The sequence below is a fragment of the Nocardia sp. NBC_01503 genome, from assembly GCF_036327755.1.
In the GTDB taxonomy this organism is placed as follows: Bacteria; Actinomycetota; Actinomycetes; order Mycobacteriales; family Mycobacteriaceae; genus Nocardia.
This window is the reverse complement of the sequence record NZ_CP109596.1, coordinates 6,975,821-7,033,491: the sequence shown is the minus strand read 5'-3', so window position 1 is coordinate 7,033,491 and position 57,671 is coordinate 6,975,821. Positions and strand designations below refer to the sequence as shown.

The following is a 57,671-nucleotide window of genomic DNA, read 5'->3' as shown; positions in this document are numbered from 1 at the left end:
CCAGGTCGCCGAAACGCGGATCGCGCAGGCCCGCACCGACGCGGTGCACGAGGAGTTGTCCAAGAATGCCGACCAGGCCCGCTCCCGCGCCGAAGCGATTCAGTCCGCCATTCGAGAACTGGGTGGCACCCCCGAACTGATCGGCCCCTTCGTCGGACGGGCGATGGCCGCGGTCAAGGCGGTCGGCGAACAGGCACAGCCCTTCGACGAGGCGCTGCTCGGCGACCTCGCCCTGGAACATCAACTGCTCGACCGCTCCCGCTACATCAAGGCGCTGGCGACCGAGGCCCGGCACGCCGAGGTGGTGACTTTGGCGGATCGGTTGATCACCGCGCACACCGCGAACGTGAACTGGCTGACCACGGTCCTGGCCGAGGACGCCCTCGGCGGTCCGGCCGCTCTGCGCCGCACGCCATTCCAGGCCGCTACCGGAACCGTGGTCAAACTCGTCGTCATCCCGGTCACCTGGTCCGCCCACGGCCTGGACCGGGCGCTGGACGTATTCCGCACCGCTCCACCGGCATTGGGCGAGCTGCTGGCCCGGGGCGCGCACGCGGGCGATGTGGCGGTCAAGACCCTGGCCGCCTCCCGCGACGCCGCCCTCGAAACCGCCGAGCAAGTCACCCGCCGCGAAGGTGCTGACGGTACCGCCGACGCGTTGCATTCCTTCCGCGCCGCCACCGGCGTCCTCGAACCCCATGAGTTGCCCATTCGCGACTACGCCGACCTCAATGTCGCGCAGGCCGTAGCCGCGATCAAGGAACTAACCGAGCCCGCCGCCATCCGCGCGGTCCTCGCGTACGAGGAGGCGAACAACAACCGGCGCGGTGTGGTCTCGGCCGCCCAGAACCGACTCGCCGCGATCGCACAGGGCATCACCGGCCTCAACTGATGGCAGCACGACGGACCTGTTCCCCCGAATTCGGGGGAGCGGGCCCACTTTTCGCGTGATCACCAGTGGGCGAAGTCCAGCACCGTACGGAATCCCGCCGTGACACAGTCGACGAGCAGGTCGGGATCCGGGATGGCCGCGGTGTCCATATTCATTCCCACACAGCAGGTTCCGGCATGGGTGACCAGGGTGGCATTGAACGCGGTGCCGGTGGTGGGGCCGAAGGCGTAGATTCGTTCGATCTCCGCGCCCGCGACGTAGAGCGGTACCGGTGAGCCGGGGACATCGGAGGCGATGAAGTCGACGTGTTTGAACATGCCCGCGATCAGACCGACCGGCAGCCGATTGAAGGTCCCCGCAACGGCATTGGACAGCGGTATCGCCGGTTCGTGCCGCCAACCCTCCACCACCTCGTCCAGGGCGTGCATGAGATCGGCGGTGCCCGGGACATCCACCGGCACCGCGAATCGAGCCAGCGTGATGCGATTGCCTCCGATGGGATCGCCGTCCTTGCGCAGGCTGATCGGCATGGCCACGCGCAGATGCTCGACCTTCGATCCGTGTTTGGCGTGGTAGTCGCGCATACCGATCAGCAATGCGGTCAGGAAGGCGTCGTTCACCGTGCATCCGGCGCGGTGCGCGCTGGCGTGCAGGTCCTGGAACGGTACATCGAGCACCGCCACCTGTCGTGCGAGGCCGCGCTCGGTCATCAGCGGGGACAGGGTGCGGGTGATGGGCCGCGCCAGGCGCAGTAGCGATGTGGCCAGCGCGGTTCCGGCGCGCACCGCGCCGATCGGGTCGGTGGCGACCCGTCGAACCGCGGGCAGCAGTATCGAGACGCCGCCGCGCATCAACTCGCGGCCGACGGACCAGTTCCACGCCAGGATGTCGCCGAGTACACCGATCTCGGAGTATCCGGCGTCGGGGAGTTCGTCGCGTTGGGTGCCTCCGCGTGCGAAATCGACCATCTCACCGGCGATTTGGATGCCGCCGATGCCGTCGGTCAGGCTGTGGTGCACTTTGAAGACCAGCGCGCTGCGGCCATCCTCCAGCCCATCCAGCACGGTGAACTGCCATAGCGGACGCACCGGATCGAATGCGGTCATCGCCTCGGATCGCGCGAATTCCAGGACCGCCGAGAGGTTTCCGGGCGCCGGCAGGACGGCTCGCCGCACATGCATCGCCACATCGAAATTCGGGTCGGTCCGCCACCGTGGTGGCGCGAGACCGAACGGAACGGCGACCAGTCGATGCCGGAACCGCCCCACCGCGTGCGTCCCGCGTTCGATCATGCGCACCAGGCGATCCCACTCCGGTGCGCGATCCAGGATCATGACCGAAACGATCGTCGATCGGAGCGCCGGATCCTGCTCCATGCTCCACGTGAACAGATCCGACTGGGACATATGTGATTCGCGCGAGTTCATCGCCAGCTGCCTTCGAGTGCGGTGCGGTCACCGGAATCGCTGAATCACTGGACGATTCAACGCCCGATCCCTCGACGCTATCGATTCGCGCCCCGATGCCCTAGGGTCCATGGCCAACTCGAACCCTGCCGAAGGGCACTTCGGACTCCGTGATCGGATCGGGTTACCCGATATTCTTCGGGCCCGGCATCGGCGGGGCGGGTGGCGCGGCACCGGGATCGTCGAGTTCGGTGGCGAACTCGCGCAACGCGGCGATGATGCGGACCAGCGTGCGATGGGTCGTTTCGAGTTCGCTGTCGGACAGGGGTGACAGCGCGGCGCGCATTCGGGTGGCCAAGGGCATGAAGAAGGCCGCGGCGACCGCCATGCCTTGATCCGTGTAGTGGAGTTTGACGCGGCGGCGATCCGTGGCGTCGACCGCCCGCTCGAGGTGACCGGAGTCGATCATGCGCTCGACGAGATAGGTGATGGCGGCGGGGGAGACGCCGGTGAGGGTTCCCAGCCCGCCCGCGGTGAGCGGGGTGCCCTCGGCCTCCGCGGTGGCCACATGGACCAGGGCGCGGAAATCGTTGGGGCGCAGTTCATGTGAGCGGGCGAAGCTGTGCCCGATCTGCTCGGAGACCGCGGCGAGGGCGCGGACATCGCGGGCGATCTCGGTTTCGAGCCCTGGGCGTTCGGTCGCGAGCTCGGGTGGATTCGCCGGGTGGTCGGCCACTGCTCCCTCCTTCGTGGTCAGAGGTTCAGCCTAGTGCCAGCGGAGCGGATGCCCTTTGCGTGATATTTAAGAATCTGAAATAGTTGGCTCCATGAGCGTATGGGATCGCTACGCGGCCCTGGTCACCGGGCGCAGGGCATGGGCAGTTCTTCTCGCGGTTATCGCGGCGGGCGTGTTGATCATGGGTGCGGCCGGAACCGACGACAGTTCGGGGCAGGGGCCCAAGTCCTTGCCGGATTCGGCCGAGTCCGCGCGTGTCGCGGCCATGGTGAAGCGGTTCCCGGGCGGCGATACCGCCGCCGCGGTACTGGTCGCCACCCGCGCCGATGGCGGTGAGCTCACCGCACAGGATGTCGCTGCCGTGGAATCCGCGGGGGAGCGCATGCGAGCCGGTACCGGTGACCGCGCACCCGCCGTGATCGCGCCGGATCGCCGGGCGGCCTTGCTCGCTGTTCCGGTGCCCGCCTCGCTCGACGGGTTCGCGCTCTCCGATCGCGTGCAGGGGCTGCGCGCGGCGGCCGACCGGGATATGCCACCGCAGTTGGTCTTCCAGGTGACCGGCGGCCCGGCCTTCGGTGCCGATATCGCCGAATCGTTCTCCGGGGCGAACGTATTGCTGCTGGCGGTCACCGCACTGGTGGTGATGGTGCTGCTCATAGCGACCTACCGGTCGCCGGTGCTGTGGTTGCTGCCGCTGACCGTGGTGGCTCTGGCGGACCGGGTGGCCACCTCGGTCGGCACCCTGCTCTCCCATGTGACCGGGCTCGCCTTCGACGGATCCACCAGCGGGATCACCAGCGTGCTCGTCTTCGGTGCGGGCACCAACTACGCTCTGCTGCTGGTCTCGCGGTATCGCGACGAACTCCACCACCGCGAATCTCATCGAGAAGCGTTGCGCGCCGCGGTGCGCCGTGCCGCCCCTGCCATTCTGGCCAGCAATGCCACCGTGGTCATCGCGCTGCTGACGCTGCTGCTCGCGGTGCTGCCCAATACCCGCAGCCTGGGCGCGTTCGCGGCCGCCGGGCTGGTGGTGGCGCTGGTGTTCGTCCTGTTCGCGCTCCCGCCCGCGCTGGCGCTGTGCGGTCGAAAGGTGTTCTGGCCCTTCGTTCCCCGCGTGGATGAGCGGGACGAGACACGGTCCGGGGTGTGGTACGCGATCGCCGCGCGGGTGGTGCGGCGGCCGGTCCGCGTGCTGGTGCCGGTGCTCGCGGTGCTACTGCTGTGTGCGAGTGGACTGTTGGTGACCAAGGTCGGACTCGCCCAGACCGAGCAATTCCGAGTGCGTGCGGAGTCGGTGGACGGACTGGGCAGCCTGGCCGCCCACTTCCCTTCGGGCACATCGGATCCCGCGATCGTGCTGGCGAAGACCGCCGCGGCCGCCGAGGTGCAGCGGGCGCTCGACCACGCCGGAGGCGTGTCCCGTGCGAGCGCCGGGGGAGAGTCCGACGCCGGTCTGACGCGATGGGCGGTCGTGCTGGACGCACCGCCCGCCTCCGCGGGGGCCTTCGCAACCATCGAACGGCTGCGCGGGGAGCTTTCGGCGATCCCCGGATCGCAAGCCCTGGTGGGCGGTTCGGATGCGCAGGCCCTCGACACCCGAGACGCGGCCCGGCGCGATCAGGCGCTGGTCATTCCGCTCATCCTCGCGGTCATCCTGGCGGTGCTACTGGTGCTGCTGCGGGCCATCCCGGCCGCGCTGATCCTGGTCGCCGTCACCGTGATCAGTGCGCTGGCGGCCTTGGGGCTGGGCAGTCTGGCCAGTGACCATCTCTTCGGATTCCCCGCGCTGGACACCAATGTCCCGCTGTTCGGCTTCCTGTTCCTGGTCGCGCTCGGCGTGGATTACACGATCTTCCTCGTGGTCCGGGCGCGGGAGGAGGCCGAGCGGCACGGCACCGTCGACGGAATGGTGCGCGCGGTCGCCTCCACCGGCGCGGTGATCACCAGCGCCGGCGTGGTGCTGGCGGCGGTCTTCTGCGTGCTGGGAGTGCTGCCGCTGATCACCCTCACCCAGCTGGGCATCGTGGTCGGCATCGGCATTCTGCTCGATACGTTCGTCGTCCGAACCGTCGCTGTCCCAGCCTTGTTCGCCATTCTCGGTGACCGGATCTGGTGGCCCGGTCGCCGTCATATCGAAAGGAGAACACCGTGAATCGAAATCGAATGCGTACGGCCCTGGCTGCTCTCGCCGTGGCCGCGGCGAGTTGGGCTCCGGTCGCGGGAATCGGAGCCCCGGCGACCGCCCAGGCCGACCCGCCCGCGCCGATCGCCGACCTCGACCTGACCCGATATCTGGGCACCTGGTACCAATTGGCCGCGGTGCCACAGTATTTCAATCTGGTCTGCGCGAGGGATACGCGCGCGGAGTACACGCTGGATCAGCAAGGCGATGTGGCGGTGCACAATTCGTGCACGACCTGGTCCGGCGGACCGAACGATATCCGCGGCACCGCCACCGTCACCGATCCCGTGACCCGTGCGCAATTGCATGTCAGCTTTCCGGGCGTACCGACCCAGGACATGCGTTACGGCCCGACCAACTACATCGTCACCGCACTCGGCGACGACTACGCCTGGGCGCTGGTCACCGATCCGAACCGGTTGTCCGGCTTCGTACTGTCACGGACCCCGGCCCTGGACGCGGCACAATGGCGCGATATCCGCGCCGCCGTCACGGCGGCGGGTGAGGACCCCTGCTGGTATCTGACAACCCCCGCCACCGGCGGTCTCGACCGGATCGCCCCGCTGTGCGTGGCCTGAGCGAGGTGCCCCGAACCGAATTCTGACATCGCGCATATCGCCTGATCGACCGAGCCGGTACCGGCCCGGTCGATTGGTCGTGTCCGGGCGCGGTGCCGCCTGATGGCTATTGTTAAGCAATCTCGTTTCAGACTATTGACGCCGTTCATCCCGTGGCCCCCTAATGGACCGCTAGAAGCGAAACATCGTTTCGATGTGAGAAACATTAGGAGTTCCATTGCGAATCGGACGGCTTCTCGCCGCGGTAATCGCATGCACCGCAACCCTGTTCACCACCGTGTCCACACCGGATGCCGCGGCCGAGACCACGGTCACCAAGGTGGAGAACAAGGTCGATATTCGATGCGCCTTCACCACACTGCATCAGAGCAGCGCCTGGTACTTCCCCGGCGGTGATCCCAAGGGTCTGGTCTGGCTCCAGCACGGCTTCGCCAGCGCCAACGACTCGGTCGACGACACCGCGCGCAAGTTCACCGCCCAGGGTTTCCTGGTCTTCGCCCCCACCCTGCCCACCGCGAACGTCCTGGGCTGCACACTCGAAAACCTCGGCAACAACACCGATTTCCTGCACAATGTCGCCGACCTGTTCGGCAAATCCGCCGATCTCGGTGACAAGCTCGGCCGCAGCTTCACCGAGGCTCGCACCAAGGCCGGGCGCAGCACGCTGCCGCTGCCCACCTCATGGGTCTTCGCCGGGCACTCCGCGGGCGGCGAGGCGGTGCCGTACGTGGCACAGCAACTGCGCCAGGACTATCCGGACGCCTTCGCGAAGCTGCGCGGCATGGTGCTCTATGACCCGGTGAAGAGCTTCATCGGCAACAACCTCAGCAGCTCGCTCAACCACCTGGCCAACACCACGCTGCCGATCCTGGCGGTCACCGCTCCGCCCTACACCTGCAACAGGAACGGTGCGGGCACTCAGGTGCTGCTCGATCAGCTTTCGCGCCCTTTCCTGGGTGTGCGGCTGACCTCCGGCGCGCACATCGATGTCGAGGGCAGCAGTGCCCCGGCACCCGACAAAGTGGCCTGCGGCACCCCGCAGGCGAAGAATATCGAAGCGCTACAGCGCCTTTCGATCGGCTGGGCGGGTGACTTCATCTCCGGCTCGACAACCGCCGACCTCTACCCGGGCGGCGGCTACTACCAGAGTCTCATCACGGCGGGGACCGTCCAAACCCTGTCCTGACACCTGCGATTCGGACGGCCGAGTCGGGCGCTGCCCGGCTCGGCCACCGGTCGAATGATCGCGGGCGTGCGGTGCCGAAACTCCGCATCTCTCAGGACTTTGGACCCTACATCGCCGATTTTCCGATAGGCATCCTCACTTTCGCAAGGCAGCATCCATTCCTCATCCGAAGGGCAAGGTGAACGATCTGTGGTTCGCGATCTGACCCAGACGCAATTGCTGACCGAATTGGAGCCGATCGCCGAGAAGGAGGTCAACCGGCATCTGGCCATGGCCAAGGACTGGCATCCGCATGACTATGTACCGTGGGATGTGGGCGGCAATTTCGCCATGCTGGGCGGAATCGACTGGGAGCCGGAACAATCCGAACTCTCCGAGGTCGCCAGGGCCGCGATGATCACCAACCTGCTGACCGAGGACAACCTACCCTCGTACCATCGCGAGATCGCCACGAACTTCTCGCTGGACGGCGCGTGGGGTACCTGGGTCGGGCGCTGGACCGCCGAGGAGAACCGGCACAGCGTGGTCATGCGCGACTATCTCGTGGTCACCCGCGGCGTGGATCCGGTCGCGCTGGAGAACGACCGCATGACCCATATGGGCACCGGCTTCGCCGCGCCCAGCGAACTTCACGAACACGACGGCGCGGGATTCCTGCATTCGGTGGCGTATGTGTCGTTCCAGGAGCTGGCCACTCGCGTCAGCCACCGCAATACCGGCAAGGTCTGCGATGATCCCATCGCCGAGCGCATGCTGGCGCGGGTCGCCGCGGACGAGAACCTGCACATGATCTTCTATCGCAATATGTGCGCCGCCGCCCTCGACCTCGCCCCCGACCAGGCCATCGAGGCGATCGTCCGGGTGATCGAGAACTTCCGGATGCCCGGCCACTCGATGCCCAACTTCCGCCGCCACGGGGTGCTGATGGCCAAACATGGCATCTACGACCTGCGCCAGCACCTCGAAGAGGTCGTCAACCCCGTCGTCCGCGCTTGGAACCTGTTCGACCGCAACGATTTCGGCCCGCGCGGTGAATCGGCCCGGGACAGCCTCGCGGCCTTCCTGTACAACCTGGAGACCGCACAGATCCCCCGCTTCGAGGAGCAACGCGATCGAGCCCTGGCCCGCGACCGCGCCAGGGCCGAGGCATTCTCCGATCGGTAGCGACGGTGCACCCGTGATGGCCGTCGCGAAAGGGTAACCGTGCTCGTCGGCAACCCGGATATCCGCCCGGATTCTGGTTCACTGTCGGGGTGGAATTACGGCAGCTTCGATACTTCTGTGCGGTGGCCGACGAGGGGAATCTGACGCGTGCCGCGCAGGGGCTCGGGCTGCGTTCGCCCTCGTTGAGTCAGCAGATTCGCGCGCTGGAGCAGGAGTTGCGTGCGGAGCTGTTCGATCGGTCGGCCGCCGGAATGGCTTTGACCGCCGCGGGGCGGGCGCTGTTGCCCGAGGCGCGGGTGGCCTTGGCCGCGGCCGAGCGGGGAGTGCGCGCGGTCGCGGCCGCGGCGGCGGAACCGCTGCTGTCGGTGGGTATCGCGCCGGGCGCGGCCGAGGATCTGCCGACCCGTATCGTCGGCGCGGCCCGGCATGCCGGTGCGGTGGTGGAGTTCCGTGATCTGTCGTCCGCGGCGCAGCTGCCGCTGCTGCGGCGGGGTGTGCTGGACGCTGGAGTGGTGTCACTGCCGATCGAGGGTGCGGATCTGACGGTCGCCGTGGTCTCCGATGAGCCGCTGGGGGTGTTGCTTTCGGTCCGACATCGGCTCGCCGCGAACGCGTCGATCGAGTGGGCGGATCTGGTGGGCGAGCGGTTGCTGTGGTTCCGTCGCGATCTCGCACCCGGATACCACGACGAGGTGCTGCGGGTCTGCCACGAGCACGGCTGGCAGCCCGCGGTGCGGGTGTCGACCGCGCGGCGTTCGGTGACCCTGGCCGAACTCTCCGGTTCGGAGCCCTGCGTGGCATTGCGCCCCGAACGCGACGCCGATCCGACCCGTTCGCTCATGTGGCGGCCCCTGGCCTCGGACGCACCGAGACTCCGCCTGGCACTGGCCTTTCCGAGTGATACCCGTCACCTGGCGCTCGCCCAGATCGCGACGGACCTGAACCTTTAGGCGTTCGGTAACACTCGTGAGGCGCTGCCTCTTGGACGCGGGAACGGTTGCCCGCGTTTGCTTTCCATCATGTTCATCCTCGATCTGACCTACCGCGACGGCGCGCTCGAGCGGCTCGACGCCTGGCTGCCCGAACACTACGAATACATCGATCGGCAGCTGGCCGCGGGCACCTTTCTGATGACCGGCCGCAAGGTCCCCAGAACCGGCGGAGTGATCCTGGCGCGCGGTACTGACCGCGCCGCGATCGAACGCCTCATCACCGAGGACCCGTTCCACCGCGAGCGCCTGGCCGACTACACCATCACCGAGGTACAGCCCACCCGTTCCCTGATCGCCCAGATCGACGCCTGAGCCGGGGCAGTTTCAATCAGTGATTGAATCGCTGTTTGAATTGTGTTTCACTGCTTGGCATGGTCGAGAAGGTCGCCGCGGGTACCCGGGAGTTGCTGCTGACCACCGCGGAGCGGTTACTGCTGGTCGAGCCCTATGACGAGGTGTCGGTGCGCGGGATCTGCGCGGCGGCGAAGGTCAATCCGGCCGCGGTGCACTATCACTTCGGGTCGAAGGAGGCCCTGGTCGGTGCGCTGATCGAGGATCGGCTGGGTCCGCTGTGGGCCGCCGGGCTGGCCGGGGCGACCGCGGGACGGGATTCGGTGCCCGCGGTGGTCGACACCATCCTCGCGCCCTTCGTCGAGCTGGCCGCGGATCCGTTGGGCCGCTTGCATCTTCGGCTGCTGGCCCGGTTCGTCATCGGCCGGCACCTCACCACCTGGCGGGGGCAGTGGTTTCAGATGGAGTCCTGGACCGCGCTGCTGCCGGAATTGAGCACCGGTGAGGGCACACGGCGGTGGATGCTCGCCTTCGACCTGATCATCATGCGTTTCGGCAGTCCCGAGATCGAGGAGCACGGGATGTCGGCTCCCGAGTTGGCGACGCTACGGGATTTCGTGGTCGCCGGACTGACCACACCGAAGGGAACACACTAGTGAACGAGATATTCGCCCCGGTCCAACTCGGCCCGATCACCTTGCGCAACAGGGTGATCAAGGCCGCGACCTTCGAAGGCCGCACCCCCGACGCGCTGGTCACCGAGGAGCTGATCGCCTTCCATCGGGAGGTGGCCGCCGGTGGCGTCGGCATGACGACCGTGGCCTACTGCGCGGTCGCGCCGGGCGGGCGAACCGATCGGCACCAGATCTGGATGCGCCCGGAAGCCGTTGCGGGACTGCGTAAATTGACCGACGCCGTGCACGCCGAGGGTGCGGCGGTCAGCGCTCAGATCGGCCATGCCGGACCGGTCGCCAATGCCGCGTCCAATCGGCTGCCCGCGCTCTCACCCAGTCCGATGTTCAACCCGCTCGGTATGCGCGCCACCAAGGTTCCCGGCGCGAGCGAGATCCGGGATCTGGTGGCCGCGCACGCGAACGCCGCCCTGCTGGCCGAGCAGGCCGGATTCGACGCGGTGGAGATCCATTTCGGGCACAACTATCTGGTCAGCTCGTTCCTGAGCCCGCTGCTGAACCGCCGCAAGGACGGCTACGGCGGATCACCGGCCAACAGAGCCCGGCTGGCCCGCGAAATCGCCTGTGCGGTAAAGGAAGCCGTCGGCGACCGGATTGCGGTGACGGCGAAACTGAATATGGAGGACGGTATCCGCGGCGGCCTGACCGTCCCGGAATCACTACAGGTGGCCGCCTGGCTGGAGGCCGACGGAGCCCTGGACGCACTCGAATTGACCGCCGGTAGTTCACTGCTCAATCCGATGCTGCTCTTCCACGGCGACGCACCACGCCGCGCCTTCGCGAAAGTCCTTCCGGGACCGGCGCGCTGGGGCTTCCGGTTGATGGGGCGGGCCTTCCTGAAGGAGTATCCGTATCAGGAGGCGTACCTGCTGGAGCGGGCGCGTCAATTCCGTCGCGAACTCGCCATGCCGCTGATCCTGTTGGGCGGCATCACCAATCAGGACACCATGGACCTGGCCATGGCCGAGGGCTTCGACTTCGTCGCCATGGGCCGGGCACTGCTGCGTGAGCCGAATCTGCTGCACCGCATCCAATCCGACGCCGCAACCCGATCGATGTGCGTGCACTGCAACGAGTGCATGCCCACCATCTACACCGGTACCCGCTGTGTGTACCGGCCCGACCAGCCGCGTCAGCCGATCACGCTGACACTTCGCTGACCCGCACCGATCGAGGAAGAACCATGAGTAATCGCTTGACCGGTCGCGTCGCCCTGATCAGCGGCGCGGCCTCGGGTATGGGCGCCTCGCACGCCCGGGCCTTCATCGCCGAGGGTGCGGCCGTCATGATCGGCGATATCGCCGACGAGGCGGGCACCCGGCTGGCCGAGGAACTCGGTGAGCGCGCCGGCTACATCCACCTCGATGTCACCCGCTCGCAGGACTGGGAGGCCGCCGTGGCCGAAACGGTCCGGCGCTTCGGCAAACTCGACGTCCTGGTCAACAACGCGGGCATCCTGGACGGCGGCCCTATCGGTGAGTACACCGAGAAGCAGTGGCAGACAGTGATTTCCATCAATCTCACCGGACCGTTCCTGGGCCTGACCGCGGCCCGTGACGCGCTGGTGGCCGCGCGCCCGGCCTCGGTGGTGAACATCTCCTCGGCCGCCGGAATCCAGGGCGTCCCGGGTGTGCACGCGTACACCGCCTCCAAATTCGGGTTGCGTGGATTGACGAAATCGGCTGCCCTGGAACTGGCTCCGCACGGAGTGCGGGTCAACTCGGTGCATCCGGGTGGCATCCTCACCCCGATGCTCGGCGCGCCCGCGGACAGCACGCTCGATCGCGGCGCGAACACCCTGGCCCGCCTCGGATTGCCCGAGGAGGTGACCCCGCTGGTGGTCTTCCTGGCCAGCGAGGAGTCCAGCTACTGCAATGGCGCGGAATTCGTGGTGGACGGCGGAATGACCGCCGGTCGAGCCTAGACCTCGAGCTCGGCCCTGGATTACCTTGGCTCCATGGGACTTTCTGCCGCCGAGGTCTTCGATGCGCTGGGTAGGGACTACGAGGACGCGTTCGCCGGATTGACCGCGCACCGCGAGGAACTCGACTGGCTGCTCACCCAATTGCCCAGCGGAGCGAAGGTTCTCGATATCGGCTGCGGTACCGGGCGACCCACCGCCGAGGTGCTGGTGGCCGCCGGTCACCGGGTCACCGGATGCGATGTGTCGCCCGGGATGATCGAGATCGCCCGCGCGCAGGTGCCCGCTGCCAGCTTCGAGGTGGCGGATCTGCGCACGCTGTCCTACCCGGTCGGCAGCTGGAACGCGGTGACGGCCTTCTTTCCGCTGCTCCAGCTCACCAGGGCCGAAATCGATGACGCACTGGGCAAATTCGCCGAATGGCTGGCACCGGGCGGCATCTTCCTGCTCGCCACGGTGCCCGCCGATATCGAGAACCTCGATATCGAATTCATGGGCAAGCCCGTCACGGTCAGCAGCTATCCGCCCCAGGAGTTCCAGCGCCGCCTGACCGAGCTGGGTCTGGAGGTCGTGCGTCAGCGAGTGGTCGAATTCCTGCCCGATCACCCGGACGCGATAACCGAACACGACCTGTTCATCGCGGCCCGCAAGCCTTGACCCTCAGGACCGCAGCCACTCGGCCAACTCCGGCAGGTCGGTGCGCGCGACGCCGGTGAATCGGGGCGGGCGCTTCTCCAGGAACGACGAAATACCCTCGGCCAGATCGGGACTGGTGGAGGCGTGTGGAATGGACTTCCGGTCCAGGGCGAAGGCGGCCTCGGGGTCGCCGTGAGCGGTCATGGCCACCAGGGCGCGGCGGATGAGCGCGGCCGAGGTCGGGGCGATATTGACGGCCAGGTCCCGGGCCAGAGCGTATGCCGCGGGGAGTAGTTCGTCGGGGGAGTGCACGCTCGTGATCAGACCGGCGCTGAGCGCCTCCTCGACAGCGATGAGGCGACCGGTGAGCATCCACTCCTTGGCTTTGGCCAGCCCGACCAATTGCGGCAGGAACCAGGTGGACCCGCCCTCGGGAAACAGGCCGCGCCGCGCGAAGACGAACCCGAATCGAGCTCGGTCACTGGCCAATCGGAAATCCGCGGCCAGTGTCATGGAGACGCCGACACCGACGGCCGGTCCCTGGAAGGCCACGATCACCGGCTTATCGGAGTTCGTGATCGGCCGGACTACCCGGGTCGAGGGCTCATCCCACTCCGGATCGGTGATATCGCCGATCGAGGGTTCGGCGAAATCCATTCCGACACAGAAGTAGTCGCCCGCCGCCGTGAGCAGGATGACCCGCACCTCGTCGTCGCGATCGGCGGCCGTCAGCGCGGCGCCGAGCTCATCGGCCATGGTGAGGGTGAATCCGTTCCGGGCGTGCGCCCGATTCAAGGTGATGGTCGCGATCGCCTCGGCGACGGTGTAGGTGATGGTCGAATAGGTGGCCAGGCCCCCAGAATTCGAATCGTCGATGGTCATCCCGGAATCCCGTCGTTGAGCAAATGGAATCTCTAGTCTCTCAACGCATCAGCATAGGCAGTGCGCGTGCGGCATCGGTGTGCGGCCGAACGGATGTACGCGCGCCGCACTGAGCTGCGCGTTTGGCAAACGTTCAGTGAACGTTGAGACCGGTCGGGCGGAATTGTGGCGGTAGCCGGAATCTGGACCTCAAGGAGAGAACACGATGACCAATGCTCATGAACTGCCGAATGTCCTTCTCGTGCACGGCGCGTGGGCCGATGGCTCGAGTTGGAGCAAGGTGATCGAGATCCTGCGGGCCGGTGGATTCGGCAGTGTGGTCGCCAGCCAGCTGGGGCTGCGGAGTTTCGCCGACGATGTGGCCACCGTTGTCCGGGATCTCGAGCTGTTGGACGGTCCGACGATTCTGGTCGGGCACTCCTACGGCGGTGCGGTGATCAGCCAGGCCGGTGCCGGTCGCCCGCAGGTGGCCGGGCTGGTATTCGTGGCCGCGTACGCGCCCAAGAGCGGGCAGTCCGCGTTCGCGATCAATCAGGAATTCGGGGTCGAGTTGCCCAGCGGCGCGGACCTGGTGAACATCGGTTCGGCCGAGGCCCCCGATTTCATCGTCGACCGCTCCCGCTTCCACCAGGACTTCTGCGCCGATCTGACCGCAGAGGAGGCGGCGGTGCTGGCCGCGGTCCAGAAGCCGACCTCGGTGCTGTCCCTGGCCGGTGCCGGCGATCAGGTCCCGGCATGGGAGACCTTGCGCGCCAACACCTGGTACCAGGTCTCGGCCGACGATGCGATGATCCACCCCGACCTGGAACGTCAGATGGCCGCCCAGATCACCGACCACGAGCGGATCATCACCCTGCCGACCGGTCACGCCTCCATGCTCAGCAAGCCCGCCGAGATCGCCGGGCTGATCGAGCGGGCCGCCCGCAACCACTGATCACCGGCGGGCGCGGCGCTCGCGTTGGCGTTCGGGGTCCGCGACGAGAGAGGACCGCAGCAGTTCGCCGGTGAAACGGTGCGCGGGCTCCGATGTCACCTGCGCGCAGGAGCCGAACTCCAGCACCCGGCCCTGCTGCATCACCGCGACCCGGTGACTGATGTGGCGTACCACCGCGATGTCGTGTGCGACGAAGAGGTAGGCGACGCCGGTGCGCTCTTGAATCTCTATGAGCAGGGCCAGAATTCGATCCCGGGTCGAGAGGTCCAGCGCGGATACCGCTTCATCGCAGATCACCAACTCCGGGTCCAGGGCCAGTGCTCGCGCGATGGCGACCCGCTGACGCTGCCCGCCGGAGAACTCGCGCGCATAGCGGTCCGCCGCATCATCGGGTAGCCCGACCTGGTCGAGCAGTGCGGTGACGCGAGCGCGTGCCTGGACACGTGGTATGCCCGCTGCCCGCAGCGGCTCGGTGAGGATGTCGGACACGCTCATCGTCGGGTTGAGTGAGCTGTACGGATCCTGGAACACCACTTGGATGCGGGCCGCGAGCGGTCGCCGCTGTTCTCGGCTCAGTTGCTGGATCTCGGCGCCGTCGAATCGAATTGTCCCGCCCGCGACCGGCGTCAAGCCCAGCACGGCCCTGCCGACGGTGGTCTTGCCCGAACCGGATTCGCCGACGAGGCCCACGGTCTCACCTCGGCGGATATCCAGGTTCACCCCGTCGACCGCGGTGAACGGCGCCGCGCGCCAACCACGCCCGGGGAACCGGACGGTCAGGTCTTCGATCTCGAGCAGACTCATCGTTCGGCACCGGCCTTCTCGCTCGTCACGTCGGTGTACTCGGCGCGGATATGGTCTTCATCCGGGACGGCGGCCAGCAGCTCGCGCGAGTACGGATGGGCCGAATTCTCGAAAAACGCAGTCACCGAACCGGTTTCGACGATCTCTCCGAAGCGCATGACGGCCACGTCGTCGCAGAGGTCGGCGACGACACCGAGGTCATGCGTCACCAGCAGGATCGACATGGACAGTTCCGCGCGCAATTCACGCAGCAGATCGAGGATCTCGCTCTGCACCGTGACATCGAGCGCCGTCGTGGGTTCGTCGGCGATCAGGATGCGCGGTTCGGTCGAGATCGCTCCGGCGATCAATACCCGCTGGGCCATACCACCGGAGATCTGATGCGGATAGCACCGCATCACTCGATCCGGATCTGCTATCCCCGTGCGGGACAGCAGATCCGCCGCACGCTCGCGGGCCGCGTGACGGCCTGTCCCGCGGGCGCGCAGCGGTTCGGTCAACTGGTAACCGATGGTGAAGGCGGGATCGAGATTGGACATCGGCTCCTGCGGCACATAGGCGACGGACTCGCGTACCGCACGCTCACGCCGGCCCGGCGGGAGTGTTTCGAGATCCACTCCGTTCAACCAGATCTGCCCGGACAGCAGCCGGGCCTGACGTGGCAGCAGGCCGAGCACCCCGAAGGCGGTTTGGGTCTTGCCCGAACCCGATTCGCCGACCAGACCCATGATTCGGCCCTGCCGCAGCGTCAGCGACGCACCGCGAACCACCTCGACCGGCTCGGAATCGGCGGCGGGATAACCGATTCGAAGTTCTCGAACGGACAGCACCTCCTCGGGAGCGGGTGGATCCGCGGGCGCGACCGGTAGGGCCACGCGTGGCCGCCGCCCCGCACCGCGCGTGGCCGCGGACCGGGTATCGCTGTGCTGCAACACATCCCGAAGCCCGTTGCCCAAAAGGAACAGTGCCGTCACGGTCGTGGACACCGCCAGCCCGGGCCAGAGGAAAAGCAGCCGATTCTGATAGAGCGCGTTGAAGCCCTCGCTCAACATGCCACCCCAGGTGATGATCGAGGCGTTCCCGAGACCGATGAAGTCGAGCCCGGTCTGGACCGTGATCGCGATCGCGGACAGTACGGTCAGCATCAGCAACAGTGGCCCGCGCACCACGCCGAGCACATGCCGGGCGATGATGCGCGCATCGCGCAGCCCGGCGACCTTCGCGGCGTCGATGTAGAGCTCCGACCGGATGGCGTTGACCTGCGCGCGAATCACCCGGAATACCGCGGGCGTCATCATCGTGCCCAGCGCGCTCATGGTGATCCAGGTCGAATTGCCCAGTCCGGCAATGATCGCCATCAATACCAGCAGTGCGGGCAGTGCCAGGATCACGCTGGACAACCAGTCCAGCGCCAGGTCGATCCGGCCACCGTAGTACCCCGCGATCAGACCGGACGGCACGCCGAGCGCAATCGCGACGCCGAGCGCTATCGCCGCGCTCAACAGGGTCGATTTGGTCCCGAACACCAACCGCACGAAGACATCGCGTCCACCATTGTCGGTGCCGAGCAGATGTCCGGGGCTCCCCGGCGGTGCGTTGAGATTGCGCAGGTTCGCGTCGAGGGGACTGTGTGGATCGACCCATCCGATGACAAGGGCGGCGATGAATGCGACCAGCACCACCGCGAGCAGGAACAGACCCGTCGCGGCGAGCGGGTTGGTGAGTACCGCGCGCAGCCGGGTGGCGCGGAGAGTCCGTCCGGGCGTGTTGTTTTCACTCATATCGTGCGTGCCTTCGGAGTCAGCCAGAGCTGGGCCAGATCGGTCAGGAGATTGACGAGTACGACCATCGCCGCGGTCAGGACCACCAGGCCCATGAGCACCGGGCGGTCGCCGGCGAGCGTGGAGTTCACCGCGAGCGTGCCGAGCCCCGGCATGGCGAACACCTTCTCCACCATGAAGGAACCGCCGAGCATGGCGACCGCGCCCAGCGACATCGCGGTCAACCATGGGGGAGCGGCATTGCGCAGCGCATGGCGCCACAACAGCGCTCGCGTCGAGATTCCGCGCGAGCGCAGGGTGCGCATGTAGTCCGCGTCCAGCACATCGAGCAGCGCGCCACGACCTTGCAGCAGCGCCCCGGAGATCCCCGAGAGCGAGACCGCGAGGACGGGCAACACCATGCCCGAGAGCCATCGTCCGGGCGAAATGCTCAGGGGCACATAGCCGAGCACCGGAAAGATCTGCCAGTGCACCGCGAACGCGGTGAGCAGGAGCAGTGCCAGCAGATAGCCCGGTACGGCGTGCCCGGCCAGTGCGATCAGCTGGACGAGCCGGTCCGCCCGGCCGCGGCCGGTGGCCGCCAGCACAGCGAGCAGCAGGCTTGCTACTCCGACCACGGTCAGGCTCAATCCCATCAGGCTCATGCTCACCGGCAGATGGGTCGAAAGCTCGCGGCTGACAGGCTGATTGCTCATATACGACCGCCCGAGATCACCCCGGAACACCCCGCCCGCCCAGTCGGCGTACTGGACGAGCAGCGAACGGTCTACTCCGAGTGAGTGATTCGTGGCGGCCACCGCCTCCGAGGAGGCCCCCGGACCGAGGATATTGCGACCCGGATCGGTGCCGCCCAGACTTGTCAGGAAGAACGCGAGGGTGGTGACCGCGATGAGGAGTAACAGCGCGGACACCGCACGCTTGCACAGCAGTACAGCCACGTGATCAGCTCCCCGCGCGCTGGAACCGGACCAGATCGGGATAGCCGCGCTCCTGCCGTTCGATCTTGACTCCGGCGACCGACGCCCACACCGTCTCCGCGCCGAAAATCGGTGCGAACCAAGCGCTTTGCACCAATTGGCGGTTGACTGCCCGGAAGGCGGCATCCTGGGCCGTGCCCGGTTCGGCATGTTGAGCGGCGGAGATCAGTGCGGCGAGTTCGGGCTCGGATACGTGGAAGGGATTCCAGGCCGCCGCGGGCAGCACCGACAGTTGCAGATCCTCCCAGGGCGATTTCATGCCGAGCGACATGAAGAACATCGGGAAGCGGCCCGAGGTCATCGAGGTCAAAAGCTGTGTGGGCGGGACCTTTTCCCAGGTGACGGTGATCCCGATGGCGCCCAGTTGCATATCGAGCGCCGTATTGAGGGCGGGGCTCCCGGTGAAGGAGGACATATCCGGCATGGTGACCGCGAAACCGCCGGGGTAACCGGCGCGGGCCATCAACTCCTTGGCCTTGGTCACGTCGTGCGGGTAGGCCGCGTTGAGCTGTTCGTCGTACGCGCCGGAGCCGGGCGCGAAGATCTGGGTCGTGGCAGGCGGATTCCCGGGCGCGAGCGTACGGAACAGGTCCCGATCGACGACCATATTGATCGCCTGGCGAACCTCGGGTTTACCCAGTGCGGGCTGAATGGTGCCGGCGCGATCGGCCAGGATCAGGCCGTTCCACGCGTTGGCGACCTGGACGGTCGACAATCCGGCCGCCTGCAGCTTCGACGCGTCGGTCGCGACGAACGACCCCGCGTCCAGCCGCCCGGTGGTGAGACCGTTGCGGATCGTATTGGGATCGCTGATCGCGACGAGTTCGAGGCGATCGAACGGGTACTGCGCACCGTCGGGGTAGGCGCTGTTGCGACGGAAGACCGTGGTGCCCGGCTGTGAGCCGGCGGAGTCGTACAGGTAGGGGCCGGAACCGACCGGGACCTGGTCGAATCCGCCCTTGGACAACGCATCCGGGGAGACCATGGTGCCGAGTGCCGAGGCGAGGTTGGGCAGTAGTGCGGGGTCGGGAGCCGACAGGTGCAGCACGAGCTGATCCGGGCGAACCGCGTCGATTCCGGTGATGGCCTCGCCCGTGGCGCTGTTCGGCCCCGGCGTCGAGGTGAAGCGTGCGAGGTTGGCCTTCGCGGCATTCGCGTCGAAGGCCGCGCCATCGCTGAACCGGATGTCCTTGCGGAGATCGAGGGTCAAGGTGGTGTGCGCCGGATCGTAGCTGAATGCCGACGCCATTCCGGGGATGACGTTCCGGTTGGCGTCCTGGCGGAGCAGGGTGTCATACACGGCCTGCCAGTAGGGCTTTCCGGGTCCGACGTCGAATTTGACCGGATCGAAACTTCCGAGCGGTGACGCGGTCGCGAGGGTCAGGGTGTCGTCCGGGACGCCGCCCTGGGTGGATTGGCCGCAGCCGGCCAGTGCGGTGACGGCCATCGCTACCGCGGTCGCGACGGTGAAGATTCGGGATTTGCGCAACGGGGGACTCTCCTGGAGGTCATGTTCTAGGCTTGTTCGGACCAGCAGGCCGATCAATCGGTAGGTCTGCTCGGAGGGCGGCTCTCCGGCCTGTCCTGCCTTCCGATGGAGTATGTACATACGAAGCTTAATATGTGTGGATTATCGAACATTTTTACCAACTTCATAGATTCCTCAGAATCTATGAAGGTCGATGTAGGCGTAGGGCTGCGGTGCACAGGTCGAGCAGCACGGCGTCCTCTATTTCCACAGCGCCCCGGGCATTTCCGCGAACCATGTCGCGCAGCCGGGTGACCATGGACCGGTATCGCGGGTGCTCGGCCAGATTCGTGCGCTCGGCGGCGTCGGCCGCACGGTCGGCGAGGAAAGGCTCCTCCTCTTCGGGCGTGGGCGCGCGACCATCGACGCGGGTTGTCATATCGAAACGGAAGCGGTCCGTGCGTACGCAGGACCGCCTCGGCCAGGCGTGCCCGCCCGGATACCTGCCATACATCTTGTTCGGGAACGCGGTACTCCACACCGCCCCGAAGCCGATGGTGGCGAAGATGGCCCGCGGTGCGGGATCGACGAACAGATCGCGGCCACCGAAACTGTCCGGAGCGTCGATTCCGCAGAGCCCGAACAGGGTTCGGGCCAGATCGATGGACTGGGCGAGGTCCTCGCGGTGGCCGGGTGCCAAACCGGGGGCGGCGATGATCAGCGGTACTCGATGCGCCTGCGGAGCGAAGGTGTGTTTGCCGAACGCGCCGGTCTCACCCAGATGCGCGCCGTGATCGGAGGTCAGCACGATGACGGTGCGGTCGGCGACGCCCGCGCGTTGCAATGCGGCCACGATCCGTGCGACCTGGCTGTCGATCCAGCTCACCAGGTTGTGATATGCCGAGCGGGCTCGCCGCTGCTGCGCGGCCGACAACCCCTGTCCGCCACTGACATCGGCGAACGCCGCTTCGAACGGACTCGAAACCTCTTGTGCGGGTGCGCCGCCGGGCCCGTCGTCCCGATCGCGCATGGCACTGAACTCGTGCGGCACGATCACGGGCGTATGCGGTTGCAGATACGAGGCGCGGACCAGGAAGGGCGTGTCGGCGTGCTCGGCGATCCAGTCGACGGTGTGATCGGTAACCCGCTCGGGTAGATACCGGCCACCTTCCGGCACCGTGCCCGCCACTATGAATCCGGTGCCCGGCGTGGTGAGGATGTCCAGCTCCGCCGGATCGTGTGCACTGAACGGGTCACGCATGCCACCACCGGTGGAATCGGTGTGCTGCCACGGTGTCAGCGCCGCCGGGGCGTGGTGTTTGCCGAAGCTGGCGGTGCGATAGCCGTGCCCGGCGAACACCTCGGGGAAGGTCGTCAGTCCGGCGGGCATCGGGAATCCGTCGGCATAGGCCTCGTTGTGGTAAACGCCGGTTCGTTCCGGTGGTTGCCCGGTGAGAATGGCGGTGCGCGCCGGGACGCAGACGGGGGAGTTGGTGAAGCATTCGCGGAAGACGACCGCGTTCTCGGCCAGCGCGTCGATTGCCGGGGTGCGCGGTGAAAACCCCGGCCCCGCTGCCGAGTCCGCGTAGGGGCCCAAGGCGTCGGCGCGGAGCTCATCGCAGTAGAGCCAGATGATATTGGGTGCTGCGGGATTCATCTCGATCTCGCATTCGGTCGCTGGGTTCCAGGCCGTGGCAATCCATCGATTCGGTGGAATCCATGGATTGCCACGGTGGAACGGAACTGTCGTGCTCGTTACTTGGCCGGTTGCGGCTTCGGGGCGGGCTGGTTGATGGTGGTGAAGTACTGCACCGCGGCCATGATCGCGACCGGGGCCGCGATCAGCAGGGTGCCCGCGAGAGTGCCGAGAGCGCCCAGCGCCATGACCCCGCCGATGCAGCCGATGGCGGCCGCGGGTAGGAAGGCGCCGAACAGGCCGATGATGGCCGCGGCCGCGACCGTGGCGCCCGCGATACCACCGAGCAGACAGCCGACGGCGGCGCCGCCGAGGCTGCCGACGAGAGTGCCGATACCGGCACCCATTTGGATGGTGGAGCCCATGCGCGCCCAAGCGGCCTGCTCACGGTCGTATTCCGTGCGCCAGGGAGCCTGATTCTCATAGGGCAGCGCCACCGGCTTGTAGACGGCGTGCTCGGTGTCGAACTGCGGGGTGAGGGTGGCGGTGTGGTCCTTGATCTCGGCCTGGATCGGGAAGACGAAATCGTCGACCCGAAAGGACAATTCGGTGCCCGCCAGGACGGTGCCGTCGGCGGCGGTGATCGTGAAGACGCCGTCCCGCACCGCGAGCGCGCCGCCATCGGTGGTGATGACGGTGGACCGCTCGCCGGGCGTAGCGGTGTAGTTGACCGCAGTCGAGCCCGAATCCGGTGTGGCACTGGAGGTTCCGGAGGCGACGCTGATCGCCGCGGCCAACAGGATGGCCGTGGAGGTGATCCTTCTCATCTATTCGGTCTTTCGTTTTCAGTAGCGCTGTTCCGGCGCTACTGTGAAAACCAGGCGTCTGGCAGGACGTCGCTGGTAATGAAATGTGTTCGTCCGTATGGCGGATGGGTTCCGCCGTGCATCACAGGTGTGTCGTCACGTCCTCCTCGAATTCGTTCGATCCGGGCGTGGCGGCCGCATGTCACCCGGAATCGGCAGATCCACCCGCGGGAAGCGGGGGTCCACTGCGAACGGGATGACATCGGAGGTCTCGACCATCCAGCGCAGCATCGCCTCGTGCATGCGCTGCCGGATATCGGCGTACTCCGGTTGCCCGGCCAGGTTGATCAGTTCGTCTGCGTCCGTGCGGCGGTCGTACAGCTCCGGCTGCTCATAGAGCCGCCACACATACGTCCAGTCCTGGTCCCGCACCGCGACGGCCCGGCCGACGAGTGTCGGATCCGCGTGCTGGAGTTCGCCTTTGCGATCGTAGGGAAACGCGGGCCGCTCCAGCTGCTGTTCTTCCTCGATGGTGAAACCGCCTTCGGTGAAGGCGAATTCGCGATGCGGCAGCGCGGGATCACGCAGCTGCGGCAGCAGACTGCGGCCGAAGTGCCGGTGCGGTGCGGTGGTATCCGCGAGTTCCAGCACGGTCGGCAGCACATCGATGAGTTCGACCATGGCGGAACAGGTTCCCCCACCGGGGAGGCCACCGCCGCCGATGATGAGCGGGTCGCGGGTGATGCAGTCGTGCATGGCGGACGGCCATTTCTCGATGAGCCCGTAATCACCGAGATACTCGCCGTGGTCGGCGAAGAACAGTGTGATGGTGTCCTGCGCCGCACCCGCCCGCTCGACCGCGGCGGTGATCCGGCCCAGTTGGCTGTCCAGACGTTCGATCATCCCGTAGTAGGTGGCCACGACCTCACGCCACTGTGCCGAGGTCACCTCGCCGATCTCGTAGGATTCGCGGATGGCCCGCATGAAACGAGGTTCACCGGCCGGATCGCCTGCGGGCACCGGATCGGCCATGGCGGCGCGGTCGTGCCGGGAGAACCAAGGCTCCTCGGCCTGGAACGGGCAGTGCGGTGCGATCAGCGGCAGGAACAGCACCCACGGCTGGTCGGGCGGATTCTCGAGCCATTGTTCGGCGGTGCGGATGAGGGCTTCGTCGGGATCGATGAGGTCGTCGCCGGATATCTTGCCGCGGTAGAACAGTCGCGACCAGACGCCTTCGGGGTAGTCGCCGCTGTAGCCGGTGTTCGGCGCGACGGAGAAGCCGTACTCGTGCGCGCTCAGCTCCGTCACGCCCGGGGCGAAGGTGTCTCCGCGCATACCTGGCCAGGCGACGTGGTAGCCCGAATCCTTCAAAATCCGAAGCAGATTCGGTTCATCGGGCTGGATCAGGTGGGTGAGCGTGCGATGCCCGGCGGTATGCGGATACCAGCCCGTCAACAATGAGGCCCGGCTCGGCGAGCACACCGGATGCTGCACGAAGGCATTGGTGAAGCGGGTACCCGTGGCGGCGAGCGCGTCGATGTGCGGGGTATTGATCACGTCGTTGCCGAACGCGCCCACGGCGTCGGCCCGGAGCTGATCGGGAATGAAGAACACGAAGTTCGGTCGTCGCGGCACGGGAGTCCTTCGATTGCTGTTGCGGGTGCGGCCGGTTCGCGACCGCGAAGGCGGGAACCGTGGGTCTCTATGTTCGTAAGAACTTATGAGAACAATCGCGGGGAAGCGGTGGAGTGTCAAGAGTCAAGTTTTGCGAACCGGAAAATTAGATAAATCGCGCGGAAACTGCCCCGTAATGCACCATCGGGCCTGTAGCGTGGTCGACCGGAATGTGTCATCTCTATGTACCTAGGGACATAGCTGGGGGGCTGGTAGAGCCAAACGGCGGACGGCGAGTTCGGCGTATAGTGCGGCACCGTCGGCGAGCACCGATTCGTCGAATACGGCCAGCGGGGAGTGGTTCATCGGAGCTTTGTCGGCGTCGATGCCCGGCGGGGTCGCCCCGAGGGCGATCATCGCGCCGGGGATTTCCGCGATGACACGGGAGAAGTCCTCCGAACCCGACCCGGGGCGGTCCTGCCAGGCCCAGCGGCGCGGACCGCAGATCTCGGCCACGGTGTCGGCGGCGAATTCGGTCTCCCGATCGTCGTTGACGGTCACCGGATACAGTTCGGCATAGTCGATTTCGACGGTCAGGCCGTGGGCCGCGGCGACACCGCGCACCGTGCGGAGGAAGCCATCCTTCACGCGAGCGTGTGATTCGGGAGAGTACGAGCGCACCGTCGCTTCGAAGTACGCCTGCTCGGGAATGATGTTGTCCTGGGTTCCGGCGTGCAGCGCACCGACGGTGATGACCACCGGATCATGGATATCGATGCGCCGGGTCACCATCGTTTGCAGTGCGAGCACCATTTCGCAGGCCGCGGGGATCGGGTCTCCGGCCTGATGCGGCATCGATCCGTGGCCGCCGACCCCGTGCACGGTCACCCGGACCGTATCCGCCGCGGACAGGAACGGTCCGCGCCGCGCGGCGAAAACGCCGGCGGGCAGCTGCTGGCTGATCACATGCAATGCGTAGGCGGCGACGGGACGGGTTCCGGAGGCGTCCAGCACGCCTTCGGCGAGCATCGTCCCGGCTCCGTCATAGCCCTCTTCACCGGGCTGGAACATGAAGACCACATTCCCGGCGAGCTGATCGGCGCGGGCGCTCAACAGCTGTGCCGCACCGGCCAGCATGGCGGTGTGCAGGTCGTGTCCGCACGCGTGCATGCGGTCGGCTTGCGCGGCGAAATCCAGTCCGGTCCTTTCGATTACGGGTAGCGCGTCCATATCGCCGCGCAGCAACACCGTCGGCCCGGGACGCGCGCCGCGCAGCACCGCGGTCACCGAGGACAGCGACTGCCCGGTGCCGATCTCGAGGCCGAGGCCGTCCAGGGCGGTCAGCACCTTCTCCTGGGTACGCGGCAGCTCCAGACCGAGTTCGGGTTCGCGGTGCAGGGCGCGCCGCAGCTGTACGAGATCGCCCTGCAGGGCGGTGGCATCCTCACGAATGGACATGGTTGGGCTCCTTCTGGAAGTTCTCGGTGAAGAGTCGGACCTCGGTGACGGTGCGGGTTCCGGCCAGCAGCGCCAGCGCCGCCGCGAAGACATAAACGGGCACCACCCAGCGCAGCTGTGCGGCCCCGAGCGCTTCGGCGACCATCGGGAACGTGCCGCCGAAGACGGCCACCGTCACCGTGGACACCAGACCCGCGCCGACCGCACGCACCTGCGCGGGCAGCAGCAGTGCGCACAGCACACTGCCGACCGCGGAGAAACCGGCCGCGCCGAGCCCGAGCGCGATCGCCGCGAGCTCGAACGGGAGTACGCCCCGGACCATCGCCAGCGTGACCGGCAGTACGCAGATCACGTTGAACGCGAAGGTGATTCGCATGATCGGCAGCACACCGAAGCGGTCCGCGAGCGCTCCGATGATCAGCATGGCGACCAGTACGACCACGAGTACGACGGTCATGAACGAGGTCGCCGACGCGGTATCGGCCACACCCGCCGCCGCGGCGAACTTCGGCAGATAGACCAGTGCGAAGTAATAGGTCACGGTGCCGCCGAGGGTGAACAGGAAGATCGTCAGCAGCGCTCGGCGATGCTCGCGGAACACCGTGGCGATCGCCGGTGAGCGTGTCGCATCGCTCGCGCGGTCGCCCTCGAACTCGCCGCTCTCCGGTGCGTAGGCCCGAATCCACAGGGCCAGCACGCCGAGCAGCCCACCGGCGACGAAACCCCACCGCCAGCCGCCCGCCCGCAGCGCCTGCTCGCCGATCGTCGCGTTCAAGATCGCGACGGTGAGGAAGACCAGCATCGAGCCGATCATGATGCCGCCGTAGGAGATCGCGCTGAACAGGAATCGATGCCGGCGCGGTGCGGTCTCGGCGACGTACGCGGCGACGGTCGGACCCTCACCGCCGTAGGCCAGGCCCTGCACGATGCGCAGTGCGACCAGCGCCACCGCCGACCAGACGCCGATCGTCGCCGCCGTGGGCAGCAGTGCGATGGCGATACTCGCCACCGAGATGATCGACATGCACAGCAGCAGGTTGAAACGCCTTCCGCGGGAATCGCTTACGCGGCCGAAGCACACACTGCCGATCGGGCGGGCCACGAAGCCGACCGCGAAACCGCCATAGGCGACGATGCTCGCACCGAGCGAATCGGAGCCGAAGAGATCGGCGGTGAAGAACGATGCGAAGACCACATAGACGGTCCAGTCGAACGACTCGACAATGCCGCCGACGGTGGCCGCGGCCAGTTCGCGGCGCGGCAATCCGCCCCGCGGCTCGGGGCGAGCGCCCGGCGCGGGCGCTGCGGTGCTGGTTGGTTCGCTCATCTGCCTCGGTTCCTTCCGGCCCGCTGGCGGCCGTGGTTCCGGCCGCCGCAACGGTGCGAGGAGGCTATCGTTCAGTTTCGAATGTTCTGCTTGATGCACATGAAATTGGCGATATCAGGAGTACTGATGCAGGAATCGTTCACTCTCGATGAGCTGGAGCTGCAATTGGTCAATGCGATCCAGCTCAACCCCCGCGCGTCATGGAATCTGATCGGCGGCGTGCTCGGCGTCGATCCGGTCACCGCGGCCCGTCGATGGGAGCGGCTCACCGCGCTCGGCCTGGTGTGGACCTCGGTCTATCCGGGCACCCCGTGGGAGTGGGATCTGGTCGGCGCGAATATCTATGTGCGCTGCGCGGCGGGCAAGGCGGGCGCGGTGGCCGAGGCGCTGCGCGCGGACCATCGGGTGGCCACCATCGAGCACATCACCGGCGAGGGCGATCTGTCGCTCACCGTCTTCACGCCGAACCTGGCGGAATTGTCGTCCTATGTGCTCACCTCGCTGGGTTCCATCCGTGGCGTTCGTGATTGCCGGACCCATGTGCTGACGGCGGTCTACACCGAGGGCAGTCGGTGGCGATTGCGGACCTTGGACGCCGGGCAGCGTGATCGTATTCTCGCCTCGCGACCGGCGACCGAGCCGAAAAGCGGTGGCCCGCTCAGTGAGGTCGACCAAAGGCTCTACGCGGCACTGGAACTCGATGCTCGCGCCGGTTTCACCGAACTGGGCGCCGCGGCCGGTGTCAGCACCTCGACCGCGCGCCGGCGGGTGAACGCCATGCTCGCCGGTGGGCGCATCGTCACCCGCTGCGAGGTGGCGCAGCCGGTATCGGGGTGGCCGATCAGCGCATCACTGTGGTGCCGGGTGCGCCCCGCGGATCTGGATCGGGTCGCCACGCAGGTGGCCCGACTGCCCGAGACTCGTTCGTGTTCCTCGGTGACCGGCGGCCGGGCGAATCTGCTGCTGTCGGTGTGGCTGCGGTCGGCGGCGGATATCCACCGCCTCGAGGCTTCGCTCGCCGATCAGGTCCACGATCTGGAAATACTGGATGTGGCACTGTCCCTGCGGCACGTCAAACGCATGGGCAGACTCCTCGATGAGCACGGCCGTGCCGTCGGGGTGGTTCCGATGGTGGCTCCCGAGACCTGGTCGGCGGATAAATCATAAGTTCTTAAGAACTTAGGTGAACCGGTTTCCGCTGATGCCAAGTCGTGTTAAAAAGGTCTGTCCGCAGCTGAATTGAAGTCGCTGCACACTCACATATATGCACAAGAAGATACTTGCGGCCTGCCGGTGCGCAGTGCTCGACCCGAAGGGATAGTCCATGCGAGCGATCATGGTGATGTTCGACAGCTTGAACAGGCATCTGCTGCCGCCCTACGGCGGTGACTGGACGCACGCTCCGAACTTCGCACGGCTCGCCGAACGCACCGCCACCTTCGACAACTGCTGGGCCGGATCGATGCCGTGTATGCCCGCGCGCCGCGAAATCCACACCGGCAGGCACAATTTCCTGCATCGCAGCTGGGGGCCGCTGGAACCCTTCGACGACTCCATGCCCGAGATGTTGAAGCAGGCGGGCGTCTATACCCATCTGGCCAGCGATCACCCGCACTACTGGGAGGACGGCGGCGCGACCTATCACGGCCGCTACAACAGTTGGGAGTTCTTCCGCGGTCAGGAGGGTGATCCGTGGAAGGGGCAGGTCGCCGATCCGGAGATTCCGGAGGATCTCAAGCGGATGCGGCACACCAGCTATCGGCAGGACTGGGTGAACCGGCAGTACATGGACACCGAGGCCAGGCATCCGCAGACCCTGACCTTCGACGCGGGAATCGAGTTCCTGCAAACGAATTCGGGCCAGGACCGCTGGTTCGTACAGATCGAGACCTTCGATCCGCACGAACCGTTCTACAGCCACAAGCAGTACAAGGACCTGTATCCGCACGACTACGACGGCCCGCATTTCGACTGGCCGGACTACAAGCGGGTGACCGAAACGCCGGAGCAGACCCAGCACGCGCGCTTCGAATACGCCGCGCTGTTGTCGATGTGCGATCACTCGCTGGGCCGCGTCCTGGACCTCATGGATGAGCACGATATGTGGCAGGACACCATGCTGATCGTGAACACCGATCACGGGTTGCTGTTGGGTGAGAAGAGTTGGTGGGGCAAATCGGTGATGCCCTGGTACAACGAACTGGTTCACCTGCCGCTGTTCGTGTGGGATCCCCGGGCCGCCGATGCGGCCGGGCAGCGTCGCGAATCATTGGTGCAGACAATCGATCTGGCGCCGACACTGCTGGAATTCTTCGGGGTCGAGCGCACCGGCGATATGCGAGGCGAGCCGCTGCCGGTCGCCGCGGACACCCACGCCCGGGAGGCCGGGCTGTTCGGGATCCACGGTGGGCACGTCAATATCACAGACGGCCGCTATGTCTATATGCGCGCACCGGTTTCGGCGGAGAATCAGCCGCTCGAGGAATTCACCCTCATGCCGACCCATATGCGTACTCGCTTCGGCGTCGACGAACTCGCCGATCTGACGCTGGCGGAGCCGTTCAGCTTCACCAAAGGTGTTCGGACACTGCGTATCTCCGGTCGTACGCTGTTGAACTCCTATCAGTTCGGCAGCCTGCTGTTCGATCTCTCGGTCGATCCCGAACAACTGGACCCGATCCAGGACGATGCGGTCGAGCTGCGCATGGCCGGGCTGATGGTCGACCTCATGCGCGAGAACGACGCGCCCGCAAGCCAATTCGAGCGCCTCGGACTACCCGTGGACGGACCGGTCACCGCAGCGCACCTGCTGGTGGGTGCGCAGCGCGCGATGTCGCTGCAGAATATCGAGCCGCTACCCAAGCCCGAGGACTTCGCGGGCGGTGGCGCGGCGCTGCTGAGTCCGGTGCGCGCACTGCTCGCCGATCCGGTGATCGGCGCGGTACTGCACCGGCATCTGCCGATTCTGGGCGATACCGAGGTACTGCAGATGATCGGTCAGGCCGGTCTGCTCGATATCGCGGCGGTGGCGCGCGGGGCCGTCCCGGTGGCGAAACTGCATGCGATCGCGGACGAATTGGCCGCTCTCACCAGCGAAGTAACGACATCGACAGCGTCACGGCAATGACCGTCGCGACCGTGGCCACCGCGCAAACGGTGGCCACGATCGCGGTCGCGGGGGGCGCGGTGTGCCCGGCCCGCAAGTGCCGATTGCGCTTATGGCCGATGACCCAGACCACGAGGAGGGCGACCATCGCGGCCGATACGGCTGCGGTGTTTCCCAGTGAGTGCGTCACGACGGCTTGGTGGGCGAGCAGGAGCGTCGCGGTGCACAGCGAAGCGATGGTGCGTCGCCATGCCAGGGCGGTGCGTTCGGTGGCGAGTCCGCTGTCCCGCGTCGCCGTGGGCGATTCCATGATCATCGATGCCCGCCCGTCAGTGGATCGCGCGCGGCATCGACTCGCGCCGCGCATCGAATCCGGCTCGGTCCAAGGGAATTCACCACAGCACGACGGCGGCCGCCGACAGGGCGGCGATGACGGCGGTTCCGGCCGCGAGTACGGGTACCGACCCGGGGCCGGGCAGTTCCCGTCCGGCGCGCATCGCCCGCTCGACCATGCGCCACCGCCGGTACGCGCCGAGCGAGAGCGTCAAGGCGAGTGCGACGCACACCAGGACCGCGAGCCGCAGCATGGGCCCGCCGCCGATCGGCTCGATGAGCGAGTGCACCGCGACCGCGCCCGCGAGCAATCCGAGCGAGGTTCGGATCCAGGCGAGGAAGGTGCGTTCGTTGGCGAGGGTGAATCGGTAGTCGATCGGTTCCGGCGCGGTCGGGCTCGGATTGGGATTGTGCGATACCACCAGGGTTACCTTCAGATCGGGCTCCGGCAGCCGCGTCCGAGCGGTTCGTACGCGCCACCTATGTACATTAGAATATAACAGCACGATCGAAAGGGAACGGCGGTAACAGTGGACCCAGTGCAGTCGCCGAGCTGCTGTGCGCCCCGGCGCGCGGCAGCCGATACACCGGCAGCGGACATGCTCCTGCCTGTCGCGCCATCGACGCCCGGTGCCGCGGTCGCCGATCTCGACGGCATGGTCGCCCTGTCGGGCGGTGAATTCCTGATGGGCAACGCACACGATGACGGGTATCGATCCGATGGTGAGGGGCCGGTCCGCCCCGTCCGGCTGGATCCGTTCCACCTCGATGCCCGCGCGGTCGACAATCGGCGGTTCGCGGCCTTCGTCGCGGCCACCGGATACCGCACCGAGGCCGAGCGTCTGGGCTGGTCATACGTTTTCGCGGGTTTCCTGCCCGCCGATGTCCGCCGCCGCTCGCAGCGGCCCGAACGCACCCCGTGGTGGTGTGCGGTCGAGGGTGCGGTCTGGGATCACCCGGAGGGGCCGGGCAGCGCATTGGACGGGCGTGCCGATCATCCGGTCGTGCACGTGTCCTGGAACGACGCCCACGCCTACTGTGCGTGGGCGGGCAAAAGGCTTCCGACGGAAGCGGAGTGGGAGTACGCGGCGCGCGGTGGCCTGGCCGGGGCGCGCTACCCCTGGGGCGATGAGCTCGACCCGGGCGGTGCGTACCGGTGCAATATCTGGCGTGGCAGTTTTCCCTCCAAGAACACCGCCGCCGACGGATACCGGGGCACCGCCCCGGTGGATGCCTTCGCGCCCAATGGATTCGGCCTGTACAACATGACCGGCAATGTGTGGGAGTGGTGTGCGGACTGGTGGGGGACCGGTCACGGTGCGGACCTGGCGATCAACCCCGCGGGCCCGCCCGCGGGGGAGGCCAAGCTGATCCGCGGCGGTTCGCATATGTGCCACGACTCGTACTGTTTCCGCTACCGGGTATCGGCTCGTTCGGCCAATACCCCCGACAGTTCGAGTGCGCACACCGGTTTCCGATGCGCGGTTTCGGCTGCGGAACCGTCTTGACCCTTGACACGCGGAACCGCCGATGCGATTCTCGTTATTAAGTTCCTAGGAACATAGGAGACCAATGCAGCTCGACTACGTGATCCTCGGCGCGCTCGCGCTGGGCCGCTACTCCGGCTACGACCTGCGCCGCTGGATGGAGGGCTCGGGCCGCTATATCGGCTACGGCGTTCAGCTGCCGCAGATCTACCGCCGCCTCGGCGTGCTCGTGGACCGCGGACTGGTCGAGTTCGAGGTCGATCCGCGCGAGGGTCGTCCCGACGCGAAGGTCTACTCGCTGACCGAGGCCGGGCGCGCCGCGCTGCTGGAGTGGGCGCGCTCGCCCTTCGAGCCGTCACCCCGGCCGATGGATCCGGATTTCAAGCTGCGCTTCTACTTCGCCGGGCAATTGGATCGCGAGATCGCGATCGATATCGTCCGCACCGAACTCGAATACCGCCTGAAGCACGACAATCTCACCGCCGAGGCGCCGAGTCCGACCGGGTACGAAGCGCAGATTCCGGACCTGGATCCGGAGTGGGCGCGTCAAATTCACATCATGGGCCATGAGCACGGCTACGCCTCCACCGCCGCCTACATCGCCTGGCTACAGCTCACCCTCGCTCGCTTGGAAAGGGGCGGCGCGCACTGATCCGCCGCGCTCTACCGCAGCGGCTCGAAGCGCGCACCACCCTTTGAACCGCCCCCGACCCGCGGGCGCTCCATATCAACCTCACCGCACCCTCGGGAGTTTTGCCATGCGCATTATCTATGTCGACGTCGACACCCTTCGCGCCGATCACACCACCCCGTACGGCTACCACCGGCCGACAACGCCGAATCTGCAACGCCTGGCGGACAAGTCGGTGGTCTTCGACCGCTACTACTGCTCCGATTCGCCATGTATGCCCTCGCGGACGGCGCTGACCAGCGGGCAGTTCGGTATCACCAACGGTGTCATCGGCCATTTCGGCCAGGCGGCCCAGTTCCGCCTGGACGCGGGGCACGCCCCCGAACCCGATCGCCCGATGCTGGGCCAGGCGCTCCAGTTCGGCGGCTACTACACCGCGCAGGTTTCGGTCTTCGCCGAACGCCATCGCGCCTACTACTTTCACGCCAATTTCCGCGAATCCATTCGCGCGACCAGCAATTGGGGCGATGAGGACGCCGCCGACGTCAATCGCGCGGCGATCGACTGGATTCGCCGCCATGCCGACGAAGACAACTGGTATCTGCACTTGACCTACTGGGAGCCGCACACCAATTACACCCAGCCGGTCGAGTGGACCGAGAAGATGGCCGACTCCGGGCCGGTACAAGCCTGGCCCGACGCGGAAACCATTGCGGCGCACGCGGAAATCTACGGGCCACGCAGTGCCCTGGACCTCAATTACTCCCTGGGCGGGGACGGCGGTTCTCCGGTCCCGCACAATATGCCCGACGCGATCACCTCACGCGCGGACTTCGAGCACCTGATCAACGGGTTCGACGGCTCGATCGCATACTGGGACAACCATTTCGGCCAACTCATGGCGGCGCTGCAGGAGCTCGGCATCGCCGAGGACACGGCGGTCATCGTCAGCGCCGATCACGGAGAATCCTTCGGCGAGAACGGTTCCTACGCCGAACACGGCCTGGCCAACGAACCGACCCATCGACTACCGCTGGTCGTCTACTGGCCGGGCCTCACCGATGACCTGAGCGCAGAGCAGCGCCGCAATGACGCCCTGCTCTACAACATCGACCTCGCACCCACCCTGTGCGATCTGCTGGGCCTGCGCATCCCGGCGGGCTGGCAGGGGGAGTCCTTCGCGGAAGCCCTGCGCGGCAACACCATCGACTCGCGCGACTACCTGGTCTTCGGCCACGGTGCGCACACCTACCAACGCGCGGTCCGCACCCGAGACCACCTCTACATCCGCACCTATCACCCCGGCTGCTTCCGGGCCGAATGGGAGCAACTATTCGACGTCACCGCCGACCCTCACCTGACCCGCGACCTGCTCGCGGACGAACCCGAACTCGCCGACGCGATGCGCGCCCGCCTTGCCCAATGGTGGAACACCTACGCCGGACACCCCGGCGCACTGCCGGATCCGATGCAGACGACCCTGCAAACCGGCCCCACCTACTACAACGACCCGGTTCGATACGCCCAGCACCTGCGCGATACCGGCCGCGCCCACCTGGCGAAAGACCTGGAAGAGCGGCTCCATTCCCTCACGATCCCGGTCTCCTGGCACGCCCCCGACCGCCCACGCGTCGAAGCACTGCGCAACCGCTGGGTGCAGATACTCTCCGAGCCCGCCCCGGCCACTCGATAACCAAGTCCCGCAGCCGATCCCACTTCGCCATTCCGGGGCGCACCGACCCATCGGCTCGGGATGTGTGGGCCCGTCCTCTCGGATGTACTTGCCCCGCAATCGCGGGACGCACGCGCCCTGGGCATTCGCCTCGTCATCCCGGCGCGCTTCTGGCCGGGATCCACACCGACTGCACCCCACCGGATTTCGAACGATACCGGCCAGGGCAACGCTGAAATGGCAGGCCGATCTCGCGGCCACAACCGCAGAAATGCTCACCACCGCTACCGGGCGGTCCCCGTGCGCCCTGATCTCTCCGACAAAGGAAGTCGCCACCATGTCCCAGTCCACGCCGCCGCTGGAGCCGGTATTGGTCGAAGCGATCGATCCCACCGCAACCTCCGTCCCCGATGCCATGAATTCCACTGGGCCCGGACCGGTTACCAATCGGTGGCGGCAGCTGGCATTGCTGAGCGGGCTGATCAGCATGGATAACAGCGAGGGCGCGGTGGCCTCGACGCTGTTCCCGGTAGTGCGTGTGGCACTGGGGCTGCCATTATCGGCGCTGGGTCTGATGGTCGCGGTCCACAAGATCATCCAGATGATCTTCGGGCCGGTGTGGGTGCTGGTGGCCGCGCGGATCGGGCGCAAGCGCGTGCTGGTGGTGTTCTGCGGGCTCTGGGGTGTGTGGACGGCCGCGGCGGGGTTGTCGCAGAACTTCGTCCAGTTGCTGGTGCTCTACGGGATCGCCGCGCTGGGCTTCGCCGCGGGCGGTCCACTGATCAACGGTATCCTCGCGGACCTGTTCGACGACAACAGCCGAGGCCGCGCGGCAGGGCTGCTGTACGGCGGGTTCGCCGTACTGTCGGCGGTCATCGGACCGCTGCTGGGCCAGCTGTCCCAGATCCCGGACGGCTGGCGCTACGGCTTCTTCGCTTCGGGCGGGCTCACCGTTGTGTTCGGTCTGCTGGTCTGGCGGTACTTCGAAGATCCCCGCGTCGGCGCGGCGGATGGTGCGCGAACCTCCACCGACTCGGGCGGTCTACGTTGGTCGCAGATTCGAGAACTGTTGGGGAGCAAGACGTTACAGCTGATTATCGGACAGCGGCTGATGGCCTCCCAGCTCGCGCTGACCAGCTTCGGGGTGGTCTTCCTGGTCGACGCCCGTGGTTTCAGCAATGCGGCGGCCACGACGATTCTGCCCTTCGCGATGGTGTCGTACGTGCTGGGCACCGTGCTCGGCGGGTTCGTGGTGGACCGGGTGCAACAGCGCTTCCCCGGGGTCGGGCGGCTGGCGGTATGGCAGGCATCGACACTCGGCTGGGGCTTGGCCGCCGCATTGTGCACGCAGGTCGCCTGGCCGTCCATCTGGATCTACGCGATCTGGTTCGCGATATTGGGACTCCTGCAGGGCTTCATCCCGGGCTGTAACCGTCCGGTGCTGATGTCGGTCACCCGGCCCGAACTGCGCAGCGGCGCCTTCGCCCTGATGATCGGGGCCGAATCCGCGGGCTGGGCCGTGCTCACCCTGATCATCGGTTATGTGGGCGACCGGATCGGGTTGCAGGGAGCCTTCCTCTACCTGGTCGTACTGCTCACCATTGTCAACGGCCTGTATATGTCCGCCATGTACCGGCCCTTCCTCCGCGAATCCGCCACGGTGCGAGCAGCTTTGGCGTCGGCCCCCTGATCGGCGATTCGTCCGCCTCTCATCTACCCAAGGAACAGTCATGCCACTACATCCGCTCATCAGCCAATTGACCGACGCCGAGAAGGCCGCGCTCTGTACGGGGGCGAGTTTCTGGGATCTCAATGGCGTGCCCCGACTGGGAGTCGAGGGCATCAGCGTCGCCGACGGCCCGCACGGGCTGCGCAGACAGGAGGGTGAAGCAGACCATCTCGGTGCCGCCGATTCCCTTCCGGCGACCTGCTTTCCGACCGCGTCCGGACTGGCGAGCAGTTTCGATCCGGAGCTGCTCGCGCGGATCGGAGCCGCACTGGCTGTCGAGGCGCGGGCTGTCGGGGTCGGTGTACTGCTGGGGCCAGGGGTGAATATGAAGCGGACTCCACTGTGCGGCCGCAACTTCGAATACTTCTCCGAAGACCCGTATCTGACCGGCGAGCTCGGCGCGGCCATGGTGAATGGCTTGCAGGACAATGGGATCGGCGCGTCGGTGAAGCATTTCGCGGCCAACAACCAGGAGGATCATCGAATCACAGTGTCCGCCGAGGTCGACGAACGGACCTTGCGCGAGATCTATCTCCCCGCGTTCGAAACCATTGTCCGCAAGGCGCGACCGTGGACGATCATGTGCTCCTACAACCGGCTCAACGGCACCTACACCTCGGAACATCGGTGGCTGCTCACCGAGGTACTGCGCGAGGAGTGGGGTTTCGAGGGCCTGGTGGTGTCCGACTGGCTGGCCGTCAATGACCGTGCGGCCGGTATCGCCGCGGGGCTCGACCTCGAAATGCCCACCAGCCCGGACGGACCCGCGCGAGTGCTGGCCGCGCTGGAATCGGGTGAACTCGAGCGCGCCGATCTTGATCGCGCCGCTTCGCGGGTGTTGACACTGATCGACCGGGCGCGCGCTTCCCACGGCCCCGCGGTCGTCGAGGCCGACGACCACCACGAACTGGCCCGCGAGGCTGCCCGACGGTCCGCCGTGCTGCTCCGCAATGACGGCGCGCTCCCGCTGGCGGCGACCGGTGCTCCGATCGTGGTCGTCGGCCCGTTCGCCGCGACCCCCCGCTATCAGGGCGCGGGCAGTTCGAGAGTGGTGCCGACTCGCCTGGACAATGCGCTCGACGCATTGCGTGCGGCATTGCCCGACCGGCGCATCGACTACTACCCGGACTACAATTTGGCGGCGGTTGCCGCCGCCGCCGAAGCGGCCGAGGTCATCGTCTTCGCCGGACTGCCCGATGAGGCCGAATCGGAAGGCTTCGACCGCACGATTATCGATCTGCCCGCCGAGCAGACGGACTTCCTCGCGCGACTGCGGCGCCGCCTCGGCAGACTGACCGTTGTCGTCCAGACCGGTTCCGCGGTCACCCTGCCGTTCGCCGAGCACGTCGATGCGATCCTGTTCGCCTGGCTCGGCGGACAAGCCGGTGGTTCGGCGATCGCCGACCTGCTGTCCGGTGCGCACTCACCCACGGGCAAGCTGGCCGAGACGCTCCCGGTGGATCTGCGACACACTCCCGCGCACACCGCCTTCCCGGGTGACGGGAATACGGTCGATTACCGCGAGGGTATCTTCATCGGCTACCGCTGGTACGAAACACGCGGGCTCCCGATAACTTTCCCGTTCGGGCACGGTCTGACCTACACCACCTTCGAGTACTCGGATCTCGAGGTGACCGTCGAAGGCGATACCGCCACCGCACGATTCACCATCACCAACACCGGCGACGTCGCGGCCGACGAGATCGCTCAGATCTATATCGCCGATCCCGAGTCGGAGCTCGCCCGGCCGATCCATGAATTGAAGGGTTTCACCCGCGCCCACCTCGCCCCCGGTGAATCGCGCCGCCTGAGTATCGAACTCGATCGTCGCGCCTTCGCGTACTGGCATCCGGTCAAGGGAGATTGGCATGTCGAGGCGGGTGAGTTCATCGTCCAGGTGGGCGCGTCCAGCGCCGATATCCGGCTGGCACAGACGATCCGGCTCGACGGTGACACACTGCGCCGAAGGCTCACCCCCGGTGCAACGGCCGGAGCCTGGCTCGCCGATCCGGAGTACGGGCCCGCGCTGCGCGCTGTGCTGTCCCGGGCCGCCGGCGGCTTGGTCGGGTTGCTGCTGGACAATCCCGAGGTCAATCCCGGTCGCTACCGGATGCTGCAGAGCATTCCGCTCGATCGCCTGGGCCGCACCGGAGTCGAATGCGATATCGCGGCGATCCAGGAGATCATCACAGCGGCAACAGCTCCGGTTTCGGTCTGAGAGTTGCTCCGCCAGCCCGCTATTCGCCGACCGTGATCAGATCGCGGCGCAGCACGGTGGTCAGGGCGTGCATCGCGGCGACCATATCGAAGGATTCGTCCTGGAGCCACTGCTCCTCGAGCCCCGAGATCGCCGCGATAATGACCGAAGCCAGTGCGGCGGCATCGATATCGGCCCGCACCTCACCCGCGCTGATGCCCTCTTCGATCAGCCGGGTCAGGTTGGTGCGGAAGGTCCGCGTGCGCGTGCGCGCCCACTCGCGCGCCGCTACGGGCGCACTGTCGAAATTGAAGATGCCGACGTGCGCGAGTTTGGTGAGTTCGCGATTGCGCTGATTGCGGGCGACGATCGCATCGACGATATCGAACGCGCGCGCCAGGGCCGGGCCCTCGTATTCGTGGTCGACCTCGGCGGATTCCAGGGTCTGCTGGTCCAGTTCGGCGAGTACCTCGGTCAGCAGCACTTCCTTGCTGCGGAAGTGGTGCAGCAGCCCGGACTGCGATATCCCGGCCGCTTGGGCGACGGCGGCCAGGGACGTCCCGCGATAGCCATGCGCGGCGAACAGGGTGATTGCCGCACTGATGATTTCAGCGCGGCGGACCGGCCCTGTCAGCTCGGCATCGCGGGTCCGCGCCATCGGATGTGTTCTCCTGATCGTCGATTACGTCGTTTTCGGCAGCCTAGCCGCCGTTCGAGGGGTCGCCAAGCTTGCCGACCGAGCGCACGGTGTGCCCGCGTTTCAGTGCACCGGGCCAACCTGCCGATCCCGGTCGATATTCACCGGTGGCGGACCGTCGACGGTGAACCGGGTTTCGAGGAACTCCAGAGCCGGGATCTGCCCGCCACCGGCCTCACTCACGTGGGTGCCCTGCGGCTTGCGAGTGGTCTCCACACTCGTGCCCCCGGCACGCCAGCTTCGCACCAGCGCGTCCGCCTGACCGACGGGGACGACATCGTCGGTGTCGGCCTGATAGTTGAACACGGGCATGGTCGGCGCGGTCGCGCCGAGCGAATTGCGTTGCAGCGCATCGGCCAAACGCGGGTCGCGCAGCGGTTCGGCCGTGGAGGTGATGGAGGTCAGCCGCCGAAAGGGGAAGGCCAGCAACAAATCCACCACGCACTTGTCCGCGCCGCGGGCCAGATCCGCGCGGCCGGTGTCATTGAGCATCCGGTCGATACCCGCTTCGGGGAACTCACGGGTGTACGAGACCAGCGCGCCGAAAATGAAACCCGACCACATCGTGCCGTCGACATTCGCCATGACCGCCGACAGATCCGCCGGGAGACCACCGAGCGCGGCTCCGATGAAGTCGAGTTCGGGTGCGTAGGTCGGCTGCAATTGTGCGGCCCACCCGGAAGCCGCTGCGCCACCGGAGAATCCGTCCAGCCCCCAGTGGGCGTCCGTGCCTATGCCCGCCGGTGCGAATTGCCCGGCCGCGCGGATGCCGTCGAGTACCGCGTGTCCGGACTGCGGGCCGGTCAGAAACGCCGATTTCGGGCCCTCGAAGTCCGGTGTCACCACCGCCCAGTTCTTCGCGAGCATGGCCTCGACCCGATTCTTGTCCTGGAATATGCCCATGCGGCTCGTGTACGAAGGCGCGCACCGTGTCCCGGTGGAATCCTCGGCCGACTGAATCGATACCGCCGGGCGAGTTCCGGCCCCGATCCACGGCGTGACGGGGACGAACACGGTGGTGACCGCGAGTTCCGGCATGTCATGAGAGTCGTTGGTGCGGTACGCCAATTGCCATGCCCGGGCCGGGGTGGTGGTCGCGATACCGACTTCGCGACTGGAGACGATCGCGCCATCGGCGTACGAGTCGATATCGGGTGGTGTCGCGTAGAACGGATCCTGATCCGGCACAACCACGGTGGCGCGGGTGGGCTCCTCCTGCGCGTACGCGGGGACAGCGACCGCCGACCCGAGGACCAGGAGTGCGGTCGTCGCCGCAAGACGCGAGAACATTTTCTGCCTTTCCGTAGCCGCCGGAAACTCGGCCGATGGGGTGATCGACACAGACTAGCTGACGGAGTGGTCGGTCGGTTAGTCTTCGGTCCGCGATGGGTGGCAACCCAATCGGTCGAGAGCAACGAGAGGGCCCAAGTGATCAGGTGTACCGGGCGCGGAGTCGTACCGGCGATGGCAGTCGCGGCAGCCGCGACACTGCTGATCGCGCCACCGCCGGCGAATGCCGGGCCGGACGGCTGTGACAGCGCTCATTGGGTGAGCAATTGGTCCGCGAGTCCGAGCGACGCGCGCCCGGCCACCGAAATCGGTGTCACACCCGCGCGGCCTCAGACGTATCGCGTGATCGCCACGCCGCATCTGGGCGGCGATAGCGTGCGAATTCATCTCACCAATCGATTCGGCAAGGAGCCGGTGACGTTCACCCGTGTCACCGTGGCGAGACAGGGGATCGGCGCTGCGGTCCAGCCGGATTCGGTGAATTCCGCATTGTTCGGTGGCCGGGAATCGATCACGGTCGCGCCCGGCGGCGATATCGTCAGCGATCCGGTATCCATCGCGTTCGCGAACTTCGCGCCATTGGCCGTCAGCATCTATATGGACTCCGCACCCTCCACGGTTCCCGGCCACGACGATGGGAACGCGACCAGTTATTACACCGGTGCGGGTTCCGGTGACCATGCCTCGGATGCGGTGGGCGAGGCGTTCGTCAACGCCACGACCCGCGTGCCCTTCCTCTCGCAGATCGACGTGCTGGCCGCACCCGATACGGCAACCGTTGTGGCCTTCGGGGATTCGATCACCGAAGGATTCGTCGGTGCCGACTTCCTCGGCAACCCGCGGCTGGATGGGGTCGTTGATCAAAATGTCCGGTACCCGGACTTTCTACAGCGCCGACTGGATGCGGCCGGTCGCAAGCTGGTGGTGACCAATGCCGGGATCGGCGGTGACCGGCTCACCCGCGACGCGATTCCGGTCATGCCGCGCTTCGGTCCGTCAGGTCTGTCGCGTCTGCAAGCGGATGTGATCGCGCAATCCGGTGTCAGCGATGTCATCGTGCTGATCGGGATCAATGACCTCGGCACTCCGATCGGCGTGGGCTATGAGGAAATGATCGATGGGTACACCACGATGATCGATCAATTCCATCGGGCGGGGCTCGCTGTCCACCTCGGGACAATTCTTCCGGCGTCGAATGCGTTGCTGCACGGGTACATCAGCATTCCGCCCGCCGATCCGGTCAGAATGAGAATCAATGCCTGGATCCGCTCCCAGGCGCTCGCGGACAGCGTCATAGATTTCGATGCCGCACTCCGCGACCCCGGGAATCCCGGCGTTGTGGACTCGCGCTATGTCGGTGCCGACAATCTGCATCCGAATCCGGAGGGCTACCGCGTCATGGCGGAGGCCATCGACATCGACCGGTTCGCCGGGAGTAGATGCCAGTCGTGAGCACACCGACCGTGTACACGGTATGCTCGCGATCGATCTAACAGACTGACTGATTGGTTGGTGAGCTCGCTGAGGTAGGCGTGGCTCGAGGAAGGACGCGAATGTCCGAGATGGACAAGACAATTCAGGGCCGGACCGCCGTGGTCACCGGTGCCGCCGGTGGTATCGGTGCCGCGCTGGCCGCCGAACTCGGAGCCCGTGGGATGTCGGTCGTGGTGGCCGATATCGATGGTGAAGGCGCGAAATTCGTCGCGGACAAGCTGACCCTGGACGGCGTGCGCGCGCTGGGCGTGCGGGTCGACGTGACCGATCGGGAATCGGTGCAGGCCCTCAGACAGGCCGCCTACCAGGAATTCGGCTCGGTCGAATTGCTCTGCAACAACGCCGGTGTGCTGCTGTTCGGCGATATCGCGGACTCTTCGATCGGCGACTGGCGCTGGCTCTCGGCGGTGAATATCGAGGGCATGCTCAATTGCCTGCACGCCTTCCTGCCCGATATGCGCGAGCGCACCGGCTGGCGGCACGTGATGAACACGGCCTCGACGCACGCCTTCCTCGCCGACCCCGGCCACACCTCGCTCTACTCCGCGACCAAGCACGCGATCCTGGGAATGACCCTCGGATTGCGGTCCGAACTGGCGGCCGACGATATCGGTGTCACCGTGCTGTGCCCCGGACAGGCCGCCACCCGCATCATGGATTCGCAGCGCAACCGCCCGGCCGCGTTCGGCCGCAAAGCGCCCGAACCCTTCGGCACCGGCATCATTCCGATGGCGATCGCACCGGAGGAGGTCGCGCGCCTGGCCGTGGAGGCCGTACTGCGGGATGCGCCAATGGTTTTCGCACTGCCCGAGCACGGGTACGACATGTTCCGGGCGCAGGTCGAGGAGATGTGGCGGCTGGCCGACAATGCCCTCGCCGACCGTGCGTAGCGACGTGTCCGGCCACTGCGCGACCGCACCGGAGCGCGAGCTCCCGCCGGAGTTGCCACGCGGCTTCCTCTCCGGACTGTTGCTCTCCTACTTCGGTCTCTACCTAGCGGTCCTGACCCCGGTGATGGTCTCGATGGCCTTCAAACTGGAGCACATCACCGACTCCTCGCAGCGCGCGACGGCCGCACTGGGGCTGGTCGCGGGTAGCGGTGCGATCGTGGGCATGATCGTGCATCCGGTCGCGGGCCGCCTGTCCGATCGCACGCGATCGAGGTTCGGCCGTCGCAGGCCGTGGATTCTCGGCGGCACCGTCACCGGGGTGATCGGGCTCGGCTGCGTCGGTCTCGCGCCGAATGTGCCGCTGGCACTTATTAGTTGGTGCCTCGCGCAGGCGGGGCTCAACGCGGCGATGACCGCGGTACAGGCGGCGGTCGCCGATCAGGTTCCCCGGGATCGGCTGGGCCGCATATCCGGTCTCGCCGGGGTCACCACTCCGCTGAGCATCCTGGCCGGGAGCCTGCTCATCACGGTGCTCGCCGGGGATATGGTGCGATTTCTGGTCCCGGGGCTGATCGCGCTGATGCTGGTGCTTCCGCTGCTCGTGCGGCTGGACGACCGACGCTTCGAGGGCATCACCGAACCCTATGGACTGCGACAATTCTCGAGTTCATTCGCCTTCGATCCGCGTAAGCATCCCAGCTTCTCGTGGGTGATGGCATCCCGGTTCCTGGTGATGTTCGGTTACGCCGGGATCGGCGCGTTCTTCCCGTTCTTTCTGGCCGAGAAGTTCTCTCTCGCCGAGGACGAGGTCACCCGCACGGTGCTGCTGGTGAATGTGGCCACCGTCGCGAGCCTGTCGCTGTCCGCGCCCATCGGCGGATTCCTCTCCGACCGGATCGGGCGGCGGCGACCGTTCGTGGCGGTATCGGGCCTGATCATGGCGGCGGGCTTGGCGCTGTTGGCCTTCGCGCCCACGCTCGGTGCGGTCATCGCCGCCCAGGGCGTGATCGGAATGGGTCTGGGCGCGTTCACTGCGGTGGACCAGGCGCTGTCCACCCAGGTGCTGCCGAATCCGGATGACACCGCGAAGGATCTGGGCCTGCTGGCCCTGGCCGGGAGTCTCCCGCAATCGATCGGTCCGGTGATCGCACCCGCGGTCATCGCGGTGGGTAGCGCGACCGCCCTGGGTGGCTACCCGGCCTGGTATCTGCTCGGCGCTGTGGCCTGTCTGGCCGGTGCCGTCTCGGTCTATCGCGTCACCGCTGTGCGGTAGCGCGGCACCAACGAAGAGGAATCCAATGCCACTGAGAGACGACTTCCTCTGGGGCGCGGCCACTTCCGCGCACCAGACCGAAGGCAACAACACCGCTGCCGATTGGTGGGGCTACGAGCAGCGGGGCATCGTTCCCGAACGCAGCGGCGACGCGGCGGACAGCTACCACCGGTACATCGAGGATATGGAGTTGCTCGCCGACGCCGGTCTCAATGCCTACCGCTTCGGTATCGAATGGGCGCGCATCGAGCCCGAGCGGGGGCACTTCTCGGCGTCGGCGCTCGCGCACTACCGGCGGATGATCGAGACCGCGCGGCTGTTCCAGCTCGAACCCGTTGTGACGCTTCATCATTTCACGTCGCCGCGCTGGTTCAGCCGGGCCGGTGGCTGGCGACATCCGGAGGCGATCGACTGGTTTTCCGGCTATGTGCGGCGGGTCAGCGCGATCCTGGGCGATATCGAATGGGTGTGCACCATCAATGAACCCAATATCGCGGCCCTCGGCCACCGCTATTTTCAATTGGCGGCCGAACCCGGGGGAGCGGCAGCCGGAATCGCGGCGGGTCGACTGGTACCCGACGATGAAATCGGTGACCTGCTGGTGCTCGCGCATCGTCGCGCCGTACGGATCCTGCGCGCGGAGACCTCGGCGAAAGTCGGATGGACGGTGGCGCAGCAGGCATTCGAGGCGACGCCCGGCAATGCGGACGCGTTCGCCCGTGCCAACCACACGTGGGAGGACAGATATACCGAAGGCGCTCAGGGTGATGACTTCCTCGGTGTCCAGTCGTATACCAGCCAGCCCGTCGGTGCGGACGGCCCGATTCCGCATCCGCCGCATCCGGACAACACCCTCACCGGCTGGGCCTATCGCCCCGACGCGCTGGGCATCGCGCTGCGCCGGGCGTGGGACACCAGCGGTGGGATACCCCTACTGGTGACCGAGAACGGCATCGCGACGAATGACGATGCGCGCCGAATCGCTTACACCACGGCGGCTTTGACGCATCTCGAGGCGGCGGTGGACGATGGTGTCGATGTGCGCGGCTACCTGCATTGGAGCGCCCTGGACAATTTCGAATGGGGTCATTGGGCCCCGACGTTCGGTCTCATCGCGGTGGACCGGACCACCTTCGCGCGCACCCCGAAACCGAGCCTGGCATGGCTCGGCGAGGTGGCGAAGAACAACGGGCTGTAGGTCTTTCGACTATCCGGCCGGATCGAGGCAGCTGTCGAGTCCGTCCACCACCGAGCAGGTGGTGGACGGCCGAGACGGGCGATAGTCCCCGGGAACCCCGCCGTTCGCGGTGAGGGCGCGGTACGCGTCGACGGCGGTCGTCGGTCTGCGGGTGAGGGTCGGGTCATTCTTCACATCGACGGTGTAGAGGCCGAATCGCGAAGTGTAGGTTCCCCATTCGTAGTTGTCGGTGATGCTCCAATAGTTGTAGCCGATCACCTTCGCACCGTCGGCCACCGCGCGCTGCACCCAGTAGACGATGTCCCGGAGATGATCCGCACGGTCGTAACCGTCGGGCCGGAGTGCGCCGTTCTCGGTCGGCATACCGTTCTCCACGACGTAGAGCGGCAGATCCGGAAAAGCCTTGGCGTAGTGGCGAAGTGCGTAGTAGATCCCGTCCGCGGCGATGCTGGACTTCCAGGGTTCGGAGAAGGTGTTGCTGTAGCTCAGGTCCGTCGGCGACATCGAGTAGTAGTAATCCAGGCCGATGAAGTCGAGTTTGTCGACCACGCGATCGAAGAACGTGGTGTCCACGGCCGCCTCCGCGGCGGGGAAGTACGCGATATTGGAGGAGACCTGCGCGCCGGGTTGTACGGCGTGGATGTAGTCGTAGATATCCCGATGCAATCGCACCCACTGGTCGAGCGCGGTGGGAATGTTCGCGGCGCTGATCCCGCCGGTGCGGACTTCCTGGAATACATAGGCCGAGGGTTCGTTGAAGGTGATCCAGAGCGGGTTGAGCCCGGAGTAGCGGTCAACCACCTTGCGCGCGTTGGCAATCCAGGCCCCGGACATCTCGGTGCTGTTCCAGCCGCCACGGTCGAAGGCCCAGCCGGGGTACACCCAATGATCGAGGGTGATCATCGGCCGCATGCCCGCGGCGTGAATCGCGTCGAGCACGCTGTCGTAGAACCCCCAAGCGGCCGGATCGTACTGTCCCGGTTGGGGTTCCAGCCGCGCCCACTCGACGCTGAGGCGGAATACCCGCACGCCCAGCGCCTTCGCGTTCGCGATGTCCTCGCGGTAGCGGTGCAGGAAGTCGGCCGACGTGCCGACCTGGTCGGTGAGCTGTCCCGTGGCCCCCAGTCGTGTCCAGTTGCTGTCGGGGGAGTCGCCTTCGATCTGGAAGCCGGAGGACGAGACGCCCCACAGGAAGTCCGCGGGCAGGGGTGCGACTCGCGGGGCGATTACCGGGTCTGGCGACGCCGCGGCCGGCGGCATGGCCATCAGGGCGAGTCCCGCGGCAGCCGCTGCCAGGGCGGTCCGTCGGCGCATCAGTTCTCCTCGTGATTCGAGTTTCCGGATCGATCCGGGTGGTTCGGCCAAGACCATAACTGACAGACCGATCGGTCAGCCAGCTCGCGGAGCGATTTTTGCCATAAGCTTCAACCTCATGGCGACCACCGAATCCGCGCAGCGCTCGGGCGAACAGGCCCGCACCAAGATCATCGGCATTGCCCTGCAGCACTTCGGGCAGCACGGATTCCGGGGCGGATCGCTGGCGCGCATCGCCACCGAAGCGGGTATCTCGCAATCCGGCCTGCTGCACCACTTCGGCAGTAAGGCGGCTCTGCTGCAAGCGGTGCTGGGTGCGCGCGATATTCAGGACCTGGTGGCAACCGGTACCAGTCTCGAGGATTTCGCCGAGATGGATTTCGACGCACTGCTCGACTTCCTCGTCCGCGTGGTGCGAAACAATGTCGACAGCCCCGACCTGGTCCGGCTGGCGCATCTGGTCGCGGCCGAGGCGTCGGGGCCCGACCATCCCGCGTACGAATGGGTGGTGGGCCGATTCCGGTTCCTGCGATCGCTGATCGGCGATGCGCTGGGCCGCAGTATCGACGCCGGAACGGTGCGCGCCGACGTCGACGGCCGTGGCATCACCGAGTGGCTCATCGCCATGGCGGAGGGGCTGGAGAATCAGTGGCTGCTCGACCCCGAGGTCGACATGGTCGGATCGTTCGAGCGATTCGTGGTCGAGCTGCGTCGATTGGTGGCCGTGCGAGGCTGACGGTCACCGTCTGAACTGCGAAAACTCCCTTCTCTTCGCGAATTTCGCCCATTTTCTAGCTGGCTGACCGATCGCACGGTATGTTCCGTGGCGTCGGACACATCGCCAGTCCCGGCGCATCGCGAAGATGAGGAAGTACATGAACATTCGTCGAGCCACCCTCACCGCGGCCATCGCCGCCACGGGTGTCATCGTCAGCGCCACCACCGCCGGGGCCGCCCCGGAAACCGCACCACCGGCTGTCGGCTACCACGCCACGCTCACCGACGGAACGGTGATCACCACCCTCGACAACGGCACCTTCGCCCCGACCGCCGACCCGGCCGCGATCGCCATCCGTAATGCCGCCGGACAGGTGCTGGACTCCCTGCCGCTGGCCTTCGTCATCGACGGTCAGCGCACGCCCATCGATCAGCAGATCTCCGAGGACGGGCACACGCTGCGACTCACGCCCCGAATCGATGCGGTGGATCGGACCGTATTGCAGCCGGTGGCCTCACCGCTGGAAGACCAGCTGGCCATGAACGACCTCATCAACGCGGTCAGCATCGGCACCTCGATCGGCAGCCTGATCGGCACCGCGATCGGCGCGACCCTCGGCATCGGTGTCGGCCTCGCCATGGCCGGGGCCTCCTGCGTGGTGCTCAGCCTCGGCTGTGTGGTCGCGGTGCTGCCGATCGTCACCCTGGTCGGTGGCGTCGGCGGTCTCGCCGGACTGGTGCTGGGTGGCGGACCGACCGCCGTGTACGCGCTCTACCAGTACGTGACGACGTTGCAGTCGGCCCCCGGGCAGAGTAAGTACGCCCCGAATCTGGCAGGTAAGCCCGGTATCCCCGCTCCCGCCGCCCCGGCGAACTAGAGCGGAGATCTGTCGTAATGAACAGTCCCAGAACAGCTTTCGCGGCCGCTCTGTGCGCATGCGCCGTCACGGTCACCGCGGCGGCGGCCGATGCCGAGCCTGCCGAGGTCGTGCGGTATCAGGCCGCGGTGGTAGCCGACTCGGTGGTCACCACCCTCGACCACGCGACGTTCGCCCTCGAACCCGGCGGCCAAGCGGTGGCCGTGCACGCCGCGGACGGACAGCAACTGCTCGAATTGCCGCTGGCCTTCCTGCTCGACGGGCAGCGCCGAACGATTCAGCACAGCATCACCGGGGACGGTCGCACGCTGATCCTGACCCCCGACAACGGGATTCGCCCGGTGGCCTCCCCAATGGAAGATCAACTCGCGCTCAATGATCTCGCCACCAATATGAGCACCGGTCCCTTGGTCGGGGGTCTCGTCGGCGCCGTTGTCGGCGCGCTGGTCGGTGCCGTCATCGGTCTCGGCTCCTGCCTGGTGGTCGGTCCGGCATGCCTGGCGACCGCCCCCGCCGCGATCGGTGCGTTCGCCGGTGGCGGTGGCCTGCTCGGCACGCTGCTCATCGGCGGGGCCGCCATGGCCGACGGCCTGTGGAAGTACGTCACCACATTGCAGGCGGCACCCGGCGAGAGCCGGTACGCCAATCAGGACGGCATCCTCGACCCCAATGGAACCGGTGTTCCGGACGCGAACCTGCGGCTGCCCAAGGGCGCACTGGGCTCGGGTTCGAGTTCGGGCTCCGCGAGCGGTTCGGCGAAATGATCTGCCGCTGACACGCTGAACGAGCATCCAGCTCGACAGCCGATCGGCCGGACCGCGAGTGACCACCGCTCGCGCTCCGGCCGATATCCGGTCGGGCGATTCGCCGCGCCGCGAACTAGCGGTCGCCGGGTGGTTCCGTATCGAGATGCTCGGCGGCGGTGAGGATTTCGTCGAGCAGCAGGTCTATGTCGGCGGTGCCGGTGCGGTAATTGCACAGGCACGCCCGCAATACGGTGTCCCCGCCGGGATCCTAGAGGCCGCACCCGGGCATATCCCGGCTGCGACGCACCCCCGGGGCGGAATTTGATCTTGCGATGGCGATCCCCGCCCACCGTGTTCGGGTGATGGATTCCGGCGTCGCGGTCGGAGCCGATAGCGAAATCCGGCGCAAGGGTACGTCCATCCGTCGCCCCGGCCAGTCTTCCCATGATGGGCGACATCATGAGGATGCCGCACCGCTGCGATGGGAGATCCGTGAACGACGCTGTGCACTCGGAAATCTGCGACGCTTCGGCATCGGAGCTGGCGCGTCGACTTCGGTCTGGTGAACTGTCGGCGCGCGAGGTGGTGACGGCGCACCTGGAGCGGATCGAGCGGCTCGATCCCCGGATCAATGCCATTGTCACATCGGTGGGGGAGCGGGCGCTGTCGGAGGCGGCCGCGGCCGACGAGCGGCTCGCGCACGGGGAGGCAATCGGTCCACTGCACGGTCTTCCGGTGGCGCACAAGGACACTCACAATACCGCAGGGATTCGCACCACCCATGGGTCGCCGATTCTCGCCGAGTATGTGCCGGTGCATGACGACATCAGTATCGAGCGGATGCGGGCGGCCGGTGCCATCACCCTCGGAAAAACGAATGTGCCCGAATTCGGTGCGGGCTCACATACTTTCAATCCGCTGTTCGGTGCGACTCGCAATCCGTACGACCGTACCCGCTCGGCCGGTGGCAGCAGTGGTGGCGCCGGGGCCGCGCTGGCGGCGGGATTGATCCCGATCGCCGACGGGAGCGATATGGGCGGATCGATACGCAATCCCGCCTCGTTCTGCAATGTGGTGGGACTGCGCCCATCGCCGGGGCGAGTTCCGCTGTGGCCCAATATGACTGCCTGGGGCACCCAGGTGGTGCAGGGGCCGATGGCGCGCACGGTGAGCGATGTGGCACTGCTTTTGTCGGTCATGGCGGGCCCGGATGCCCGGTGTCCGATTTCGATCGCCGAGGACCCGGCCGTTTTCGCCGGACCGCTCGCGGCGGATCCGCGGGGTCTGAAGGTGGCGTGGTCGCCCGATTTCGGTGGTGCGCTCCCGGTCGAGGCCGAAGTGTGCGCCACCGTAGCGTCCGCCGCCCGGGTCTTCGCCGATCTCGGTTGCGTTGTCGCGCAGGACTGTCCCGACTTCAGCGGGGCCGATGAGGTCTTCCGTGTGCTGCGCGGCTGGCAGATGGCGACGTCGCTGAGCGCCGCGCTGGCCGAACAGCCGGACCGGATCAAGCCGACGCTGGCCGCCAACATCGAGTACGGTCGCGGACTCACCGGCGCGGATCTGGGCCGCGCCGAATTCCTGCACGCCGAGATCTTCCACCGCATGCGAGAGTTCTTCCGCCGCTACGACATTCTGTTGTTGCCCACCAGTCAGTTGCCACCGTTCCCGGTCGATATCGAGTACCCGGAGACGGTCGCGGGTCAACCCATGCACGACTATCTGGAGTGGATGCGCTCGGCGTATTACATCAGCGTCACCGGATGTCCGGCGCTGAATGTGCCCGCCGGATTCACCACCGGCGGCCTGCCCATCGGAGTTCAACTGGTCGGTCCGTACCGCCGCGAAATGTCGGTTCTACGTGTGGGATACGCCTTCGAGCAGGCGAGTCGCTGCGGTGATCGGCGGCCGGTGTGGTGATCGGATTCCGCCGGTCCGATCAGGGCCGATACGGACCCAGCGGCACCCGGTCGACCGCGCGACCCTGCTGATCCAGCAGCCAGCCCATTCGTTTGGGCGTGTGCAGCACCACCGCGCGGTCCTTGACCTCGAGGTCCGGAAACCGTTCGGCGAGCACCGCTTCGAACGGATCGACGCCGCCCAGCCCGTGCAGCAGCACCTGCACCTGCAGGTTGTGCTGACCGCTGACCGAGGCGCACATGCGCACCTGTTCCATGCGGGCCAGCTCGGTGGCGGTCGTCACCAGCTGCGCCTGCGGTACCGATATGCGATAGATGACCATGGTCGGGAGCCCGGCCTGCGGATAGGCGAAGTCGCAGCGCAGCAGTACATCTCCGTCGCGGAGCATGCGGTGCAGGCGGCGGCGGGCGGTGTGCTCGCTGATTCCGGCGGCCGCGCCGAGCGCGGTGTAGCCCATGCGGGCATCGCCGTGCAGTGCGGTCACCAGGGCCTGATCCTCGAGCGACAACTGATTGAGGCCGTGTGTGCCGTACGCGGTTCGGCTGGGGACCCGCGGTTCGGCGAGTTCGGCGCGCTGCGCGGGTTCGATGGCGCGGACCCGCCAATCGCTGCCCTCGCCGTACAGGGTGATGCCCAATCGCATTCGGGTGGAACGGATTCCGCGCAGGCCGCCGATACCGTCGCGCACCCAGCGCCCGAGCGTGGACAGGTCGGACGCTCCGACCGAGAGCATCAGATCGAAATCGCCCGCGGTCTCGTCGACACTGAACACCCAGGGCAGTGCGGCGGCCGCGGCGCTGACCTGGTCGATGAACTTGGGACGGCAGCGCACCTCCACGAACCCGACCGTGGCCACCCGCGCCGAGACATAGGCGGTGAGCCAGGCCGAACCGTCCGCGCGCAATCGTTCCCAGCGCCGGGCCGCGGTCGTGGCATCGATGTCCAGCGCCTGTCCGATACGGGACCACGGTGCGCGCGGGGCGACCTGCAATGCGTCGATCACGGCCAGATCCTGTTCGGAGATGCCGGAACCCGGCGGTGCCGGGTGATCTGTGCCGCTTTCCGGCGAATATCCGAGACCTTCGTTCATGCCGACCATCGTATGTGCACCTCGCGCCCGACACCGGGTGGAGGCGTTCCCGAAAGGAGTGCGATGCCGGCACCGACATCGCCCGCGGCGTCCGCGCTGTCCGCCGACCGGATCGTTCGAACCACGGTCGTGCTGTTGTTCTCCGCCTGGCTGGTCGACTACGTCGATCGCTTCGTGATCAGTCTGGCGCTACCCGCCATCGGCGTGGAGTTCGATCTCAGCCGGGGGCAGCAGGGTCTGGTCGTCTCCGCGTTCTTCCTCGCGTACGCGCTGTGCCAGATCCCGGGCGGCATGATCGCCGATCGATTCGGCGGGGCGCGGGTCATGCTGTGGGCGCTGCTCGCCTGGTCACTGTTCACCGCGCTCACCGGTTTCGCATGGTCGTTCGCGGCGCTGCTGGCGTTGCGATTCGCGTTCGGGCTGGCCGAGGGCGCGTTCCCGTCCGCGTCGATCAAGGTGCTGGTGGAGCGCACCACCCTGCGACAGCGGATGAGCGCCAACGGCATCATCATGAGCTCGAATTCCATTGCGGCGGTGCTGACTCCGGCATTGGCTCCGATCATGATCGTCGCCTTCGGCTGGCGGTCGATCTTCTGGTCCGCCGCGGCGGTGGGCCTGCTGGTCTCGCTGGCCGTGCGACGCTGGTTGCCCGCGCCCTCGCACCCCGAGCGGACACCGGAGCAGCGGGTGCCGGTGCGCGCGGTGCTGCGGTCGGGCGTGCTGTGGCGTTTCGCGGCGATCATGTTCGGCTACAACGTGATCGCCTGGGGGCTCAGCACCTGGGCGCCGACCTATCTGAGCGAGGAGCGCGGCCTACCGCTCACCACGGCCGGACCGCTGATGGCGATCCCGGCGTTGGGCGCGGCACTGGCGACCATGCTCGGCGGCAGGCTCTCGGACCGATTGGCGGGCAATCATCGCCTGGTGATCGTGCCCGCGATGACCGTGGCCGCCATCGCACTGCTGGTGCTGTCCCGGACCTCGTCCTTCGTGGGATTCGCGGTGTGCTCGACCATCGCCGTCTTCGCCGCCACGCTGGCCTATATGCCGATCTACGCGGTGCCGATGCGCAGTCTGCCGCCCGCCTATGTCGGGGTGGGCAGTTCCATCATCGGATTCGGCGGCCAGCTCGCGGGCATCGTCTCGCCCGCCGCCATGGGTGTGCTCGCCGATCACTTCTCCTTCCAGGCCGCTTTCGGTTTCCTGGTCGTCGGCGCGGTGATCGCCGCCGTCATGGCCGTCTTCACCCCGCAGGACACCGAGTCGTTCCTGGCCGCTACCGCGTTCTCGGACGACCGGTCCATCGAAACCGATCAAGCTCTCGAGGCGTGAAGCAGCAGCCGAAAAGCGCCGGACCCCAATGGGTCCGGCGCTTTTCGGTGTTTCGTCAGTGTCCGGCGGAGAGACTGGATGAACCGCTCGGGATACTGATTTTCGGCAGCCTGAGGTTCGCATCCGGTACGCCCGTGCCGTCCGGGTTCAGGAGGCCGCCCTGCTCGGCGTAGGCGCTTTCACCGGGGGCCGCCTGCAGTGTGCTGAGGTATTTCCACAAACCGGTGGCCAAGGTGCCGCCGCCCGCGAGCAGCGTCCCGGCCAGGCCGCCCGCGCCCGCGAAGGCCGCGAGTGCTGCGGGTGCGGTGGCCAGACAACCCGGTCCCACGATCAAGCAGGAGCCGAGTCCGATCACCGCGCCGACCAATAGGCCGATGACGGTGCCGCCCACGGTGCCCAGCAGGCTGGCCGTGGTCATCTTTCCGGCGAGTTCACCGAGGGCGAGCTGATTCTCCACCGGTGAGGCGATCGGCCGCGCCGCCGCGACCGCCCGCAACGCCGCATCCGGGGTGAGGGTCAGTCGCCGGGCATCCGGCGAAATCTCTTGTCGAAGAGCGTATTCGAGGCCGTCGAGTTGAACGATCAGGGGCAGTTCGGTGATCTGCTGTCCGCGCTCATCGCGTACCGAGACGGACCGCTGATCCGCGGACAGTACGAATATGCCCGCGTCGAGTGTGCTGATCACCGCTTCCGCGTCGACCGTCGCCCGCCATCCGGGATCCGGTTCCGCGTTGGCGGGAACGGCCGTGACCGTCGCGGCCGTGATCGCGGCCGAGGCCACGGTCATAGCGAGAACTGTGGTGCCGATGCGCATCTGGTCTCCCTCCGGTCAGCGGTTCGCGCCCGGTACCTGCTGGGCATAGATACTGGCGCCCGGCGCGGCATTGAGGGTGGTGAAGTAGTTGAAGGCGGCGACCGCGGCGGTCGGACCACCCGCGAGCACCAGCCCGGTCAGCCCGCCCGCCGCGCCGACCAGGGTGACGATCGGCAGCACCGCCACCACACAGCCCAGGCTCAGCACCAGGCAGGACGCCCCGGCGACCGCGAGGCCCACGCCGATTCCGGCGACCGCGCCTATCGCGGTGCCGATCAGACTGCCGATCGAGGTGCTGATGCTGACCGAGTTGATCAGATCGTTCATGGCCAGCTGATTCTCCACCGGGGAGGCCACCGGGCGCACGGTGGTGCGATCCGCTCCGGACAGGTCGGGAGTCAGCGTCAAGGTGCGCCCGTCGGGGGAGATCGATTGGTGCAGTGGCAAACTCACCCCATCGATCGCGGCTGTCAACGGCAGCGTGTCCAGTGCCCGGCCCGCGGCGTCACGTACTTCGATCGACCGCTGATCCACGGTCGACGCGAATGTGCCGCCTGCGAGTTCGGTGACGATCGAGGCACCGGCGACCTCGGTGTGATAGGAGACCGGCGGGGCGGCGACCGATTCCGGTTCGGCGGCGGCCGTCGCCGCGGCCACGGTGACGCACGCCGCGGCCGCGATCGCAATACCGGTGGAGGTGCGAATTCTCATATGTTCCCTCATATTTCGTTCCTTCTCGATCCCGTCCGGCGGGAGTACTCGGGGTGGGGGAGTCGACGCTGACTCGTCGCGAATCGGTGTAATGGCAGTCACAGTGAGGTGCCCGGAAAGTGCGAGCGGGAATTTGCCGGATAGCGGCATGCGCGGGTGGCATTTCGCCGAGATTCGACAACGGCCCGATCATGTCGCGCATATTCGGCGATCTCGGGGTAATCTGCCGCAGACAACTCAATACGCCGATGACACGCAGCGGGAGAGCCTGGTCAGCAGGCGCCGTAGGAGCAAGTTCCTCCCCGGGAATCTCTCAGGCCCACGTACCGCTACGCCGAGGCAACTCTGGAGAATAGGCGCGGCCGCAGGTCGATCGCCTATACCGAAGGTGTAGCGCCACCGGTGAATCACGGTGTGGCCCAAACTCTCAGGTGTCAGGACAGATCGGGGAGGACCCCCTGTCCTGCCCGGTTCGCCGGGCCCAGTGATCCGGAGTCCTCATGTCAGTTACCGCCCTGCCCGCCGATCGCGCCTATACCGCCGAACACGAATGGGTCATGCTGACCCCGGGCACACCGTTTCAGGACGCACCGGTGCGAATCGGCATCACCGCCGTAGCCATCGCGGCACTGGGTGATCTGGTCTACCTGGACCTCCCGCTCGTCGGCGGACTGGTCGAGGCCGGCGCCGTCTGCGGCGAGGTCGAATCGACCAAAGCCGTCTCCGAGCTCTACTCACCGGTCACCGGACGGGTGACGCTGGTGAACGCGGCCGCGGTGGAGGACCCGAATCTGGTGGGCGCGGACCCGTACGGCGCGGGCTGGCTGTTCGCCGTATTGCCGACCGATGCGGGTGAGCTGCTCAGCGCCGCGCAATACGCCGCCCTGGCCGAGCGATAGGCGGAAACCGTTGACGGTCAGCGTTTTCGATCTCTTCACCATCGGCATCGGACCATCGAGCTCGCATACCGTGGGGCCCATGCGGGCCGCCGGGAGATTCGTATCCGAGCTCGCCGGTTCCGGCGTGCTCGCCGCCACCGCCGGTGTTCGTGTCGACCTGTACGGCTCGCTGGCCGCAACGGGCGCGGGCCACGGCACCTTCTCCGCGATCCTCTTGGGGCTGGAGGGCTTTCGGCCCGAGGACAGCGAGCCGGATGCATTGCAGGCTCGGCTGCGGGCGCTGCGCATCGAGGGTCGGACTCGGCTCGCCGGGTCGGTGCCCGTACCGCTCACCGAGGACGACATCGTGCGGCACCCGGGCATCGTGCTCGACGCGCACCCGAATGCTCTGACCCTGACCGCTATTGCCCGCGACGGTGACGAGCTGCTGGTTCGGACGTACTTCTCGGTCGGTGGCGGATTCATCGTCGGCGCGAACGGGGACGAACGGGTCCGGCATATCCGCGCCGACCATCCGATGTCGTTCGGTTCCGCGTCGGAGTTGCTGCGCCTCACCATCGTTCACGGAATGCCGATCAGCGGTGTGATGCTCGCCGGTGAGCTGGCCAGTGCCGCCGAGTCGGAGATTCGGGCAAAGCTGCTGCACCTGCGTGATGTGATGATCGCGTGCTGCGAGCGCGGCTGCTCGCTCGACGGTTATCTGCCGGGGCCGCTGCGGGTGCGCCGCCGCGCCCGGCAGTGGTTCGAGCGACTCTCCGCCGAGGACCCGCACCGCGCGCCCGAATATGCCGAGGACTGGGTGAATCTGGTGGCGCTGGCGGTCAATGAGGAGAATGCCGCCGGTGGCCGGGTGGTGACCGCGCCGACCAACGGGGCCGCGGGCATCATCCCGGCGGTGCTGCATTTCGCGACGCGGTACACCACTGCGGGGCAACAGGATCCCGATGGTACGGCCGTGCGCTTCCTGCTCACCGCCGGAGCCATCGGCTCACTGTGCAAGGAGCGCGCCTCCATCTCGGGGGCGGAGGTCGGCTGCCAAGGCGAGGTGGGTTCGGCGGCCGCCATGGCGGCCGCGGGGCTCGCTGAAATCCTCGGTGGCACACCGGAACAGGTGGAGAATGCCGCCGAGATCGCGATGGAGCACAGTCTCGGGCTCACCTGCGATCCGATCGGTGGTCTGGTGCAGATCCCGTGTATCGAACGCAATGCCATCTCCGCGGGCAAGGCCATCAATGCCGCACGCATGGCGATGCGCGGCAATGGAATTCACCGTGTCAGCCTGGATCAGGTCATCGAGACCATGCGGGCGACGGGCCGGGATATGAGCGTGAAGTACAAGGAGACCGCGACCGGCGGCCTGGCGGTCGCCGTCGCGGTCAATACCGTCGAATGCTGAACCCGTCCGGCTGGAGCGCCGGGCGGTTCCCGGGATGGTATGCCCACGGGCGCAGCTGTTCCAGCGCCTTGCCGACGCGGAACACGGCCGCATCGTCATAGGGGTGTCCGACGATCTGTACGCCGGTCGGGATGCCCCATTCGGAGCGCCCGGACGGGACGTTGAGCACCGGGCAGCGGTTGTTGATATTGAAGGGCATGGTCATTGCGGCCCAGAAGGTTTCGCCGACGTCCGTACCGTGCACGATGAGGCGTTCGCCCTGGAGTTGGTCGTCGGCGGCCCAGCCGGGTACCGCGGTGGTGGGGCAGAGCAGCGCGTCGAATCCGGTCATCGCCGCCGCCAATTGGAGTTGCAGTCGTTTCTCGGCGCGCAACGCGTCCATATAGCTGATGTTCTGCCGGGCCTGCGCCGTGACATCGAGATAGGCCGCGGTGTAATCGCAGACCAGTTCCCGCTTTCCGGCGGTGAACTCCTCGACCAAGGTGCTGAACATATGGCCGAAGTGCCCGGCCGTCGCGATGAGAATGTCGAATTGGGCCCAGGGCAGCTCGATTTCCTCCACGATCGCTCCGGCCGCCGCCAGCGCCTGCGCGGTGGCGCGGGTATTCGCCGCCATCTCCGGATGCACCCGATACTCGCCGAGGTTGACGCACAATGCGATTCGCATACCCGCGACATCGTCGAATTCGTTGGGCAGCACATACTTCGGCGCGATACTGGTGTGATCCCGAGGGTCCGGACCGGCCAGCACATTCTGCAACAGAACCGTATCGTCGACGGTGCGCGCCATCGGGCTGTCACCCCGATAGTGGTCATTGGGCATGATTCCCGCGCCGGGGACGCGCCCGTACGGGGCCTTGAATCCGACGACGCCATTGAGCGCGGCGGGCAGTCGCGTCGAACCCCCGATATCCGACCCGGTGGCCAGCGCGGCGGTGCCCGCGGCCAGCGCCGCCCCGGAACCACCCGAGGACCCCGCCGTCGAGAAGTACGGATTCCACGGATTGCGGGTGACACCCCACAGCCGTGACTGGGTGAACGTCGCGATCGAGAACTCCGGCGTGGTGGTTCGAGCGTGAACAATGCCCCCCGCGTTCAGGATCCGATCGATCACCGGCGCGTTCTCCTCGGCCACCACCCCCGCGTTGACCAGCGACCCCTCGGTAAGGGATCGCCCGGCAAGCGCATGCTTCTCCTTCGCCGCGACCGGCAACCCCTCCAACGCCCGCGGCGCGCCACCATCCTTACCCAGATACCGGCGCTCGGCCGAGACCGCCTGAGCCATTGCCTCATCGAAGAGCCGCTCCGCGAACGCATTGATCGTCGGCTCGACCTTCTCGGTCCGCTCGATGACCGCCGTCATCAATTCGACCGGCGACAACTCGCGACTGGTGAAGAGCCGCAACGCCGCAGTGGCGTCGAGGTACGTCAGATCGGCAGTGGAATCACGTGATGTCATACCTGCGATATCTACCTGATCCGTCGCCCGAACCTCCC

At 66.7% G+C, this 57,671-nt stretch carries 51 protein-coding genes and 1 riboswitch (1 of these 52 cut by a window edge); of the genes, 30 read left to right on the top strand and 21 right to left on the bottom strand.

Annotated features, from left to right (window positions below):
* Positions 1-892, top strand: partial view of a ferritin-like domain-containing protein gene (locus OHB26_RS32225; RefSeq protein ID WP_330181023.1) — the 3' portion only. 71 nt of this gene lie to the left of the window's left edge; only the last 892 of its 963 coding nucleotides appear in the window; the start codon falls outside the window, past its left edge; its stop codon occupies positions 890-892.
* Positions 893-951: 59 nt separating this feature from the next.
* Here OHB26_RS32225 and OHB26_RS32220 read toward each other — a convergent pair whose 3' ends face one another.
* Both OHB26_RS32220 and OHB26_RS32215 read right to left on the bottom strand, forming a co-directional pair.
* Positions 952-2,319: a wax ester/triacylglycerol synthase domain-containing protein gene (locus OHB26_RS32220; RefSeq protein ID WP_330181022.1), complete on the bottom strand. Its 1,368-nt coding sequence runs from the start codon at positions 2,317-2,319 to the stop codon at positions 952-954.
* A 163-nt stretch (positions 2,320-2,482) separates the two neighbouring features.
* Positions 2,483-3,034, bottom strand: a complete 552-nt coding sequence (locus tag OHB26_RS32215; protein WP_330181021.1) for a MarR family winged helix-turn-helix transcriptional regulator — start codon at positions 3,032-3,034, stop codon at positions 2,483-2,485.
* Between the two features lie 91 nt (positions 3,035-3,125).
* On the opposite strand from OHB26_RS32215, the gene OHB26_RS32210 reads away from it, so the two are divergent.
* The 10 genes from OHB26_RS32210 to OHB26_RS32165 all read left to right on the top strand — a co-directional run bounded on the left by OHB26_RS32210 (position 3,126) and on the right by OHB26_RS32165 (position 12,697).
* Positions 3,126-5,186 (top strand): MMPL family transporter, encoded by a 2,061-nt coding sequence (locus OHB26_RS32210; RefSeq protein ID WP_330181020.1) that lies wholly within the window; start codon positions 3,126-3,128, stop codon positions 5,184-5,186.
* Complete coding sequence (locus OHB26_RS32205; protein WP_330181019.1) at positions 5,183-5,794, top strand: lipocalin family protein; 612 nt, start codon at positions 5,183-5,185, stop codon at positions 5,792-5,794. The genes OHB26_RS32210 and OHB26_RS32205 overlap by 4 nt, the downstream gene beginning before the upstream one ends.
* 217 nt (positions 5,795-6,011) lie before the next feature.
* A complete protein-coding gene (locus tag OHB26_RS32200) occupies positions 6,012-6,980 on the top strand; it encodes an alpha/beta hydrolase (RefSeq protein WP_330181018.1) in 969 nt (322 codons plus the stop codon).
* 189 nt (positions 6,981-7,169) lie between these two features.
* A complete protein-coding gene (locus tag OHB26_RS32195) occupies positions 7,170-8,144 on the top strand; it encodes an acyl-ACP desaturase (protein WP_330181017.1) in 975 nt (324 codons plus the stop codon).
* 89 nt (positions 8,145-8,233) lie between these two features.
* On the top strand, positions 8,234-9,094 hold the full coding sequence (locus OHB26_RS32190) for a LysR family transcriptional regulator (RefSeq protein WP_330181016.1): 861 nt from the start codon (positions 8,234-8,236) through the stop codon (positions 9,092-9,094).
* A 69-nt stretch (positions 9,095-9,163) separates the two neighbouring features.
* The gene (locus tag OHB26_RS32185) at positions 9,164-9,448 is read left to right on the top strand and encodes a YciI family protein (RefSeq protein WP_330181015.1); all 285 of its coding nucleotides are present in this window, start codon (positions 9,164-9,166) and stop codon (positions 9,446-9,448) included.
* A 59-nt stretch (positions 9,449-9,507) separates the two neighbouring features.
* A complete protein-coding gene (locus OHB26_RS32180; RefSeq protein WP_330181014.1) occupies positions 9,508-10,083 on the top strand; it encodes a helix-turn-helix domain-containing protein in 576 nt (191 codons plus the stop codon).
* Positions 10,083-11,279, top strand: a complete 1,197-nt coding sequence (locus tag OHB26_RS32175) for an NADH:flavin oxidoreductase (protein ID WP_330181013.1) — start codon at positions 10,083-10,085, stop codon at positions 11,277-11,279. Before OHB26_RS32180 ends, OHB26_RS32175 begins: the two co-directional genes overlap by 1 nt.
* Before the next feature lie 23 nt (positions 11,280-11,302).
* A complete protein-coding gene (locus OHB26_RS32170; RefSeq protein ID WP_330181012.1) occupies positions 11,303-12,043 on the top strand; it encodes an SDR family oxidoreductase in 741 nt (246 codons plus the stop codon).
* Between the two features lie 33 nt (positions 12,044-12,076).
* Entirely contained in the window at positions 12,077-12,697 is a 621-nt protein-coding gene (locus tag OHB26_RS32165) for a class I SAM-dependent methyltransferase (protein WP_330181011.1), read from the top strand.
* A 3-nt stretch (positions 12,698-12,700) separates the two neighbouring features.
* Here OHB26_RS32165 and OHB26_RS32160 read toward each other — a convergent pair whose 3' ends face one another.
* Positions 12,701-13,558: an enoyl-CoA hydratase-related protein gene (locus OHB26_RS32160; RefSeq protein WP_330181010.1), complete on the bottom strand. Its 858-nt coding sequence runs from the start codon at positions 13,556-13,558 to the stop codon at positions 12,701-12,703.
* A 205-nt stretch (positions 13,559-13,763) separates the two neighbouring features.
* On the opposite strand from OHB26_RS32160, the gene OHB26_RS32155 reads away from it, so the two are divergent.
* Positions 13,764-14,492: an alpha/beta fold hydrolase gene (locus tag OHB26_RS32155; protein WP_330181009.1), complete on the top strand. Its 729-nt coding sequence runs from the start codon at positions 13,764-13,766 to the stop codon at positions 14,490-14,492.
* Here the strand turns inward: OHB26_RS32155 and OHB26_RS32150 are convergent, their stop codons facing one another.
* The 9 genes from OHB26_RS32150 to OHB26_RS32110 all read right to left on the bottom strand — a co-directional run bounded on the left by OHB26_RS32150 (position 14,493) and on the right by OHB26_RS32110 (position 26,363).
* Complete coding sequence (locus OHB26_RS32150; RefSeq protein WP_330181008.1) at positions 14,493-15,296, bottom strand: ABC transporter ATP-binding protein; 804 nt, start codon at positions 15,294-15,296, stop codon at positions 14,493-14,495.
* On the bottom strand, positions 15,293-17,077 hold the full coding sequence (locus tag OHB26_RS32145) for a dipeptide/oligopeptide/nickel ABC transporter permease/ATP-binding protein (protein WP_330181007.1): 1,785 nt from the start codon (positions 17,075-17,077) through the stop codon (positions 15,293-15,295). The genes OHB26_RS32150 and OHB26_RS32145 overlap by 4 nt, the downstream gene beginning before the upstream one ends.
* Positions 17,074-18,015: an ABC transporter permease gene (locus OHB26_RS32140; protein ID WP_330181006.1), complete on the bottom strand. Its 942-nt coding sequence runs from the start codon at positions 18,013-18,015 to the stop codon at positions 17,074-17,076. Before OHB26_RS32140 ends, OHB26_RS32145 begins: the two co-directional genes overlap by 4 nt.
* Positions 18,016-18,019: 4 nt before the next feature.
* Positions 18,020-19,543 carry an ABC transporter substrate-binding protein gene (locus tag OHB26_RS32135; protein WP_330181005.1) on the bottom strand — a complete coding sequence of 508 codons (1,524 nt, stop codon included), beginning with the start codon at positions 19,541-19,543 and terminating at the stop codon, positions 18,020-18,022.
* A 181-nt stretch (positions 19,544-19,724) separates the two neighbouring features.
* Positions 19,725-21,179: a sulfatase-like hydrolase/transferase gene (locus tag OHB26_RS32130; protein WP_330181004.1), complete on the bottom strand. Its 1,455-nt coding sequence runs from the start codon at positions 21,177-21,179 to the stop codon at positions 19,725-19,727.
* Between the two features lie 98 nt (positions 21,180-21,277).
* Complete coding sequence (locus OHB26_RS32125) at positions 21,278-21,985, bottom strand: hypothetical protein (RefSeq protein ID WP_330181003.1); 708 nt, start codon at positions 21,983-21,985, stop codon at positions 21,278-21,280.
* 135 nt (positions 21,986-22,120) lie between these two features.
* Positions 22,121-23,599 carry a sulfatase-like hydrolase/transferase gene (locus OHB26_RS32120; protein ID WP_330181002.1) on the bottom strand — a complete coding sequence of 493 codons (1,479 nt, stop codon included), beginning with the start codon at positions 23,597-23,599 and terminating at the stop codon, positions 22,121-22,123.
* Positions 23,600-23,827: 228 nt separating this feature from the next.
* Positions 23,828-25,036: a M20 metallopeptidase family protein gene (locus OHB26_RS32115; protein WP_330181001.1), complete on the bottom strand. Its 1,209-nt coding sequence runs from the start codon at positions 25,034-25,036 to the stop codon at positions 23,828-23,830.
* Positions 25,023-26,363, bottom strand: a complete 1,341-nt coding sequence (locus OHB26_RS32110) for an MFS transporter (protein WP_330181000.1) — start codon at positions 26,361-26,363, stop codon at positions 25,023-25,025. The genes OHB26_RS32115 and OHB26_RS32110 overlap by 14 nt, the downstream gene beginning before the upstream one ends.
* A 126-nt stretch (positions 26,364-26,489) precedes the next feature.
* Between OHB26_RS32110 and OHB26_RS32105 the strand changes: the two genes are divergently transcribed.
* Together OHB26_RS32105 and OHB26_RS32100 are read left to right on the top strand one after the other, a co-directional pair.
* Positions 26,490-27,530 carry an Lrp/AsnC family transcriptional regulator gene (locus tag OHB26_RS32105; protein ID WP_330180999.1) on the top strand — a complete coding sequence of 347 codons (1,041 nt, stop codon included), beginning with the start codon at positions 26,490-26,492 and terminating at the stop codon, positions 27,528-27,530.
* A gap of 157 nt (positions 27,531-27,687) precedes the next feature.
* Positions 27,688-29,490, top strand: a complete 1,803-nt coding sequence (locus tag OHB26_RS32100) for a sulfatase-like hydrolase/transferase (protein ID WP_330180998.1) — start codon at positions 27,688-27,690, stop codon at positions 29,488-29,490.
* On the opposite strand, the gene OHB26_RS32095 is transcribed toward OHB26_RS32100, so the two are convergent.
* A complete protein-coding gene (locus tag OHB26_RS32095; RefSeq protein WP_330180997.1) occupies positions 29,450-29,779 on the bottom strand; it encodes a DUF202 domain-containing protein in 330 nt (109 codons plus the stop codon). The two genes, OHB26_RS32100 and OHB26_RS32095, sit on opposite strands and share 41 nt — an antisense overlap.
* Before the next feature lie 82 nt (positions 29,780-29,861).
* A complete protein-coding gene (locus OHB26_RS32090; protein ID WP_330180996.1) occupies positions 29,862-30,224 on the bottom strand; it encodes a YidH family protein in 363 nt (120 codons plus the stop codon).
* A gap of 177 nt (positions 30,225-30,401) precedes the next feature.
* Between OHB26_RS32090 and OHB26_RS32085 the strand changes: the two genes are divergently transcribed.
* The 5 genes from OHB26_RS32085 to OHB26_RS32065 all read left to right on the top strand — a co-directional run bounded on the left by OHB26_RS32085 (position 30,402) and on the right by OHB26_RS32065 (position 37,539).
* Positions 30,402-31,310: a formylglycine-generating enzyme family protein gene (locus tag OHB26_RS32085; protein WP_330180995.1), complete on the top strand. Its 909-nt coding sequence runs from the start codon at positions 30,402-30,404 to the stop codon at positions 31,308-31,310.
* A 64-nt stretch (positions 31,311-31,374) separates the two neighbouring features.
* The gene (locus OHB26_RS32080; RefSeq protein ID WP_330180994.1) at positions 31,375-31,941 is read left to right on the top strand and encodes a PadR family transcriptional regulator; all 567 of its coding nucleotides are present in this window, start codon (positions 31,375-31,377) and stop codon (positions 31,939-31,941) included.
* 106 nt (positions 31,942-32,047) lie between these two features.
* Positions 32,048-33,613 (top strand): sulfatase family protein, encoded by a 1,566-nt coding sequence (locus OHB26_RS32075; RefSeq protein WP_330180993.1) that lies wholly within the window; start codon positions 32,048-32,050, stop codon positions 33,611-33,613.
* Positions 33,614-33,929: 316 nt separating this feature from the next.
* Positions 33,930-35,282 (top strand): MFS transporter, encoded by a 1,353-nt coding sequence (locus tag OHB26_RS32070; protein ID WP_330180992.1) that lies wholly within the window; start codon positions 33,930-33,932, stop codon positions 35,280-35,282.
* Positions 35,283-35,322: 40 nt separating this feature from the next.
* The gene (locus OHB26_RS32065) at positions 35,323-37,539 is read left to right on the top strand and encodes a glycoside hydrolase family 3 N-terminal domain-containing protein (protein ID WP_330180991.1); all 2,217 of its coding nucleotides are present in this window, start codon (positions 35,323-35,325) and stop codon (positions 37,537-37,539) included.
* A gap of 19 nt (positions 37,540-37,558) precedes the next feature.
* Here OHB26_RS32065 and OHB26_RS32060 read toward each other — a convergent pair whose 3' ends face one another.
* On the bottom strand, positions 37,559-38,176 hold the full coding sequence (locus tag OHB26_RS32060) for a TetR/AcrR family transcriptional regulator (RefSeq protein WP_330180990.1): 618 nt from the start codon (positions 38,174-38,176) through the stop codon (positions 37,559-37,561).
* A 102-nt stretch (positions 38,177-38,278) separates the two neighbouring features.
* Positions 38,279-39,505 (bottom strand): lipase family protein, encoded by a 1,227-nt coding sequence (locus OHB26_RS32055; RefSeq protein ID WP_330180989.1) that lies wholly within the window; start codon positions 39,503-39,505, stop codon positions 38,279-38,281.
* A 174-nt stretch (positions 39,506-39,679) separates the two neighbouring features.
* Here OHB26_RS32055 and OHB26_RS32050 point away from each other — a divergent pair, with 174 nt between their 5' ends.
* The 4 genes from OHB26_RS32050 (at position 39,680) to OHB26_RS32035 (ending at position 44,360) form a co-directional block, all read left to right on the top strand.
* The gene (locus tag OHB26_RS32050) at positions 39,680-40,957 is read left to right on the top strand and encodes a GDSL-type esterase/lipase family protein (protein ID WP_330180988.1); all 1,278 of its coding nucleotides are present in this window, start codon (positions 39,680-39,682) and stop codon (positions 40,955-40,957) included.
* A gap of 101 nt (positions 40,958-41,058) precedes the next feature.
* On the top strand, positions 41,059-41,889 hold the full coding sequence (locus OHB26_RS32045) for an SDR family NAD(P)-dependent oxidoreductase (RefSeq protein WP_330180987.1): 831 nt from the start codon (positions 41,059-41,061) through the stop codon (positions 41,887-41,889).
* On the top strand, positions 41,882-43,162 hold the full coding sequence (locus OHB26_RS32040; protein WP_330180986.1) for an MFS transporter: 1,281 nt from the start codon (positions 41,882-41,884) through the stop codon (positions 43,160-43,162). Before OHB26_RS32045 ends, OHB26_RS32040 begins: the two co-directional genes overlap by 8 nt.
* A gap of 25 nt (positions 43,163-43,187) precedes the next feature.
* On the top strand, positions 43,188-44,360 hold the full coding sequence (locus OHB26_RS32035) for a glycoside hydrolase family 1 protein (protein WP_330180985.1): 1,173 nt from the start codon (positions 43,188-43,190) through the stop codon (positions 44,358-44,360).
* A gap of 9 nt (positions 44,361-44,369) precedes the next feature.
* Here the strand turns inward: OHB26_RS32035 and OHB26_RS32030 are convergent, their stop codons facing one another.
* Positions 44,370-45,674 carry a family 1 glycosylhydrolase gene (locus OHB26_RS32030; protein ID WP_330180984.1) on the bottom strand — a complete coding sequence of 435 codons (1,305 nt, stop codon included), beginning with the start codon at positions 45,672-45,674 and terminating at the stop codon, positions 44,370-44,372.
* A 118-nt stretch (positions 45,675-45,792) separates the two neighbouring features.
* On the opposite strand from OHB26_RS32030, the gene OHB26_RS32025 reads away from it, so the two are divergent.
* From OHB26_RS32025 to OHB26_RS32010, 4 genes are all read left to right on the top strand, one after another.
* Positions 45,793-46,410 (top strand): TetR/AcrR family transcriptional regulator, encoded by a 618-nt coding sequence (locus OHB26_RS32025; RefSeq protein ID WP_330180983.1) that lies wholly within the window; start codon positions 45,793-45,795, stop codon positions 46,408-46,410.
* Between the two features lie 139 nt (positions 46,411-46,549).
* Positions 46,550-47,269 (top strand): hypothetical protein, encoded by a 720-nt coding sequence (locus OHB26_RS32020; RefSeq protein ID WP_330180982.1) that lies wholly within the window; start codon positions 46,550-46,552, stop codon positions 47,267-47,269.
* Positions 47,270-47,286: 17 nt separating this feature from the next.
* Complete coding sequence (locus OHB26_RS32015; RefSeq protein ID WP_330180981.1) at positions 47,287-48,033, top strand: hypothetical protein; 747 nt, start codon at positions 47,287-47,289, stop codon at positions 48,031-48,033.
* Positions 48,034-48,507: 474 nt separating this feature from the next.
* On the top strand, positions 48,508-49,932 hold the full coding sequence (locus tag OHB26_RS32010; protein WP_330180980.1) for an amidase: 1,425 nt from the start codon (positions 48,508-48,510) through the stop codon (positions 49,930-49,932).
* A gap of 19 nt (positions 49,933-49,951) precedes the next feature.
* Here OHB26_RS32010 and OHB26_RS32005 read toward each other — a convergent pair whose 3' ends face one another.
* The gene (locus tag OHB26_RS32005; RefSeq protein ID WP_330180979.1) at positions 49,952-51,022 is read right to left on the bottom strand and encodes an Lrp/AsnC family transcriptional regulator; all 1,071 of its coding nucleotides are present in this window, start codon (positions 51,020-51,022) and stop codon (positions 49,952-49,954) included.
* Between the two features lie 63 nt (positions 51,023-51,085).
* On the opposite strand from OHB26_RS32005, the gene OHB26_RS32000 reads away from it, so the two are divergent.
* On the top strand, positions 51,086-52,354 hold the full coding sequence (locus tag OHB26_RS32000) for an MFS transporter (protein ID WP_330180978.1): 1,269 nt from the start codon (positions 51,086-51,088) through the stop codon (positions 52,352-52,354).
* Positions 52,355-52,409: 55 nt separating this feature from the next.
* On the opposite strand, the gene OHB26_RS31995 is transcribed toward OHB26_RS32000, so the two are convergent.
* Positions 52,410-53,168 carry a hypothetical protein gene (locus OHB26_RS31995; RefSeq protein WP_330180977.1) on the bottom strand — a complete coding sequence of 253 codons (759 nt, stop codon included), beginning with the start codon at positions 53,166-53,168 and terminating at the stop codon, positions 52,410-52,412.
* A 15-nt stretch (positions 53,169-53,183) separates the two neighbouring features.
* The gene (locus OHB26_RS31990) at positions 53,184-53,891 is read right to left on the bottom strand and encodes a hypothetical protein (RefSeq protein ID WP_330180976.1); all 708 of its coding nucleotides are present in this window, start codon (positions 53,889-53,891) and stop codon (positions 53,184-53,186) included.
* A 237-nt stretch (positions 53,892-54,128) separates the two neighbouring features.
* A riboswitch (glycine riboswitch) is annotated at positions 54,129-54,218 on the top strand.
* Between the two features lie 161 nt (positions 54,219-54,379).
* Between OHB26_RS31990 and OHB26_RS31985 the strand changes: the two genes are divergently transcribed.
* Both OHB26_RS31985 and OHB26_RS31980 read left to right on the top strand, forming a co-directional pair.
* Positions 54,380-54,778, top strand: coding sequence for a glycine cleavage system protein H (locus OHB26_RS31985; protein WP_330180975.1), 399 nt, complete (start codon positions 54,380-54,382; stop codon positions 54,776-54,778).
* A gap of 10 nt (positions 54,779-54,788) precedes the next feature.
* Positions 54,789-56,174, top strand: coding sequence for an L-serine ammonia-lyase (locus tag OHB26_RS31980; protein ID WP_330180974.1), 1,386 nt, complete (start codon positions 54,789-54,791; stop codon positions 56,172-56,174).
* On the opposite strand, the gene OHB26_RS31975 is transcribed toward OHB26_RS31980, so the two are convergent.
* Positions 56,155-57,633 carry an amidase gene (locus tag OHB26_RS31975; RefSeq protein ID WP_330180973.1) on the bottom strand — a complete coding sequence of 493 codons (1,479 nt, stop codon included), beginning with the start codon at positions 57,631-57,633 and terminating at the stop codon, positions 56,155-56,157. The genes OHB26_RS31980 and OHB26_RS31975 overlap by 20 nt on opposite strands.
* Positions 57,634-57,671: the final 38 nt, after the last annotated feature.

Excerpts from the sequence above, each read along its gene's own strand:
- OHB26_RS32220 (WP_330181022.1), bottom strand. The coding sequence starts at position 2,319 with ATGAACTCGCGCGAATCACATATGTCCCAGTCGGATCTGTTCACGTGG.
- OHB26_RS32210 (WP_330181020.1), top strand. The coding sequence starts at position 3,126 with ATGAGCGTATGGGATCGCTACGCGGCCCTGGTCACCGGGCGCAGGGCA.
- OHB26_RS32185 (WP_330181015.1), top strand. The coding sequence starts at position 9,164 with ATGTTCATCCTCGATCTGACCTACCGCGACGGCGCGCTCGAGCGGCTC.
- OHB26_RS32180 (WP_330181014.1), top strand. The coding sequence starts at position 9,508 with ATGGTCGAGAAGGTCGCCGCGGGTACCCGGGAGTTGCTGCTGACCACC.
- OHB26_RS32170 (WP_330181012.1), top strand. The coding sequence starts at position 11,303 with ATGAGTAATCGCTTGACCGGTCGCGTCGCCCTGATCAGCGGCGCGGCC.
- OHB26_RS32165 (WP_330181011.1), top strand. The coding sequence starts at position 12,077 with ATGGGACTTTCTGCCGCCGAGGTCTTCGATGCGCTGGGTAGGGACTAC.
- OHB26_RS32160 (WP_330181010.1), bottom strand. The coding sequence starts at position 13,558 with ATGACCATCGACGATTCGAATTCTGGGGGCCTGGCCACCTATTCGACC.
- OHB26_RS32155 (WP_330181009.1), top strand. The coding sequence starts at position 13,764 with ATGACCAATGCTCATGAACTGCCGAATGTCCTTCTCGTGCACGGCGCG.
- OHB26_RS32150 (WP_330181008.1), bottom strand. The coding sequence starts at position 15,296 with ATGAGTCTGCTCGAGATCGAAGACCTGACCGTCCGGTTCCCCGGGCGT.
- OHB26_RS32145 (WP_330181007.1), bottom strand. The coding sequence starts at position 17,077 with ATGAGTGAAAACAACACGCCCGGACGGACTCTCCGCGCCACCCGGCTG.
- OHB26_RS32130 (WP_330181004.1), bottom strand. The coding sequence starts at position 21,179 with ATGAATCCCGCAGCACCCAATATCATCTGGCTCTACTGCGATGAGCTC.
- OHB26_RS32125 (WP_330181003.1), bottom strand. The coding sequence starts at position 21,985 with ATGAGAAGGATCACCTCCACGGCCATCCTGTTGGCCGCGGCGATCAGC.
- OHB26_RS32115 (WP_330181001.1), bottom strand. The coding sequence starts at position 25,036 with ATGTCCATTCGTGAGGATGCCACCGCCCTGCAGGGCGATCTCGTACAG.
- OHB26_RS32110 (WP_330181000.1), bottom strand. The coding sequence starts at position 26,363 with ATGAGCGAACCAACCAGCACCGCAGCGCCCGCGCCGGGCGCTCGCCCC.
- OHB26_RS32105 (WP_330180999.1), top strand. The coding sequence starts at position 26,490 with ATGCAGGAATCGTTCACTCTCGATGAGCTGGAGCTGCAATTGGTCAAT.
- OHB26_RS32100 (WP_330180998.1), top strand. The coding sequence starts at position 27,688 with ATGCGAGCGATCATGGTGATGTTCGACAGCTTGAACAGGCATCTGCTG.
- OHB26_RS32095 (WP_330180997.1), bottom strand. The coding sequence starts at position 29,779 with ATGGAATCGCCCACGGCGACGCGGGACAGCGGACTCGCCACCGAACGC.
- OHB26_RS32085 (WP_330180995.1), top strand. The coding sequence starts at position 30,402 with ATGCTCCTGCCTGTCGCGCCATCGACGCCCGGTGCCGCGGTCGCCGAT.
- OHB26_RS32080 (WP_330180994.1), top strand. The coding sequence starts at position 31,375 with ATGCAGCTCGACTACGTGATCCTCGGCGCGCTCGCGCTGGGCCGCTAC.
- OHB26_RS32075 (WP_330180993.1), top strand. The coding sequence starts at position 32,048 with ATGCGCATTATCTATGTCGACGTCGACACCCTTCGCGCCGATCACACC.
- OHB26_RS32070 (WP_330180992.1), top strand. The coding sequence starts at position 33,930 with ATGTCCCAGTCCACGCCGCCGCTGGAGCCGGTATTGGTCGAAGCGATC.
- OHB26_RS32065 (WP_330180991.1), top strand. The coding sequence starts at position 35,323 with ATGCCACTACATCCGCTCATCAGCCAATTGACCGACGCCGAGAAGGCC.
- OHB26_RS32060 (WP_330180990.1), bottom strand. The coding sequence starts at position 38,176 with ATGGCGCGGACCCGCGATGCCGAGCTGACAGGGCCGGTCCGCCGCGCT.
- OHB26_RS32055 (WP_330180989.1), bottom strand. The coding sequence starts at position 39,505 with ATGTTCTCGCGTCTTGCGGCGACGACCGCACTCCTGGTCCTCGGGTCG.
- OHB26_RS32050 (WP_330180988.1), top strand. The coding sequence starts at position 39,680 with ATGGCAGTCGCGGCAGCCGCGACACTGCTGATCGCGCCACCGCCGGCG.
- OHB26_RS32045 (WP_330180987.1), top strand. The coding sequence starts at position 41,059 with ATGTCCGAGATGGACAAGACAATTCAGGGCCGGACCGCCGTGGTCACC.
- OHB26_RS32035 (WP_330180985.1), top strand. The coding sequence starts at position 43,188 with ATGCCACTGAGAGACGACTTCCTCTGGGGCGCGGCCACTTCCGCGCAC.
- OHB26_RS32030 (WP_330180984.1), bottom strand. The coding sequence starts at position 45,674 with ATGCGCCGACGGACCGCCCTGGCAGCGGCTGCCGCGGGACTCGCCCTG.
- OHB26_RS32025 (WP_330180983.1), top strand. The coding sequence starts at position 45,793 with ATGGCGACCACCGAATCCGCGCAGCGCTCGGGCGAACAGGCCCGCACC.
- OHB26_RS32020 (WP_330180982.1), top strand. The coding sequence starts at position 46,550 with ATGAACATTCGTCGAGCCACCCTCACCGCGGCCATCGCCGCCACGGGT.
- OHB26_RS32015 (WP_330180981.1), top strand. The coding sequence starts at position 47,287 with ATGAACAGTCCCAGAACAGCTTTCGCGGCCGCTCTGTGCGCATGCGCC.
- OHB26_RS32005 (WP_330180979.1), bottom strand. The coding sequence starts at position 51,022 with ATGAACGAAGGTCTCGGATATTCGCCGGAAAGCGGCACAGATCACCCG.
- OHB26_RS32000 (WP_330180978.1), top strand. The coding sequence starts at position 51,086 with ATGCCGGCACCGACATCGCCCGCGGCGTCCGCGCTGTCCGCCGACCGG.
- OHB26_RS31995 (WP_330180977.1), bottom strand. The coding sequence starts at position 53,168 with ATGCGCATCGGCACCACAGTTCTCGCTATGACCGTGGCCTCGGCCGCG.
- OHB26_RS31990 (WP_330180976.1), bottom strand. The coding sequence starts at position 53,891 with ATGAGGGAACATATGAGAATTCGCACCTCCACCGGTATTGCGATCGCG.
- OHB26_RS31985 (WP_330180975.1), top strand. The coding sequence starts at position 54,380 with ATGTCAGTTACCGCCCTGCCCGCCGATCGCGCCTATACCGCCGAACAC.
- OHB26_RS31975 (WP_330180973.1), bottom strand. The coding sequence starts at position 57,633 with ATGACATCACGTGATTCCACTGCCGATCTGACGTACCTCGACGCCACT.